This window comes from Ruegeria meonggei, from assembly GCF_042768335.1.
Taxonomy (GTDB): domain Bacteria; phylum Pseudomonadota; class Alphaproteobacteria; order Rhodobacterales; family Rhodobacteraceae; genus Ruegeria; species Ruegeria meonggei.
Window position 1 is genome coordinate 2,415,559 of sequence record NZ_JAXHBT010000001.1, and the last position, 55,708, is coordinate 2,471,266.

The following is a 55,708-nucleotide window of genomic DNA, read 5'->3' on the forward strand; positions in this document are numbered from 1 at the left end:
GTCCTGCGATCATAACCGAAGGCGTAACTTTCCATCGCCGCAGCCGGAACTTTCACCCAGGTACTTTCGAGTCCCATAGCTGGGAACAACACCTTTTCTGACGCGTCCATAAAACTCATACCAAAGGCGTCAGCGGTGATATGACCAAGAAGGCCGATGCTGACGTTCGAATAGCTTCGGGTGCCAACTTGACGGGGCTTCCAATCGGCTAGCCAGTCGATCAGGCCTGAAACATCCTTTATTGAGTTAGGTACCTGAAGAGGTAAACCACCGGTTGTGTGTGTCGCCAAGTCCATGAGGCTGAGGTCACCAAAGGCAGAGCCCCGCAACTTGACGATCAGGTCGGATACCGCCTCATCGAGATTCAAAATTCTTCGTTGTTCTGCCAGAGCCGCAAGGCTAGCGTTGAAGACCTTGCTGATGGAGCCGAGCTCGAAGATGGTATCAGTCGAGACTGCTTTGTTTTCTTCGCGCGACGCTAAGCCTGTTGCGTAAAAGTAATGCTTGCCCTTTATGGTGACGCCAACGACGAGGCCCGGAATGTCGTAGTCCGCGATTGCGGATGAGAAGCTGCGCTCAGCCAGTTCCGCAATCTTGTCTTCGTTGATGACCTGCGCCGACAGCGTGGTAGCGGTCCCGACCATAAGAGCCCCGCCAAGCATAACTGAGCGCAGTAGGTTGAAAGGTTGTATCTTCATTTATCTTTTCCGTTTTGCAAATTTTCAGGCAGGCATGGGCCCCATCCGCTCTATTGATCAATTCAGATGGCCACTCTTCTTCTTGCGAGAAAGGTGCAATGTGGTTGATCTGTAACGATGTATGAAGCCATGTAATGCTATGAGAGCTACAGCTGTCCGGAATCGTGTACAAACGACTAATTGTACGACTCGTCATTAGGAAAGGTAATGGCAATGGATCGCCCCAATATTCCCTTGAATGCTCTGCGCACATTTGAAGTTGCAGCTCGACAGGGCAGTTTCACCAGTGCAGCGATCGAGCTTTGTGTGACACAGGCTGCTGTCAGCCATCAGATATTGCGACTTGAAGACCAGCTTGGTGTTAAACTGTTCCATCGCACGCCCAAGGGATTGATCTTGACGTCTGAAGCTGAGGCACTCTCGCCTGTCCTAACCTCTAGCTTTGATCAAATCGGTGGAGTTTTGGATCGCTTTCTGGACGGTCGGTATGTTGAGACGATCAATGTTGGCGTTGTAACCACTTTTGCCGCTGGATGGTTGATGAGACGCTTGACTGAGTTCAAAAAGCTTCACCCGGGGATAAGCATCCGCCTCTTCACCAACAACAACCGCGTGGATATGGCACGCGAGGGATTGGATCTTGCTATCCGTTTTGGACAAGGGCGCTGGCCCGGGCTGACCGCACTACCATTGATGCAGACACCGCTCACACCCCTTTGCGCGCCCGCTCAGGCTTCACAATTGGAAACGCCAGAAAAATTGGCACAGCAATTTCTTTTTCGGTCCTACCGCACGGACGAATGGCCCATATGGTTCAAAGAAGCCGCAATCCATCCCCCAAAACTGGACGGTCCCGTCTTCGATTCCTCTATTGCCATGGCTGAACTTGCTGCAAATGGCCTAGGTGTAGCCCTTCTGCCTTATGGCATGTTTGAAACACAACTTGCGGAGGGGCGGTTGGCGCGGCCATTTCATCTGGAAGTTACGACGGGTCGATATTGGATCACTCGTCTAGCAAGCAAGCCGGAATCATCCGCTACACGCGCGTTCGAGGCTTGGTTGACTGAAACTGCAAACTGAGCCGTAGAATTAAAATATGCTTGAACCACGGAGGTCCGTGTTGATCAGAATTGCTCTGACCGGATGGGGATGAGATTGGAAACCTAAGTTCTTTCAGAGCGGACATCGGCGCAATTGCGGCGAACGGCTCCAATGTCCCGCGTAGCCGCTGTCCACGGCTCCAAAACACTGCATCTTTGATTTAAAGTCCGCTTCCTGTGCATTGCCGCCGTCGCTGGGGCCCAGTGCTGCAAAGGCAGCGAAGGTCTGCTTGGTGGCCAACTCACCTAAAGGCCACGTCAGTTTGTCCGGGAAATCGTGCCAAATTGTCCGAAAGCTGCCGCCGCGCTATAAAAATGGTCGCCAGCAACATATGAGGCAGGCGGTGATTGCTTTGCCTCTCGACTCACAAAACAGGGGGCTAATGAGGGCTTTTGTCCCCTTTTTGTCCCCCAGAACAAATCATTAGATTAAATTACGGCACTATAATCACGTATGTAATTGTTTTAACTGGCGATCCCTGAAGGACTCGAACCCTCAACCTGCTGATTAGAAGTCAGCTGCTCTATCCAGTTGAGCTAAGGGACCGCTGCGCCCTTCTTGCTGCTTTTACGGGCGGGGTTCAAGAGCCAAGCGCATGAAGGCGCTGTTGGGATCGTCGTCATAGCCGAAGATCGGTCCGCAATAGGAATACCCCAGCGCCTCATAGAGTTTGCGCGCGGCTTCATATTCGGAAAGATGGGCGGCACCTGTCTCGAGCACAAGGGCCGAAACCCCTTCAGTCCGCGCCAGATCAGCCAGATAGGTCATGATGACCTGCGCCAGGCCACGGCCACGGGCGGCGGCCACGACATGCACGGACTTCACCTCGGCGGTGCCATCCGGCAGTGTCTTGAGCGCGCCGCACCCCATTGCCTTGCCGGCCTCGTACAATGCCCAAAAGCGAATGCCTGGCTCTCGCAGCGCGTCAACATCCAAAGTGTGGTTCGAGGTCTGCGGCGTTGCACCCCAGCTATGAGCCAGATGCGCCTGAATGATCGGGCGCAGATCCTCTGCTCCGGGGTCAGCTGCGCGGATGTCGATCATTCAGACGGTCTCGGTCAATGGGTCCATGGTACCCGGCGTCCCGTGGCGAAGTTTTCGCCATATCCACCCGCACGCACATTGGCCTTACGCTTGTGTGGCTCGCTGACCATCGCGTCGATGCCGTTATCCTTGGCGTAATCCAGCGCCTCTTCTTTGGTGTCGAACTTCAGCCGCACCTGCGTCTGCGTGTCGTTTGAAGAGGTCCAGCCCATCAACGGATCAACCTCACGCATCGACGCGGGGGCGTATTCCAGAACCCACTTGCGGGTCTTGGCCATACCCGAGGTCATCGCATTCCTAGAAGGCTGGTAAATCCGTGCGCGCATGTCGCCTCTCCGTACTCACTTGGCTGAGGATGTTTATGCGCCAAGCGCGCCGCGCCGACAAGCCTGCAATTGTCACATTGCCTGGGATTTGAATTGCCCCTTGAACAAGAACAAAAACAGATCAAAATCAGCCACGAAAGGAATCTCCCCCTATGGCTTATGCTCATTCCGACAAGACCCAGCTGTCCGCCGAAGATGTCCGTGCCCGCCTGAAGCTGGAAGGCGGCAAACAATTTGTCATGCATACGGAATTCTCACCGGCCGGAGATCAACCGACCGCGATCAAGGAATTGACCGGCGGCGTGCAGGACGGCGAGCGGGATCAGGTTCTGTTGGGGGCGACTGGCACAGGTAAGACGTTCACCATGGCCAAAGTGATCGAGGAAACCCAGCGCCCGGCGATCATCCTGGCCCCCAATAAGACGTTGGCAGCCCAGCTTTATGGTGAGTTCAAAGGCTTCTTCCCCGAAAACTCGGTCGAGTATTTCGTGTCCTATTACGATTACTACCAGCCCGAGGCCTACGTGGCGCGGTCTGACACCTACATAGAAAAAGAGAGCCAGATCAACGAACAGATCGATCGGATGCGCCACTCGGCCACGCGGTCGTTGCTGGAACGCGATGACGTGATCATCGTGGCCTCGGTGTCCTGTATCTATGGTATCGGCTCGGTCGAAACCTACGGTGCGATGACGCAGGACCTGAAGGTGGGGAACGAATATGACCAGCGGCAGGTGATGGCCGATCTGGTGGCCCAGCAATACCGCCGCAACGATCAGGCGTTTCAGCGCGGGTCATTCCGGGTGCGCGGCGATTCCCTGGAAATCTGGCCTGCCCACCTTGAAGACCGGGCCTGGAAGTTCTCGTTCTTTGGTGAGGAACTGGAAACGATCACTGAATTTGACCCGCTGACCGGCGAACGTGCCGCGAACATGGAGCAAGTGCGGGTCTATGCGAATTCCCACTACGTGACGCCGAAACCCACCATGCAACAGGCTATCATCGGCATCAAAAAAGAGCTGCGGATGCGCCTCGACCAGTTGGTTGGTGAGGGCAAGCTGCTGGAGGCCCAACGGCTGGAACAGCGCTGCAACTTCGACCTAGAAATGCTCGAAGCCACCGGCGTGTGCAACGGGATCGAGAACTACTCGCGGTATCTGACCGGTCGCGCGCCGGGTGAGCCGCCCCCGACCCTGTTCGAGTTCATCCCCGACAACGCAATCGTATTCGCCGACGAATCCCACGTCAGCGTGCCGCAGATCGGCGGCATGTATCGGGGTGACTATCGGCGCAAATTCACCCTGGCCGAGCACGGCTTCCGCTTGCCGTCCTGCATGGACAACCGCCCCCTCAAGTTCGAGGAATGGGATGCGATGCGCCCACAGTCCGTCTTTGTTTCGGCCACCCCCGCCAAGTGGGAGATCGAACAGACCGGCGGCGTCTTCACAGAACAGGTTATCCGCCCCACCGGGCTCTTGGATCCCGAGGTCGAAATCCGCCCCGTCGGCATGCAAGTCGACGATCTGCTGGACGAGGTGCGCAAGGTCGCCGCCGATGGCTATCGCACGCTGGTCACAACGCTGACCAAACGCATGGCCGAGGATCTGACCGAATACATGCACGAACAGGGCATCAAAGTCCGCTATATGCATTCCGACATCGACACGCTGGAACGCATCGAGATTCTGCGTGACCTGCGGTTGGGGGCCTTCGACGTGCTGATCGGCATCAACCTGCTGCGCGAGGGGCTCGACATCCCGGAATGCGGGCTGGTGGCCATTCTGGACGCCGACAAAGAAGGCTTCCTGCGGTCCGAGACCTCTCTGGTTCAAACCATCGGTCGCGCCGCGCGGAACGCTGACGGGCGGGTGATCATGTATGCCGACAAGATCACTGGTTCCATGGAGCGCGCCCTGAACGAGACCAACCGCCGCCGCGCCAAGCAGATGGCCTATAACGAGGAACACGGCATCACACCCGCAACGGTGAAGAAAAATGTCGAGGACGTTCTGGCCGGTCTCTATAAAGGCGACGTCGACATGAACCGCGTCACCGCTACCATCGACAAACCGATGCACGGCGCCAACCTCGAGGCGCATCTGGACGGGCTGCGCGACAAGATGCGCAAAGCCGCCGAGAACCTGGAATTCGAAGAGGCCGCCAACGTCCGAGATGAGATCAAACGTCTGGAAGCGGTCGATCTCGCCATCGCCGACGACCCCATGGCACGCCAATGGGCGGTCGAGAAAGCCTCAGAAGACGCAGTGAAATCACGCGGACGGTCAACGGCTGGACGGCCGGGGCAGCGGGGTGGGAATGTGAAGAGGCGGAAAAGGTAAATATCACGCAACTGATGATTGCATTCCTACCTGATTCAGGAAATCTAACTTCCTAAACAATTAGTTTAGGAAAATTCTTTGATGGCTATATTTATTATAGTTGGATTGCTCGGCTCATTCTCCATCCTAGCAATGGCTTGGGTTTGGGTGAGCGTGCTTGCGGGGTGGCGTGAAGCTTCACCCGGCAGAGCCCTTGCAATGCTTTGGTTCCTGCTTCTTCTGATAGCCATCTTGGGACTTGGAATAAACTCAGACTACGGGATGGCCCCGCTGGCGGTGTTAGCTTTGTGGCCAATTTCAGTACTATTTTTGCTAAAATCTGCTGTTGCCGCGAAACTCTTTATTTTCATTTGTGCGGCGTTGATCTTGGTTGCTTTGATTGGCGTAGTCGCTTCAATTATGCCGGGCAAAGCAAAAGCTCCGACCGTAATTGTCGGTGCAACGCTTGCGGTGTTGGGCCCGGTCGCACTGCAGAACGCACAGGTGCAATGGCAAATGACAAGATATGCGGAAGCATCCGAGTTACGCATCATCGAACGTTCGTCGCTGTTCGAATCTGTCCGGAATCGCTCCGATGGCTACCAAGACCCACATGGCGTTGCTTGCGATACTGGGAATTGGCCACATCTTTGGAGCTACCGACACAGAAACTGGATCGCGTTACCGACCAACACTCGTTACGGCGGCGACACTAAGGAAAGAGTCATGAGCGTTTGTCTTCAAAGGTAACCCGCACCCTACACTTCAACCTTGCAGCCCTGCGCTCCCTCCTCCACGTTTGAAATCACAAATTGTGAGTCCAAACGGTTGCCATGACAAACCCGAACACCCTGCCCAGTATGCATGAGGTCCAAAGCGCCATTCACCGGGTGCGTTGTATCCGCAGGGTGCTGGCCGAAGGTCTGGCGCGAATCTCAGGAAAATCCGTCAGCGCCTTCCATCAAACCCCATCACGCAACACCAACCTTTTTGACGACTACTCGAACCCTGCAATGCGATAACGGGGTAGAAGGGTCGCAACCCAGTACCACTGAAATCGTCTGATCAATCAAAAAGCAACACGCGTTCAAAAAACTATCGCATGAGTTGTAATCTGCAATTATGCAAGAAACTATCACCTTCGGAATATTTCTCGGAGTAGATTGATTTGCCTATACTAATACTCATCCTGACCGCAGTTGGCGGCGCAATTTGGTGGTGGGTTCGCAACAACCCAAGAGAAGCCCTAAATACCGCTCAGGACGTGGCGACGACGCTGAAAAACGCCCCCAGAAAGCTCGCGTTTCGCAGCGTTGCCAATGCGCATCCCGTCGAAGGCATCGATGATGAGCAGATTGCGATATGCGCAATTGCACAGTCCTTTATCGAGCCTGATGACCTGCCCACCTCGGACCAACGTCAACAACTGCATGTCCTTTTGCGGTCAAAGCTGCGGTGTTCCGAAGAAGAAGCGCACGAGATGGAGGTCCTTGGACGATGGCTGATGACGCAATGCAACGGCCCTGGCGGTGCAATTTCCAGGTTGGGTCGCCGGCTGCAGAAGATCGATGGCGGGGCCTCTTGGAATCGCCTTCAAGAGATATTGATGCCGCTGGCGGGGGATGCATTGTCTCGTGCACAGATCGAAGCCATCGCAGATCTGAAAACCGCGCTCAGGGTGAAATGAAAGAAGGGGCAATGCCCCGTCTCAGGCTGCTGTTTCACGGAAATCTACTGCCGTTTCTCTTTTGACTCGAAAGACAGGGTAAGCTGCATCCTACATCCCCAACTCCGCCCGTTTTTTCCTGGTCATTTTGGCTACGACCAGATCATAAGACGTTACAATATGTTCACGCAGTGAGCTGTCGCTCATCCCTCGGTCCTCATAGACCTGCAGCCACTTCATCCCCCGCGACGCCAGATAGGGGGCGGGGCGGATGCCAGGCTCGTGCTGCAACACCTCATACGCCAGGTCGGTGGCTTTGAAGGTGAAAGCATCCTTGCCGTCATTCCAGCCGCAAATTGCAAACACTTTATCGCCCACCTTCCACACATCCGAATTGCCCCATTGCACCACATGACTGGTGGCTTTGAGGCTTGCGCAGAAAGAGTTGAATTCATCGCGGATCATATCAACCAATGTGACGAGAACCCCGATCCGGGGCAAGCCCGGCGAACACCGGACGCATCAAAAGGAAGTCTCATTTCTTAACAATTTGTGAACAATTTTTTGCCCCTATCTTCTGTAGTTCTGTGACTGCGAACTGGCGCAACAGAAACCAAGTGATACGGGGGCAGGCGTATTCGGGCCAACCTTCTACAATTTCAATCACTTGCAAACATTCCAGAGAACAAGATCGCGCCACAAAAACAGAGCGCACTGATTATAAAGGGACGAACATGACGCTTTCAACAGACAAGCAGCAACTCATCGAACAGCGGATCGCCAACGATTCAAAGAACATTTTTGTAGCCTACTTGCTTTGGTTTTTCGTGGGGATGTTTGGCGGACATCGTTTCTATCTGGGTGAAAGCAAATCTGCGATCATCATGCTGGTCCTGACCATTTTGGGTTTCGTGACCGCCATTCTTATTGTGGGTTACTTTATTTTGCTGGGCGTTTGCATCTGGGTGCTGGTTGACGCCTTCCTCATCCCTGGCAAAATCACCACCCAAAAGAACATAATGCGTCAGCAACTGACCGCTGAGATGTCGACATAACCACCTAGTGCGGCTGGCCGCACTTTCGCACAACAAATTTGGGGCGGAAATCTCCCGCCCCTTATGCCCTTAGCCCTTGTCCCAATGGGCGATCACATCAAACCCGACGGGGTTTGGCGGGCTTTCCATGAATTCGGCGAAATGGCCCCACAGCTCGGCCACTTTGGGTGCGTTCGCGTTCGAAGTCTCTTCGGATTCCACCACCGAAATTACATAACCCGAGCCATCTTCGTTCATCACATTGGTAAAGCTATGAATCCCTGGCATCGCCATGATCTGATCTTTTAGTTGATTCATTTTGTCCGTCGCTGCCGCGCGGGTGCCGGGCTTCATTTTGAACTGGGTAATACGTGCAAACATGTCTTGTCTTCCTTTCCAGGTAGAATCCCCAATATCGGCGTAAAACGCGCCTCGGTCAGTGTAGCACAAAAGAGAAACGGCACCCGAATTGACCAATCGGGGCAAAACTGCCGCTTAGGGTCGCAGGAATTTGGCGTTGCCGACCGTGCGTGATGCCGGCACCTCGGCCTGTTTTGGTGGTGTGTCCTGAACTGGTGAGGGCACCGGCGCGCCACATGCAATACCGTCGCCATCCGGGTCGTTGCGCCGGTGGTATCCCGGCTGCCCTTCGTAAAATGGGCCGCGTACAAATGACTCTACCGCTGAACATCCAGCCAGGGCGATCAGATGTACGGTCGCCTCTTCACGTTCAAATTCGGACGTACGCAGATAGACGCCCACCGCGATCCCGATGGTCGTCACCGGTAACATAAGCACCATGGTCAAAATCCGCAGCGGCGACAACGCGCGTTTTCGCAGGGTTTCGGCCCGTTTGCGCCGCCTTGCGGCTGCGGGTTCACCGGAAAACGCTGTGGACAAAAGGTTCCTTGGAGACATGCAAACCCGATACACGTGATTTGTGGCGAAACCGAGACTGAGCATTGATCTTGTCGTCTGAATGGAACTGTAAACAGCGACTATCTCTGCCTCATGCCGCAGGTATGATGGCGGCAACGTACCCACTCCTCAAACATTCGTGAGCTGCCGCGCACTATGCCAGAGACCGATCCGTTGACGCATCCCCGGCAGACATCTGGCCTGATCAGCGCACCACATGAACTGCGCAGGCGGCGTGGCGCACCACGTGGTTCGCGGTTGAGCCCAACAGCAAGTCCTGCATGCCCGGCCGATGCGAAGCGATGACAATCAGATCCGGCTTATGCGCCTCGGCCCAATCCAGAATTGTACGGCCCGAATGCCCTTCGACCACAATGCCAACGGCCTTTGGAAGCTTCGCGGCAAGCGCATCCAATTCCAACTGAATCGCCTTGCGGGCTTCGATCAGATATTCGGGCGGCATGTAGGAAATCGCATAGTTTGGAATATGCTCAACTACGTGAAGCAACGTGACCTGAGCGTCCGGTGTCGCCAAAATCTCGGCCAGTTTAAGCGGCCCGGAAATATCCCGCTCAGAATCAAATGAAATGGGAACAAGAATGTTGTGATACATGACGCGCACCTCCGTTTTCACACGGACAGTTTGCGATACCAGTCGTCACAAGGCTTTGATCCAGGTCAGGAACTGCCAAATGTTTCGGCGACGTCATACATTACCGGCTCAAAGCTTTTGCACAGTTCGTTGATCTTTCGGTTGCGATCGCGCATTTCGGGCGTGCGCAGCATGGCCAGGAAATCCTCACGACGTTCCCATTGCGAGTAGTTGGCGATCCGGGTCTGGGCGTCGTTCACATGCAGCCCGGCCGCAACAAACCCCGGCTGTTTTGAGATGAATTCGGCATAGGCATCAGTCAGCGCCTCAAGAAGGTCCTGGCAAGTGCCAGGGGTCATTTCAAAGGTGGTGATAACTGTCTGGACGCTCGCATTCTTGGAAATTTTCGGCATCTGGATTCTCCCTTGTCTTTCGCAAGCCTAACACAGGATTTCGAAAGGTCTTGTGTTTCCTTAATGTCTGATCAGACTGCCCTGGCGTCCAGAAAATGAACAAAATCCTAACCATCCGTTAACCAAGCTGGCGGATGCTGCGCCCATGAAAGGGGTTATCCTTCATATTGCCCTGTTGTTGATCGCAACACCTGCCTGGTCCGGTGCCTGGCTGCGGGAAAAGGACTCAGCCTTTGTTGCAGCCGCCGTGACTGCGTTCAAAGATCCTGACGGTCGGTATGATTACAAATCATCGCTTTATGCTGAATGGGGATATCGGCCAAACCTGACCATCGGATTCGATTTCGAGGAACACCGCGACGTTTACGGTCATGCCCTTTTGTTCGCCCGTGCTCCGGTTGCGGATTTTGGCAAATGGGGGCGTTTTACCGCCGAGTTCGGAGCAGGCGCCCACCACCGGCACAAACGTGCCTGGGCGCTTTACAAGATGACGCTGTCATACGGGAAAGGCTTCGAAACTAGCTGGGGCAACGGCTGGATCGCGGTTGATACTGCTCTAGAGTATCGCACCCATGACGCGATGTTCCGCAAACTGGATTTTACCGCCGGGCTGTCGTCGCAACGGCTCTTGAACCCTCTGCTGCAGATCGAAACGTCTTACACCCCGGACAAGTCCTTGTTCTGGAGAGCCCGTCCCTCAGTGATGATCCGACGTCCCAACAGTCCTACAACCTGGGTTCTGGGTCTGGAACGCAACGATGCGCGCAGCGATACCGGTATAAAGTTCGCGATCTGGAACGAGTTCTGAATTGCAAAGAGGCCGCCCTGATCCGGGCGGCCACAGTTACGTTCAGCGTTCCATCCGCACAATGACCGACACTTCTCCACGAACGGCCTGCGGCCAGCGCAAGCCGATTTCATTTTTGTTCGTGCCCTGCTCCAAATCTACATACGGAGCGGCATAAGTGACGGAGCCAAAACTGTTTCTCAGCGGCCCCAAGGTCGTGACGGAATCACAACTGCGCGTCTTGCCGCCAAATGGCAATCTGACCTGCGATGGAATTGTCCAGACCTGAGACACAGAGGCCTGACTATGACGGAGCCGCAACGGGTTTGAAACTTTGAAATTCACCCCATGAAAGGTGTTATCATGGAACATCACATCCCGGTGCGCATCCTTGTTCAAAATGGCAAAAGTTGAATCCACCCTTTCTACCCGATTAATGCTGCCACTCGACGACCGGAATTTGTTGCCAGTGACGACCACGCCGTTCAGAAAATGCCCCGCCCCATGTGGACGAATTACAATATAACTGAACCAAGGCGGGACTTCGCTGGAATAAAAGATATTGTCGGTAACCGTCATTGAACTGAACGAATACCCGGCCGTATAAACCGGATTGGCATCCCGTTCGTTGGTCCATTCTACAAAGCAATTGTCGACATAGTTTTCAGAGATAGTCGAACTGTTATAGGTGCCGATCATGATCAGGCCCGCGCTGCGAACACCTTGCGAGATGCTATCACCCTGAAAGAAGTGGTTGCCCAGAACCATGTTGTTGGTGCCGCCCAGGACAGCAAAATGCAAAAAACGCACGGCCCGGTTGTGGCGCAGCTTGATGTCATTGGACGTCGCGTTCAGACCGATCGACTTGCGGTTTGAGACGTTGAAGGATTCCTCGCTCGACAGGAACTGGCAATTGTCGATCAGCATTCCCTGACACCCGGTCCCGATCGACGTGATCCCGCGGTCCTTTGGGCGGCTTATGAAACAATTGGCAACCGCAAACGTGCTGCCCGACGGGGCCAGACGGATGGCACTGCAGCGGCCATTGCACTGGAACTCGATCTCTTCCATGCCGAATTTTCGCAACGTGCTGAAGCCGCTGAAATCCAACAGATATTTGAACGCTTTAAAGTTAAATACCTGTGTCCCGGCAGCGTCATAGATCGGCGCGCTCAGGGTAATCTCACCGGCGCCAACGTTTTTCGAACGGACATAGACTTCGCGACCAACGCCATTGCCCTGCACCAGCGCACCCACCGGAATGTTCGCAACCTTCGCGACGTTGGTCAGACGGGTTCGGTTGTTCGGGTTGTAGGTCGCATGGGAACTAAAGGTCTCGGTATCCCAAGCGGCGCTGCTTTGGACATCAAACTGGCCATTGCGCAGCACCCGGCGCGTTGAAAACCCGCTTTGTTTGTTTGGAACGGCGGCCGCCATGTCAATGGGTTGACTGACTGCAATCTTGCGTCCCCCCATATCAAGAGATTCATGATCGGAATTGTTCAGCAGGGCCTGAAAGGCTTTTTTAAAGGCCAGCATTTCGTCACCAAAGGCCGTAATGTACGCGGGCAGATCAAAGTTCTTGGTCAGCAGCAACATCTTGTCATCAGGCATCGTGACAGTGCCTTCGAACTCAATTTCGGACGAGATCGAGGTGTTTTGTGCCAACAGGTAAGTTCCTTCGGGTACAAACACACGACGCCCGTTTGCGGCCTGGTCCGCCGATTCAAAAGCTGCTGAATCGTCCACGACGCCGTCTCCGACGGCCCCAAAGTCACGGACATCGACCAGGCTGATCAGGTCACGCAGAAACACACCAGTGACGTCGGTGATTTTGATGTCGTCGACCCGAATGACGGCTCCGTTTGCGCCATCGATTTCCAGGCCGAAATGCCCATAAAGAGCATCGACGCCCCAAGGCATATCCACGCCCGGACGCTGACCAGTGCCAACAATGGCGGTGATCTCATGGACCGTGCCATAGCCGGACAGTTGGGTCGCCGGGCCTTGCTCGGTTACGCCTGTCACCTGAACGTCCCCGGCACCTCCAGCCCAGCCGGCAATGCGTACTTGCGGCAACGGACCACTAATCGCCTTAACCCGCGACTTGATCTGCAAATAGCACCCCGGAAATAAGGGTGTCTGACCCATGTAGCGCAGTTGCTGGGTTGTGTTGACTTTCAATATTTCAAGACAGCCGCCGAAATTCGCATCTGCGGGTACAAACGCTCCGGTGCCAGACCCGTCATAAGTAGGCGAGCCCGGCGTTCCGTCGCCGCTGGACCACACGTTCAGACCGTTGGTGAAAGCAGGCGGTGTAAACACGATGCCATCAGTGATTGCCTTGTTCATAGAAATCCCTTTCCCAATCGCGCTGCAGCAGATCACTGCGCGCATAAACCCAGTGTCCGGGCAGGACCCGAACGCAAAAGCCTGAGTATCGAAAAGGGATTAACCGCCGCTCATGTCACCGTGACGGTGGTGTTGCGTCACGCTGCTGGGTCCGAGGCTCCCAGAAGCTGTACGCCATTGATCTTCCATCTGTTTTCTAGCTGCACCATCTGGTAATCTAGGATATGTACGCGGCCGTCGCCATCTACGATCATAACCTTCTGCCACAGCATTCCAGCCACTTCGCGCAGTTCCAGAAAACGTACATCCGCCGGGCGCCAGACCATCGGGTAACCGTTGCGCACCATTGCTCCAAAGTTCTTGGGGCTTTGGAACATGCGCTGGATATTGGGGCTAGCAAATGTAAAGGCCGTGACGAAGTCATCCGCCTCAAACGCTTGTATCTGTGCGGCAATGTTCGCCTCAATCTCGGCGTTCTGGGCAAATGCACCTGTGCCCAGCCCGGCACTGAGGCATACAGCAAGTAGTAAACGACGCATGGGGCCACCTCCTGATAAAAGAGTAGCCTCACACGGTTTCAGGTCAAATCAGACCAGCTCTCCAGCCAGCGCCTTTTCGATCAGCGCGACTGTTTCTGGAACACCGTAAAGGGCGATAAAACCGCCAAAACGCGGTCCTTGCGACGCACCCAGCAGCACTTCGTACAGCGCGGTGAACCACCCGCGCATGGGATCGAACCGCTCTCGACCGATGGAATAAACCACCGATTGCAGTGCCTCGTCCTCTGCCGGTCCATCATAGGCCTCAAGCGCCGCTTTCAGCGCCTCCAGCGCCTCACGCTCTTGATCGGTCGGTGCGCGATGCTGACGGGTCGGTTTGACGAAATCGTTGAAGTAACGCACCGCGAAACCCGCCGCCTGGTCCAGATCGGGATGGGTTTCCGCCGTGGCCTCTGGCGCATAGCGGCGGATGAACCCCCACAGCGCCTCTTTGTCCTCGGCCCCAGACACCGACGCCAGGTTCAGCAGCATCGCAAACGGCACCATCAGCGTGGATTCCGGAACGTCACCACCATGGATATGCCAAACCGGGTTATTCAGCTGCGCCTTCAACTCCTGCCCCGGGTAGGCGCGCAACTGCTGATGATACTCATCATAGGCTTTCGGAATCACATCAAAATGCATCCGTTTGGCGGTTTTGGGCTTTTGATACATGAAATACGCCAGCGACTCGGTCGGAGCATAGGTCAGCCATTCGTCGATCGACACGCCATTGCCCGAAGATTTGGAAATCTTCTGACCGTTTTCATCCAAGAACAGCTCGTACGAGAAATGTTCGGGCGCACGACCGCCCAGTGCGCGACAGATCGCGTCATAGATCTTTTCGTTAGTGGCGTGTTCCTTTCCGTACATCTCAAAATCAACCCCCAGCGCCGCCCAGCGCGCGCCGAAATCGGGCTTCCACTGCAGCTTGACGTTGCCACCCGTGACAGGCAGCGTCCATTCCTTGCCAGCTTCATCATCGAAGGTAATGGTATACGTCTCGGCACAGACCTTTTTCATTGGCACATACAACACGCGGCCGGTTTCGGGATGGATCGGCAGAAAGATCGAATAGGTCTGCTGCCGCTCTTCCCGCAAGCTTTTCAGCATGATCGCCATCACGTCATCATACCGCTCAACCGCTCGCTTCAGAATCTCGTCGAACTGGCCCGAGCGATAAAACTCGCGCGCCGAATAGAACTCATATTCGAACCCAAAGGTATCCAGGAACCGGCGCAGCATTGCGTTGTTATATTCGCCAAAACTGGGGTATTCGCCGAACGGATCCGGTACCGAGGTCAGCGGGCGCTGCAGATGCTCGGACAGCGCTTCTGGGTTCGGCACGTTGCTTGGCACTTTGCGCATACCGTCCAGATCGTCCGAAAAACAGATCAACTTGGTCGGGATGTCCGACAGCGCTTCGAACGCGCGCTTGACCATCGTGGTTCGCGCGACCTCACCAAAGGTTCCGATATGCGGCAGGCCTGATGGGCCATAACCCGTTTCAAACAGCACATATCCCTTTTCCGGAGCCCCTTTCTGATAGCGTTTGAGCAACCGGCGCGCCTCTTCAAAAGGCCAGGCCTTGGACGTCAGAGCGGTTTCACGCAATTCAGACATTTGATTATGAGCTCCATCAGGAAAAACAGTGCCGATCACCCCATGCTACCGACCGATCCCTCCTATTGTGCCCATGCAGCATGAGTCAATAAAGCGCGCGGATTTTCCTGACGGAATACCCGTTTCTGACCCGCTTAGGCCGTCAGTTGATCCAGCTTGGCCGCCCAGATAAAGTCATTCTCGCTCAGCCCGCCGATTTCATGTGTGGTCAGCTTGACGTCCACATACCCCCAGCCAAATGAGATATCCGGGTGGTGACCCTGCTGATCGGCCAACCAGGCGCAGAGGTTTGCCAGATAGGTCGCTTTGGCAAACCCTTTGAACTTGTAATGCCGACCCAACACCTTGGCGTCTGCGTCCAAATTCCAATCCGGGCGCAGCTCGGTCATATGGGCGTTTGCCTCGTCTCGGGTCAGCGCCGGTATGCCGCCGGAACAGGGAACGCAGGTTCGGTCCGACAGGCTGCAAGTTTGTCCTGATGTGGTCATGATCCGTTTACTCCGCTGCTGTTGCTTTTGACGGGAATTTGTTGGGCAACAGCCCCAAGGATTGCGCCCGATGCACATCCGCCAGCAAATCGCGATCAGCGGCGGCAAACAATTCCTCGGGGTTATTTAACACGAAATACCCCATCTGGTGCATATCGATCCGGTAAGGCGTGCGCAGGATTGCCAGGATGTCGAACGGTTCCCGATCGGGTATGTCACTTTCCACAGCATACACAAGCTCGGTCGGCGAGGACGCAAGCCCCGATCCCAGCGCCCTAATCTGTCCGTCCTGACGCCGCAGACCGAACTCGATCGAGAACCAATACAGCCGGATCAACCAGGCATAGTCTTTGTCATTGGCCCGCGCCCCGGCCAGCCCAATGGCATGACTAAAGGCGGCAAAGCGCGGATCACTCAGCAAGGGCGTATGGCCGAAAATCTCATGAAAAATGTCCGGTTCTTCGATATAGTCGAAATCCTCGCGCGACCGAATGAAGGACGCCGCCGGAAAAACTCGGTCAGCCAGCATACCGAAAAAGGTCTTGAACCCGATCAACGCAGGCACGGGTTGCACCCGCCAACCGGTTAAATCTAGCAACCGTTCTGAGATATCAACGCAGGATGGCACACGAGTTTTCGGCAGATCCAAACGCTCCAGCCCCGTAAGGTAGTCGCGCGCCATATAACGTCGCACGTTGTCCTGCTGTGCGGCGTAAAGATCGGCCCAGACGGCATCCTCTTCCGCTGTGTACGCAATATGGCCGCGCGCGTCGGCGACCTTGGCAACATATTTGGTTGAATTCGGCATCTGCGGGTCCTCCTAAGAGGAGTTTACCGGCAAGATCTGAAAAATTTGGTTGGAAACACCACGTTCTTTTGAGTAAGTTGGCATATATATTTCGCAAGGCCTTATTCCATGAACCAAACCCTTCAACCTGCCGACATTGCCATCCTGCAAGAGCTGCAGGCAGATGGTCGGTTATCCATGCAAGACCTGGCGGATCGAACCGGTCTTTCCGCCTCGCAATGCTGGCGACGGGTTCGGGACCTTGAGGCGGCTCAGGTGATCTCGGGCTATACCGCGCAGGTCCGGGCCAAAGCCGTCAGCCTGGATGCCATTGCCTATGTTCACGTGGCCCTGCGCGATCACCAAGAGGATAGCATCACCGCATTCCTGCGCCTGATCGAGACCGAGCCCCAAATCGTCGAATGTGCGTCAATCACCGGGGATCATGACTTCATCCTGAAGGTCTACGCCAAGACACCCGAAGCCCTTGAGCATTTCATCATGCAGCGCTTGCTGAAATCCGGCCTGGTGCGCGACACGCGCAGCAATTTCGTGCTGCGTCAGACCAAAACGCGGGGACCATTGCCAATTCTGTGACCGAAACAGGCAATATTCGTTGAACCTGTTCGCCAGCCCACCTATCGTGCGCGTTCAGTACAGCCCAATCAGGACAACACCATGAACGATCAAGTACCTCACCCGATGTCCCCTCAGGATTGCCTTGTTGCGATCATGGTTGCGGTCTCTGCGTCGGATGAAACCATCCGGACTGCCGAACTGGTCAAGATCGAAGGGGCAGTCAACATGCTGCCAGTTTTCGCGAATTACGACATCGACCGTACGCGTCGCGTCTCGCAAACTGTTTTTGACCTTTTCGAACAGGTAGAAGGGTTGGATGCGTTGTTTGGTCTGATCCGGGACAATCTGCCCGAGCGGTTGAACGAAACAGCCTATGCGCTGGCCTGCGATGTGGCTGCCGCAGACGGGTCACTGGCCGAAAGCGAGCTGCGCCTGCTTGAGGAAATCCGGTACGAGTTGAATATCGACCGTCTGCATGCGGCTGCGATCGAACGCGGCGCACGGGCCCGCCATACGACCTGAGGTCAACTGCCTTTCAGCGTTCCCCACCGCTCAATCAGAGCGCGCTGCAGTTTGCGTGATCTGTTGTTCCAGCTTCGTGCACCCTCCGGTCTCTCTCGTAGCGCACGCGGGATCGTGGCCCGATGATCGACGTCAGCGGTAAAGATGGCAAAAGCCAGTTCCGAGCCATCCGGCGCAGTAATAAACCCGCCCAAACCGGATACAAAATTCAATGTTCCGGTTTTGGCGTTCACCTTAATCGGGTGATCTTTGACTGGACGTCCCTGGCTGTCCAACAGATTGTACGACTTCAGCAAGGGTCGCAATGCGCCAGTCTTGCGCGCCGCAACCAGCGCTGTCACCAGATCGTGGGGCGCCATGCGCGATGCATCCCCAAGCCCTGAATGATCGACCATTGCGATGCCGGTCACGCCATAGGTCTCGGTTGCCCAGCGGTTCATTTCCGCCGCTGACTCGGCCAGGTTTTGTATGTCAGCTCCACGCGCTTTCGAGGCCGTCATTCCAACCATTTCCGCGGTCAGATTGGTCGAATATTTCAGCATGCCACGTAGGATGCTGTCCAACGGATCGCTTTGGTGAACCACTAGGACCTGCCCTGATGGGGCTTCGCGGGTTACTTGCACGCGACCCAATACGATACCATTTGTGCGCGCCAACGTACGGAACACGTCACCCACATAAAGCGCCGGTTTGCGCACCGGAAGCCACCGCGCGCCCCCATTGCCCAACGCCCCTTTGGCAACGGTCCAGCGGTCTTGCCGGGCGCTCGGTTGGTAGGTGTATATCGGCAGGTTGCGGCTTTCGACCCGCATCGAGGCCATATCGACCGACGGCGTATACTTGGCGGTTCGCGCGTCCATGGTCACGTCATACCCGGTGCCTTGGCGCTTCCACTCGAAATGCACGCGATTGAAGTTCAGGGAAATGCCGCTGATGGCCGGACTGTATCCCAAATGGTCCGGTTGGCCGGGGTCGATGCTGAACACATAGGGCAAGGCTCCATCATACACTTTGAAAGCGCCACGCACCTCGGTTATCCCGGCTTTACGCAGATTTGCCGCCATTGTTGCCAGCACAGTCGTATCCAGCAAAGGATCTCCGCCGCCCACAAGGATCAGGTCGCCGTTCAATACCCCGTTTTCGATCGGCCCATCAGCCATCAAAGTGGTTTCGAACCGGTAATCCGCACCCAGCACATCCAACGCATAAAGCGCGGTCAGTGCCTTGGCGACACTGGCAGGCGGCAGGCCCTGATCGCCACCAAAGGCCTCTAGCGGCGTACCCGTTTTGGCATCGGCCACGGCAAAAACCACATCGCCCCGCAATCGTGCGGCCTGAACAAGCCGCTCGGCTCCGCTGAACTGAACGCCACGAAGCTGCGGACGCAAAGATTGTAAAGGGGCATCTGCCAGCGCTGTGCCGGAAACAACCGAGGCCCCCAGCCCTGCAAGAAAAAAGCGACGTGAATAACGATCAACCATGGGTCAATACAATCCCAGAGATCACTGGCAAACAACCGGTGAATTTGATTATGCTTGCATCGTGGCTATTCAGGCAACACCCCATTCACCCAATCCCCTCGGGTACGTATCTGAGTTGAGCTGACGTCCACCATCGGCACATTGACAAAACACCACGCCGGAGCCTGCGCCCGCCCGAGCAGATGCCGCGCTTGCCCGTCAATGCGATAGCGCCCGTACAGCCGAGCCGCAGGGGACATCCGGGCCGAAATCCGATCCCCCGGACGCGCAACCACGCCGACGGGCACGTTATCCATGATCAACCGCCAATCTTTCCAGCGGTGGAATTGCGCCAGATTGTCCGCTCCCATCAGCCACACAAACCTGACCTGCGGGTAAAGCCGGCGGAGCACCGCCAGAGTATCCGCCGTCGCACGTGTGCCCGTCAACGCCTCGACATCGGTCACTTCAACGCGAGGATGTCGCATCATGGTCTGCGCCGCATTGAGCCTCTGTTCCAGCGGGGCTGGTCCATGGTCTTTCAGCGGATTGCCCGGCGAGACAAGCCACCACACCCGGTCCAGCCCAAAGGCTTTCATCGCCTCAAGTGTGATATGCACATGTCCCTGGTGCGGCGGATCAAAAGACCCGCCCAATAGCCCGACGACCTGCCCGGGCCGCGCATATGGTATTGCGTTTCGTAGCATCATCTGGTGTTGCTCAGAACTACAGCAGCTTGTCAATCAACCGGTTGCACCAGATCGCCCAACCTGACTCGCCCGGGCTGCACCACTTCGGCACACCAGCCGCCATGCCCGCGCACGGCGGAATAGCCGCCCCTGCCCAGCGCCTCTTCCATCCGGCTGCACGGAGCACAGATGACCGTGAACCTTAAAACGGCTTCGCCAACCTGTACGCGCCGCCCTTTGAGTGCCGCCAGATTAATCCCCGAGACCACCAAGTTACGCCGCAATAACTCAGGAGCCACAGGCCCCTGTCCCAAATAAGCCCCAATAGCAGCCAGATGCTCCTGCTGGATCAGCGTGACTGCCCGTTTGCCTGCGCGGCTGCGGTCGCCTTCGAGCCCAATGGTGGAGATCATGTCTGCCTCAACCGCGACCATCTCCGCACGACGCTCAGGCCGCAGACCGATCCATTCGACACGCCCCGGCTGCGCCCAACCAGCAATGAGATCTTTCAAGGCCACCTAAATTACCAGTTTCTTAATTACGTACATCAGGCCCCAGGCCAACCCAACATCGATAATTGTTCTCCAGAATGCCTTCCTCCAATACCTCCGATAGCGAATATCTTCCGGTCTGACTTCCGACTTATGCGCGGGAGCAGGTGGCATCATTCGGTCAATGCGTCGGATTGGTTCGCTGTAGATTTCCGAGCGCGCCCGCGCGGCCTCCCAGTGGAATTTCTTCAGACGAAACATCGAAAAGCAAAACAAACCGAACCACAAAAGGTATCCGGCAAACTCAATTAATCCAATAGAGTTGCTCAAACTGTACACCTAATCCTGCAGCCAAATGATCCACGCTTGAACTACCCAATCTCAATCTCGTAGTCCACCGACGCCTTCGACGATCCTATCCATTGCCCCCAATCGAACCATCCGCTATCACCCCGCCCAACCTGATTTCCCCGACCCAGAGGACGCGACATGGCCGCCTATCAATATGTCTACCACATGCAGGGTGTCTCAAAGACCTATCCCGGTGGCAAAAAGTGCTTTGAAAACATCCACCTGAGCTTTTTGCCGGGTGTGAAAATTGGCGTCGTCGGCGTCAACGGCGCCGGTAAATCGACGCTGATGAAGATCATGGCGGGCCTCGACACTGATTTCACCGGTGAGGCATGGGCCGCCGAAGGCGCCAAGGTCGGCTATCTGCCGCAGGAGCCGCAACTGGATGAGGCCCTCAGCGTTCGGGAAAACGTTATGCTGGGCGTCGCCGGGAAAAAGGCAAAGGTCGACCGGTTCAACGAGATCGCCATGGAGATCGCCGAGAATTACTCGGACGAACTGATGGAGGAAATGACCACCCTGCAGGACGCGATTGACGCCGAAAACCTGTGGGATCTCGACAGTCAGATCGATGTGTCGATGGAGGCGCTGCGCTGCCCTGCTGACGACGCCAACATCGCCAACCTCTCGGGCGGTGAGAAACGCCGCGTCGCGCTTTGCAAACTGCTGCTGCAAGCGCCTGACATGCTGCTGCTCGATGAACCGACCAACCACCTAGACGCCGAAACCATCGCCTGGTTGCAACAGCACCTAATCGATTACAAGGGCACGATCCTGATCGTCACCCACGACCGCTATTTCCTGGACAGCATCACTGGCTGGATCCTGGAACTGGACCGCGGTCGCGGCCTGCCCTACGAAGGCAATTATTCCGCATGGTTGGAGCAAAAGGCCAAACGGCTGGAACAGGAAGCCCGCGAGGACAAGTCCAAGCAGAAAACCCTGCAGCGCGAACTGGACTGGATGCGGCAAGGCCAAAAGGCCCGCCAGGCCAAATCCAAAGCCCGGATCAACGCCTATAACGAGCTGGCAGATCAGTCCGAGCGCGAGAAACTGACCCGCGCCCAGATCGTCATCCCCAACGGCCAGCGCCTTGGCGGCAAGGTGATCGAGGTCGAGGGCCTGTCGAAACACATGGGCGACAAGCAACTGATCGAAGGGCTGGATTTCGCCCTGCCCCCCGGCGGCATTGTCGGTGTCATCGGCCCCAACGGTGCCGGTAAATCGACCCTGTTCAAGATGCTCACCGGTCAGGAACAGCCCGACGCAGGCACCATCTCGTTGGGCGACACGGTCGAGCTGTCCTATGTCGACCAGTCCCGCGACGACCTCAAGGACAACGACACCGTGTGGGAAGCGATCACAGGCGGTGCCGAGATCATCCAGCTGGGGGACGCGCAGGTCAATTCCCGCGCCTATTGCTCCTCCTTCAACTTCAAGGGTGGCGATCAACAGAAGAAGGTCTCACTGCTGTCAGGTGGTGAACGCAATCGTGTTCACATGGCCCGTCTGCTGAAAGAGGGCGGCAACGTTCTGCTGCTGGACGAACCAACCAATGATCTCGACGTCGAAACCTTGCGCGCACTGGAAGACGCCCTGGTTGATTTTGCCGGCTGCGCCGTAGTCATCAGCCACGACCGTTTCTTCCTTGACCGGATTTGCACGCATATGCTGGCGTTCGAAGGCAACGCCCATGTGGAATGGTTTGAAGGTAACTTCGAGGACTACGAAGAAGACAAAAAGCGCCGTTTGGGTCCGGACGCATTGGAGCCCAAGCGGTTAAAGCACAAAAAGTTTGCGCGATGACAGGAACACTGAAGGCACGCTCGGAAAAATGGGTACGTAGCACGCGAAAAATCCTCGCGCCGCTACGAACGCGTATTCGGCGGAAATTCAGACCTGATCATTGTGTGATCGTCGCAAGCAACGGCCGGTCAGGCAGTACGATGACCTACACCGCACTGTTGGAGGCGCTTAAAAAACTGGATCCGAAAGTGGCGAGTCAGGCGCGGTTCATTGCGCGCCTGGATGACGCTGAATTCCAGGCTCCGTTTCTGTACAAAACCCACGACTTTCCACAAACCTTGTCCACCTGGCCCAAAGATACCAGAGTTGTCTTTTGTTTCGGTCCGGCCAAGGAATCCAGTTTTTCAGTCTATTCTGCGATGGAAGGCTATGGTCCGGATTGGATCAAAGAGCATTTCTATAATATGCATGCGACTGGCACCTTTGATGAGCTGTTTCAACGCGACGTGTTGCAACAAGCCCGGCAGATCAGAGAATGGGTCACCTTTCAGGATATCCCTGTTCTGTGCGTTCACTATGATGCGCTGTGGGATTATCAAAAGACCATTTCACGGTTTACCGGATTAGACTTTGCGCCACCTGCGCGACGCGCGCGTGCGCCCAAGGAAATTCCGGCCGAATTCAAGGAAAGTGCAGGGAAAGTCTACGATCCGATTGACGATGTCGTCGCACAACTGCCTAAGTGTTTTCGGGCTTCCGCGAAATTCGAAAAAATAGTAGGCAATTTGCCGATTTCTTAACAACTGGTACTTTTCCTCGCCCAGAATGACGCTGGAGGCAAAAATGAAGAAAATTCGCGCCCTGTTTCGAAAAAAGCGCCTGGACCATCCGCCCCAGCAAGCGACCGCCGTTGAACCCAGCGCGACAGAAAACGTACCTGCATCTGATTTAACTTCGCAGGATTCAGGTGATGCACCTCTAGCCTCAGATGTTCCCGCACAAGACGCAGACGTTGCACCACAAGATCAGGAGGGCGCCGCTGACATCCCGCCGCCGGAACCTGAAGTGTTCGAGCCATTTGTAGCCGCAAAAAACCGTGTCCGCGCGGCGCATGCCGGATCAGATGCCTTTCGTTCTGTTCTGTTTTTCACAACTCACAAATGCGCATCGACTTTTGTAACAGCGCTTTTGGACGAACTGGACGCCAAAAGCCCGTATACCAATATGAATTACGAAGGCGCGTATTGGGAACTGGGTGATGAAATCAATTCTGTCGAAGTCCCAGTCGAAGAGTTCTTAGGCAGAAACTCTGATATGCTGCTTCACAAACACGGCGAGATTTATGGACCACTTCGAAAGCCTTTCGATTTTCCAGGTCGTGAGAAGTTTAAACACATCTTCTTCTTCCGTGATCCCCGGGATGTGCTTGTCTCGATGTTCTATTCCTATGCATACACACACCCGGAACCCATTCACACGCAAGCGCGAAAGATTTTCCTGGAAAGACGTGAAAGAACGATCGAAAGAGGGATCGATTGGTTTGTATTAGAAACAACCACAGAAAACCTTCTTCCCAGATTCCTTGGCTATGGCGAGATATTACAGAATGCGGAAAACCCCCTGATCCTGAAATACGATGAGTTTTCGGCAGAAACCGAGACCTTCTTAAAGAAAATCGCTGACTATTTGGATATCGAACTTAGCGATGAAAGCCTTACAAAATTGACTAAGTTTGCCAGCCCTGTTCGGGACGGCGCGCCAGAATTAGAGCATAAAAGGTCCGGAAGAAGCGGCCAGTGGAAGCATGAGCTTAAGCCGGAAACAGCGGACAAGCTGAACGAACTGTTTGAACCGGTGTTGGGAAAATGGGGTTTTTGAACCGCGCGAACGGTGAAAGGTATTGATGCGACGTGGCTAAGCGTGAAAGGTGAGGCCTGTAAGAAACACCCAATTTCCCTTGTCACACGCATTTCCCGATGCCATATCCAAAGGGCTTACGTTTCTCTAATTCGACCTACTGTCTCCTTCAACGGCGCTCAGTCTATCGATACAGACGACGACGCCAGGCTGCCGCATCACCGTGGGCAGCACCAAAACAGGAGATACCGGAATGCCTTCAGGCACCGTAAAATGGTTTAACACCACCAAGGGATTTGGCTTTATCGCACCTGAAGAGGGCGGCCAGGACGTATTCGTACACATCTCGGCTGTGGAACGCTCGGGCTTGACCGGTCTGGCCGACAATCAGAAAGTCACATACGAGCTGCGCGCAGGTCGTGACGGCCGCGAAAGCGCCGACAATATCGAGCTTGCCTAAGCTTTGGAAAGGGTGGGACCTGCCCACCCTTTCAATTTTTAGCAAGCCGGACCATACTATCCCCCTCCAAGAATACGAACGACAGGGCGACGTTTTCGAAACTGGTTTGTCCAAAATTCGAAGGCGACTGAAATGAACAAGCTGCACAAACTGGTCCATTCCGCAAAGAGAGCTTTCAAAAAAGCGGAACCGCGCCCCAAACCTGACCTTTTTGAAACAGAAAAACGCAGGATTCTGGCTTGCCAGACCCAATCCAACGATTTGCGCTCTGCCCTGTTCTTTACGATGCACAAATGCGCATCCAATTTCTCGACCACTCTGCTGATAGAGCTAGCGAAGCAAAGCCCGTACAAAAGCATCAACTATGAGGCCGCCTATTGGGATTTGGGAAATCAGGTAGATCAAACCACGACGCCTGACCACGAATTCATGTTGCGGCACAATGAAATGCTGTTCTCTCATTTCGGGGAAATCTACGGCCCCTTGAGACAACCTTTGGATTTTCCTGGCCGCGAAAAGTTTCGAAACATATTCTTCTTGCGCGATCCGCGTGACGTGCTGGTTTCGATGTTTTACTCATTTGGATACACGCACCCGGAACCTCTGCACCATGAAGAGAGGATACGGTTCCTCAAGACACGCGAAGAAATTGTGGCGCAGGGCATTGATGCCTATGTGTTGAAAGAGACCGAAGGCCAGCTTTTGCCACGGCTTTTGGAATACAACCGGCTTTTGCAGAGCAGTGAGGCCTCTTTGGTTCTGAAATACGATGAGTTTGCGACCCAGACCGAGTTATTTCTTAAACGTGTCACTGACTACCTGCAGATCGATCTTAGCGCCGAAAGCGTCGAACGGTTGGCGCAGATGGCCAGCCCGCTCAGGCAAGGTGACGCGGTATTGGAACACAAAAGATCTGGAAAAAGCGGTCAATGGAAAGATGAGCTGAAGCCCGAGACTGCGGAAATCATGAACGCTAAGTTCAAGCCTGCCCTCGATCTATGGGGCTTCTGAACCTACCTTTTTTCACCCGCAGATGGCGGTTTCCAAAACTCTCAATCACCCAAATGGGTCTGGACGGCATTTCACAAGCCTTGTTCGATCCGCATCTGGCGCCTACACCGAAGTTTTACAACCCCCCAATAACATTAAGTATTTCTAAATCTCTGGTGTTCCAACCAATCCTGGTTACGCGGTTTCTCTGGATAAGTGTGGCCCTGCGATAACATCCCCCACAGCCTAAATCTCAGCGGCAATTGACCAGATCGGTTATCATTCCGACACTGGGGTCATGATTTTATGTTGTTATAGAAGAGAGCTGCCATGTTCACTCGCCGTACATTCCTGACAGTAACAGCAGCAGCTGGCCTTGTGCCCGGCGTTGCCGTGGCAAAGAAAAAAGCCGTTGAGTACGATCCCACACCGCAGTTTGTCCGTATCAAGAAAGAGTTTCTGCCCGGTCAGCTGCTTGTGGTTCCACGATCCTTCTACCTGTACTACGTTACCGAACCGCGAAAGGCGGTCCGCTATGGTTGTGGGGTCGGAAAAGCGGGGCTGGAATTCACCGGCACCGCCACGATTGATGTCAAAAAAGAATGGCCGACGTGGCGCCCAACAAACGAGATGATTGAGCGCGAGCCGATCACCTATGCAAAGTTCAAAGATAACGACTATGTCCAGCCTGGTGGCGACGGCAATCCCTTGGGGGCACGCGCGCTGTACCTGTTTCAGAACGGTGTTGATACGTATTTCCGTATTCACGGTACCACCCAGCCGCAAACCATCGGACGCGCCGCGTCAAACGGCTGTATCCGGATGCTGAATTCGCATGTGATGGATTTATATGAGCGTGTACCAATAGGCACCGTGGTCACTGTCGTTTGATCATTGGCCGGCAACGGCGACAAGATCCAACACAAGAGGGCCGAGGTTTTCAACGATCCGAGCCACGCCTTCAGCATTTGGGTGAATGCCGTCTCGCTGCATAAAGGTACGAACTGCTTCGGGGTCGTTTTCTGCGCTTAGCCCGGAGAAAAAGCTGGGGGCGTAACCGGTTTGGTAAAGCTCGGCTAGATCGGGATAGATCGCGTCAAAGGCCGTCTTGTAATCCGCGCCATAATTTCCCGGTGCCTGTAGCCCGACCAACAAGACATCCACGTCCGACTCTGCCGCCGTTTTGACGATCGCCTCAATATTGGCACGCGCAACCGCCGGATCTATGCCGCGCAACAAATCATTTCCACCCAACGACACAATCAATCCGTCCACATCCGGCGTCAGTGTCCACGCGACCCGGGCCGCGCCACCAGCCGTTGTATCGCCAGACACCCCGGCATTGATCAGATGCACATCCGCACCCTGTTCCTTGAGCCATCGGTCAAGCTGAGGCACAAAACCATCCTGTTCCGGCAACCCGTAGCCCTGCGTCAGTGAATCCCCCAACGCAGCAATCACCACCTGCTCGGCTGTGGCTGCAAAGCCGCAGAACACAAACAGCATCGACATCAAAGTCTTGCGTAACATCTGAACTGCTCCATATCCCAATTGACCGTTCCCGTTTGGAGTTACTTATGACGACACCTGTTCTTTCGCTCCAGAATGCCGCTTTGTCTCTGGATGGCAATGCCGGCCGGGTGAATATTCTGCACGATATCTCTCTAAACGTGGCAAAAGGTGAGACGCTGGGGTTGGTTGGTCCATCCGGGTCTGGCAAATCCTCGCTACTGATGCTGATGGGCGGGCTGGAACAGGCGAGCGCCGGGACAATCACCGCTCTGGGGCGCGACCTGACCGACATGGACGAAGATGCATTGGCCCGGTTCAGGCGCAACACGATCAGTGTGGTGTTTCAGAACTTTCATCTGATCCCTACTATGACGGCCCTGGAAAACGTAGCAACCCCGCTGGAACTGGCCGGGCACAAGGATACGTTCGCCCGGGCCGAGGCCGAGCTGGATTCGGTTGGCCTGTCGCATCGCCGGGACCACTACCCGGCGCAGATGTCAGGCGGAGAGCAGCAGCGCGTGGCACTCGCGCGCGCCTCGGCCCCACGCCCGCGGATTTTGTTGGCGGATGAACCCACCGGCAATCTGGATCAAAAGACCGGCACTGCCATCGTCGATTTGCTGTTTGGTCTGCGCGACCGGCACGGCGCAACGCTGGTCCTGGTCACCCACAGCCATAGCCTGGCGCAGAAATGCGATCGGGTGGTGCGATTGCGGGACGGCCGTATCTCGGACGAAGCACAGCATGAGGCCGCAGAATGAGCCTGAAACTGGCCGGGCGGCTGGCCCGTCGCGAGTTGCGCGGAGGATTGCGCGGCTTTCGTGTGTTTCTGGCCTGTCTGGCCTTGGGCGTCGCGGCCATCGCCGCAGTCGGCTCTGTCCGCTTTGCGATTCAAGCCGGGTTAACGCAAGAGGGCGCATCCCTGCTGGGCGGGGACGCGCAGCTTGAATTCACCTACCGTTTCGCCAATGACGAAGAGCGCGCCTGGATGCAGCAGACCGCGACGGACATGTCCGAGGTGGTCGATTTCCGCTCGATGGCTGTCGTTCAGCAAGGTGGTCAGACGCAACGTGCACTGACACAAGTGAAATCGGTGGACGCAGCCTATCCTCTGGTAGGAACGGCGACGTTGAAGCCTGACTTATCACTTGCCACAGCACTGGACGGCGATCAGGAATTGCCGGGCGCGGTGATGGACCCATCTTTGATTGATCGGCTCAATCTGCGTGTCGGCGATCGCTTTGCGCTGGGTTCGCAAAAGTTTGTCCTGACCGCCGCTTTGATCCATGAACCCGATGGGGCCGCGGATGGGTTTGCGTTGGGGCCGCGGACATTGGTGCGAACGGCGGATTTGCAGACTTCGGGCCTGCTGGCACCGGGCACCTTGTTTTCCACCAAATACAGGCTGGCACTGCCACCCGGTGTCAACCTGGAACAGTTGTCTACCGAGGCCGATCAGAGCTTTGACGGCACCGGAATGCGCTGGACCGATGCCCGCAACGGCGCGCCGGGGATTGCCGAGTTTGTCGCCCGCCTCAGCGCGTTTCTGGTGCTGGTCGGGCTGTCCGGCCTTGCGGTCGGCGGCATCGGCGTTTCAGCGGCCGTCCGAGCCTATCTGGCCCAAAAGACCGAAACCATCGCGACATTGCGTACTTTGGGGGCCGATCGGGTAACGATCTTTCAAACCTATATGCTCCAGATCGGGGTGCTGTCGGGGATCGGCACAGCGCTGGGGATCGCTTTGGGCGGGATGTTGCCCCTGCTGCTGGCACCGCTTATCGAGGCCCGCCTGCCTGTTCCCGCCGTTTTCTCGCTCTATCCCCGCCCCCTTGCCGAGGCTGCGCTCTATGGGATTCTTACCGCGTTCCTGTTTACGCTCTGGCCCCTGGCCCGCACCGAGGAGGTCCGTGCGGCGACCCTGTTCCGCGATGCGCTGTCGTCGGCCCGTGCCATCCCACGCGCGCGGTATGTTGCGGCGACCGGCATTGGCCTGGCCTTGCTGATCACGTCCGCGGCCTGGTTCAGCGGCTCGACCCGATTGACCTTGTGGACAAGCGGCGGGCTGGTCGGCGCCCTGGTTTTGTTGTCACTGTGTGCCCTTGCGATCCGCAAGCTGGCGCGGATCGCTGCCGCCCCCGCAAGGGGACGCCCGGCATTGCGGTGGGCCCTGTCGGCCATTTCCAACCCGCGGGAAGGCGCGGCATCGGTTGTGCTATCGCTGGGGTTGGGGTTGTCGGTTCTGGCCGCTGTTGGGCAGATTGACGGTACCTTGCGCAACGCAATCTCGGGTAACCTGCCAGATGTTGCACCCTCCTATTTCTTTGTCGACATTCAAAAGGACCAGATGTCGGGCTTTACCGCGCGGCTGCAAGACGATCCCGCCGTCAGCCGGATTGAAAGCGCGCCGATGCTGCGGGGGATCATCACCCAGATCAACGGAAGCCCCGCACGCGATGTGGCCGGGGATCACTGGGTTCTAGACGGGGACCGGGGGGTGACCTATTCCGTTCTGCCTCCGGAAAACGCGCGGATCATTTCCGGCGAATGGTGGCCCGAGGGTTACGCAGGCACGCCACAGATCAGCTTCGCCGCGGAAGAGGCGCAGGAAATGGGCCTGGCCTTAGGCGATGAGCTGACCGTAAATATCCTGGGCCGGGACATTACCGCACAGATCACCTCTCTTCGCGAGGTCGATTTCTCAACCGCTGGCATGGGCTTTATCATGTCGATGAACCCCTCGGCGTTGGCCGGGGCTCCGCACAGTTTTATCGCAACTGTCTATGCCGAGGAACAGGCCGAGGCCGCCATCCTGCGCGATCTGGCCGGGCAGTTTCCCAACATCACGGCGATCCGTGTTCGGGATGCAATCGACCGCGTTTCCGGCCTGTTGGCCGGGCTGGCAGCCGCAACGTCCTACGGCGCTGGTGTTTCGCTGCTGACAGGGTTTCTGGTCCTGATCGGGGCGGCAGCGGCAGGGGAACCTGCGCGCCGATATGAGGCCGCGGTTCTCAAGACGCTGGGCGCAGACCGGCGGCGGATACTGCTCAGCTTTGCTCTGCGTGCCGTGCTGCTGGGCGCGGCTGCAGGAAGTGTCGCGTTGCTGACCGGCATATTGGGGGGGTGGGCCGTTGCCACCTATATCTTTGACACCAGCTTTACGGTCATCTGGTCCTCGGCCCTTGGCATCGTGTTGGCCGGAATCCTTGTGACCTTGGGCGCAGGTCTGGCTTTTGCCTTGCGCCCACTGGCAGTGCGCCCGGCCCGCATTTTGCGGGCCAGCGATTAAACTCAGCGTACGCAGGCCACTGGCTGAAGGATCTGCAACAGCTGGTGGTTGTCGCAGACCAACGCGTCCAGCGTAATCATATCCAATGAGGCATAGAACACTTCGGCTGCATCCTGCAGAGCCAGCCGCAAGCGGCAAGCATCCGTCAGGGGGCAGGTGTTGTCTGCATCCGCAAAACACTCAGCCAGGGGCAAGTTGCCCTCGACGTGGCGAAACACCGATCCGATACGGATCTGATCCGCAGGGCGGGCCAGTGTCATGCCGCCGTTGCGCCCGCGCAAGGTGCTGAGGTAATTCAACTGGCTCAGTTGGTTGATCACCTGCGCCAGGTGGTTCTCCGAGATGTTGCAAGCATCCGCAATCTCGGCTTTTGTCACCAGCCTGTCCGGGTGTGCCGCGCAATACATCAACAGCCGCACCGCAATGTTCGTCCGTTTGGTAATCCGCATAAGGGCCTCCCTAAAATCACGATGCAGCCTTATTGCATGTCCTGCAAAAAAGCGGTTTGACATACATCAATCGCTCAAAAAGGACGCAGCAGCACATGGCAGACCCTTATTTCTTTGGCTATGGCAGCCTTGTGAACCTTTCGACCCACGATTTTCCCGATCCGCGCCCGGCGCTGTTGAAAGGATGGCGGCGCGCCTGGCGGCATACCGATCTGCGCCCAGTTGCCTTTTTGACTGCAGTCCCGGACCCGCAGGCCGAGATCGAGGGGATGATTGCCCATGTCCCCCGAAATGACTGGGCCGCACTGGATGAACGGGAATGGGCTTATGATCGCATACCCGCCACTCAGTCTGTGAAGCACCCCCTGACCCATGACATTGAAATCGCAGTCTATTCCGTGCCGCAGGGACGCCACGGTGAACCCAGCAGCCATCACCCGCTGTTGCTCAGCTATATCGACGTAGTTGTGCAGGGGTATCTGCGGGCCTTCGGCGAAGGCGGGGCAGACCGCTTTTTCGCCACCACCGATGGGTGGGACGCGCCGGTTCTAAACGACCGCGACGCGCCGCGTTATCCACGCCACCAACAGCTGAAGATGGCCGAAACTGAGTTCGTTGATGATCGCTTGCGCCGCTGTGCTGCGCGCATCGTGCAGACCGCATAGAAAAAGGCGAGGCCTGCGAACCCCGCCTTTTTCGAATTTTTGAACAGACGCGATCAGCCGCGGGCGCGGATCACCTGCAGCAGCGGCAGCAAGGTTGCCATCTCTGGGCCACGTTCCATACCGGTCAGCGCCTTGCGCAGTGGCATGAACAGGCCCTTGCCCTTGCGACCTGTCGCCTCTTTCACGGCTGCGGTCCATGTGCCCCAGCTTTCACCACCAAGTTGGCCTTCGGGCAGCAGCCTCATCGCTTCGGCGATAAAGTCGCGATCTTCATCCGCGATCAGCGGCTCTGCCCCGTCGCGACACAGCTCCCACCAACCGATGAGATCACCCAGGGTGGTGATGTTCTCGCGGGCCATTGCCCAGAACGGCTCGGCTAGTTCTGCTGGCACACCGGCATCGGCCACCGCCTCGGACACGTCTGCCAAGGGCAACGATTGCAAGTGCTTTGCCGTCAGCGGAAACAGGTCCTGCACGTCGAACTTGGTAGGTGCTGCACCAAAACGGGCGACATCAAAGCCTTCGATCAGCTCGGCCATATCAGACCGCAGTTCCACCGGATCAGATGAGCCAAGCCGTGCCATCAGGCTGAGCAACGCCATCGGTTGCACACCCTGTTCCCGCAGATCGCGCAGGGCCAACGTGCCTAGTCGTTTCGACAACGCCTCGCCCTGCGGTCCGGTCAGCAGCGAGTGATGCGCAAAGCGCGGGCAGGTGCCGCCCAGCGCGCTGATGATCTGGATCTGGGTCGCTGTGTTGGTCACATGGTCCGAGCCGCGCACCACATCGGTCACGCCCATCTCAGTATCATCCACAACCGACGCAATCGTATACAAGACCTGACCGTCCCCCCGGATCAGTACCGGATCAGAAACCGAAGCCGCGTCGATTGAGATATCGCCAAGAATGCCGTCGTTCCATTCGATCCGCTCGTGATCAAGCTTGAAGCGCCAAACGCCAGTGCCACGCTCGGCCCGCAGCGATTCCTTTTCGGCATCTGACAGGGCCAGCGCAGCGCGATCGTAGACCGGTGGTTTGCCCATGTTAAGTTGCTTCTTGCGCTTGAGGTCCAGCTCGGTGGGCGTCTCAAACGCCTCATAGAACCGTCCCATCTCGCGTAGCTTGTCGGCGGCTTCGGCATAGCGGTCCAGACGGTCCGACTGACGCTCGACCCGATCCCAATGCAGGCCCAGCCACTCCATATCCTGCTTGATGGCATCGACATATTCTTCTTTCGACCGCTCAGGATCGGTGTCGTCGATGCGCAGGATGAACGTACCGCCAGCTTTGCGGGCGATCAGATAGTTCATCAGGGCGGTGCGCAGGTTGCCCACATGGATGTAACCAGTGGGCGACGGGGCAAAACGGGTCGTGGTCATGGAAATCTCCTGTTGGCGCGGCTCATGTCACATGGGTACGTTTTTGTCCAGCCGCCGCCGCATTCAACAATGGGTCAGGTGGACTCGATGGGCCAACGCCGTTCAAGATCATCCAGACCCGCGCGGATCAATTCAGACAGAACGTCCAGATCAATATCCGCCAACTTGTTCACGTACAGGCAGGACTTGCCGATCCTGTGTTTCCCCAAGCGGGACAGAATGCCCCCAAAGTCCGCATAACCCGGCATGATGTAAATCGACATCGCGGCCTTGCGTGGGGAAAACCCGGTTGCAAGAAAATCCCCCTCGCGCCCGGAATGATAGCGATAGTGATACCGACCGTAGCCCACGATCGATGTCCCCCACATTACCGGTGCAAACCCGGTAACGGATCGAAAAAGGGTGTTCAGCGCCTGCGCATCCTCGGCCCGCTTTTCAGGTTGGACTGCGGCCAGAAACTGGTCAACGCTGTGATCTGTGGGAACAGTTTTGTTTTTAGATCGCGACATAAACAAAAATTAACACGTATTGTTCATCCACGCAGCCCATTTGAACAGGGTATAAACTGGCAAGAGACCTCTACCGACCTAACTCACCTATTGGTGTTCTGACAGGGAGAACCAACATGACCATCAAACTGACACGCCGCGCGGCACTGGGTTCCGCCGCAGCTTTGCCCTTTGCCGCAGTCGCGGCACCGGTTCTAGCGGCCGGAGCTGAAACCAAAGCAAACTCGCCCATCGCCAAATCTTTTGCACTGGGAGATTTCACCGTCACAACCTTGCTGGATGGCAGCCTGCCCCGCGATGGCGCCCAAGAGATTTTTGGCGGTGGTGCCTCGGATGAGGATTTTGCCAAGGTTTCTGCGGACAACTTCATCTCGCCCGATGTGGCACAGTTCTTCTTCACTCCGACGCTGGTCAATACCGGGTCCGAGCTGGTTCTGTTCGACTCAGGTCTGGGCCAAGGGGGGATTCAGGCTGCGTTGGCGGATGCGGGTGTAACCCCCGATCAAATCGACGTTGTCGTTATCACCCACATGCATCCCGACCATATCGGCGGCATGACCACGAATGACGCGCCGACCTTCCCGAACGCGCGCTTTGTCACTACCGCGCCTGAATATGATTTCTGGGCGGCACAGGATGCGGGCAACCGTGTTGGCGATCTGGTCGCTGCCAAGGTCACCCCCTTGGCTGAAAAGATGACCTTCCTTGACGATGGAGGAGAGGTGACCTCTGGCGTGACAGCCGTAGCTGCCCATGGACACACACCGGGCCACACGGTCTACCATCTGGAAAGCAACGGCCAGCGGCTGGTGCTGACGGCGGATCTGGCCAACCACTATGTCTGGTCATTTGCACATCCCGAATGGGAGGTCCGCTTTGACATGGACAAGGCCGCGGCAACCGCATCGCGGCGCAATGTGCTGGGCATGCTGACCGCCGATAAAGTGCCGATGATCGGCTATCATATGCCCTTCCCGGCTGCCGGATATGTCGAATCCCGTGGAGACGGGTTCCGTTTTGTGCCGGTCAGCTATCAAATGATGGGCTGAGAGGGTTAGAACCCCGCATCCGGCCGCACTTTTGAACCATCCGTGAACCGGGACAGGCGAAAGGCGGTCGGATCGACACAGGGTTTGGTTCCGGCAACCAGGTCAGCCATCAGGCGGCCTGCGCCGGGGCCAATGCCAAAGCCGTGGCCGGAAAAGCCTGTTGCGATAAACATACCCTCAATTTGGTCGACGCCCGAAATCACAGGGATAGCGTCTGGCGTGACATCGATCATCCCAGCCCAGCTTTGCACAATCTCTGTCTGTTCCAGCTCTGGTAGACCGCGCCGGGCATGCGCCCAAGCTTGTCGCAGAATCTTTTGCGAAGGTTCCGGATCAAGGATGCGGCAATGTTCGAACGGGGTCACATCCGTCGGCAGCCAGGTGCGGTCCTGACCCGCCTCGACCGACCAGCGGCTTGACAACCGAAACCGTAACGACCGCCACTCGTGCGCCAAGGCAGGCAGAAACCGGGCGGCCAATCGAAAACTGTCAGGAACAAGATCCACAATGTTCTCGTGCCCCGAGGCGATGGTATATCCGCCATCCACGCGTTTTCGGATAGCGAACCCTTTGGACCAGAACGCCGCCTCGGGCCCATCAACTGGCGAAGTGCGCAGCACCGTGTTCATAACCTTGAGCTGCGGCAAATCGATACCGGCATTTCCAGCAAACAACCGGGACCAGGCACCACCGGCCAGAACGACCCAATCGCAAGCCACGCGCCCACGCTCGGTGACCACGCCGACCACCCGACTCTCTTGCACGTCAAGGCTGCGCACCGCGCAGTTGGTCATCAGGACCGCACCCTTGTCGCGTGCGGCCTCGGCAATGGCGGGGGCTGCCCATTGCGGTTCGGCCCGGCCGTCCTGTGGCATATGCAGCGCGAAATTCAGCCCAACCCGGTTGTCCGGCACCAACGCGTCCAGCTCAGAACCAGAGACGATCCTGGCACCCGTTTGCAACCCTTCCACATGGCGCGTCCAGCGCTCAAGCTCCTGACGTTCTTTCTCGTTTGCCGCGCCAAACACGATGCCGGAACGGGTATATCCGGTCTTGCGACTGATACGTTGATCCAGCCCCTGCCAAAGGCCAAGCGATTGAACCATAAGGGGAACCTCGCGCGGGTCGCGCAGCCCCAGACGCACCCACCCCCAATTGCGAGAGCTCTGCTCAGCGCCAATCTGGCCCTTTTCGCATAGCAGAACGGATGCCCCGCGTTCGGACAATTCCAACGCGGTGGAGGCCCCGACAATGCCACCGCCTATGACGACGACATCCACGGTTTTGGGAAGGGAATAGTCTGCTTCGACGGGGGTAGGTTTTGGGCCGGGCATCAACCGCTCTTAACTTCATTGTCCAAAGCCCAATGAAGGCGCGGGATGCGCGAACTGGCAACACGTCTTGCGATGTGCGTGTGACGATTTTCAGGTGATGTGGCTATCGCGCCAAACGCGCAGCTGAAAAGCCGCCGTTACCTGGTTCGAAATCCAATGATCAAGCTGCGCCGCGAAATTCAGCCCATTTCTGTAGAAGCGCAGCCCCCAAGCCGCTTTCTTCAGAAACAGCGTCCAGATCAATCTCTTCCTGTTCAGTCAGATCGGGAAAAACCTGTTCAGTCCGTGCTGCGACTTCGGCAGCGACCGGTTGCGCGGGCTCTTCGTCGGAGTCTTCGCTGAAAAGGTCGGCAAGGGCCGAATCCAGCTTGGATTCATCCAGAGCGCGCCCTTCGGATTCCATGGCCTTGTATTTTAGCGGCGCGTGAAGCGGCTTGTCATATCCTTCATACATAATAACACCAAATCGTTAACTCAGACATTCAACACAGGATGCGTCACATTCAGCCCCAGCTTGCATTCGCCGGAACACCAAAAAAACCCAGCTCAGATGTGTCGCCCCGCCCCATATGAGGCGTCAATTAAGCTAAAATGTGGCAAAAAAATGTCGCAATTTCAAGACGCCTGTTGTTCAGGAGCCAAGAAAGTCGTTAATACACCCCAGCCGGGAAACAATGACCTTTTTCAGGCCATCACTGGGCCTATTGAGGAAACGAAAATCGCAAACTCCGGCGATTCCCGGTCCGCTCAACCTTGGTCACGCCAGCGATTCACGATCGGATACCTGCGATCCAGCCAGAACGCCCGGCTGGTCAGACGCGTACCCGGGGCGGATTGAAACCGCTTGTATTCGCTGATGTAGATCAGATGTTCGACACGGCGCGCGTCCGTTTCGTCAAAGCCGGCCGCAACACAATCAGCGATCGAACCTTCTTGATCGACCAGAATATCCAGAATGGCGTCCAGAACCGGGTAATCCGGCAGGCTGTCGCTGTCTTTCTGATCCTCACGCAGTTCAGCACTTGGCGGTTTATCGATAACCGACGGCCGGATCACTTCAGCCGACGGTCCCATCATCCAATCCCGGTGATTTGCATTGCGCCAGCGGCAGGTCTCGAACACACGCGTCTTGTACAGGTCCTTGATCGGATTATAGCCCCCGTTCATATCGCCATAGATTGTGGCATATCCGACCGCGACCTCGGACTTGTTGCCGGTGGTCAGCAGCATCTCGCCGAATTTGTTCGAGATCGCCATCAGCAACAATCCACGCAACCGGGACTGGACATTCTCTTCGGTCAGATCCGCATCGCGCCCGGCAAAAAGCGGGGCCAGAGTTTGCGTCACCGCAGCCCGGCTGTCCGAGATTGGCACATAATCATAGTGAACGCCCAGCGCCTTGGCGACGGCTTCGGCGTCGTCCAGCGACGCCTGGCTGGTGTATTCAGAAGGCAGCATCACACAGCGCACGTTTTCGGCGCCGATCGCATCCACCGCGATGGCGGCAACAAGCGCGGAATCAACGCCGCCTGACAGCCCTAGCAAAGCCTTCTTGAACCCGGTCTTACCCATATAGTCGCGCAGGGATTGCACCATCGCGCGATAGTCCTGTTCCCATTCGTCCGGTTGCGGCACAATCTCGGCCGGTACGATGCGCCAACCGCCATCACCACGCTCAAGGTCGATATGAGTCACGGACTCGTCAAAAACGGGCATCCTAAATACCAGCTCTCCGCCCGGATTGAGACCAAAAGTGGCCCCGTCAAACACCTGATCGTCTTGCCCGCCAACCATATTGAGGTAGATCAACGGCAACCCGGTTTCGACCACGCGGGCCACCATATGGTTCAGGCGGATATCGTATTTATTGCGGAAATAGGGTGACCCATTGGGGATCAACAGGAACTCGGCCCCGGTTTCCTCTAGTGTCTCGGCCACGTCAGGATGCCAGCTGTCCTCGCAAATCGGGCTTCCGATGCGCGAATTGCCAACAGAATACGGGCCGCCCAGCGGGCCGGAATCGTACAGGCGCACCTCGTCAAACACTGTCTCGTTGGGCAGGTGATGTTTAAGGACCTTGCTGCCAATCCGCCCCCCCTTGAGGATCAGATAGGCGTTGAACAGGCTGTCGTCTTCGCACCACGGCCCGCCAATCGCCAAGGCCGGACCGTCGGCGCATCGCGCGGCCAGGGCTTCGACTGCGGCCATCGCAGCCCTGTAAAAGACCGGCTTCATCACCAGATCCTGGGTGTTGTAGCCGGTGATGAACATTTCGGGGAATGCCACCAGATCGGCCCCGGCGTCACGCGCTTGTTCCCAGGCCGCAAAGGCCATGGCTGCGTTGCCGTCAATATCCCCCACAATGGGGTTGAGTTGCGCCAGAGTGATGCGGAAACGGTCGGCCATGCTGCCCTCTTGCCCTCGTCAGTCTTACTGCCATTTAGCAGATCGTTGCGCGAGTGAAAGGCAAATGCGGCAAAAGCCGTTGCTCTGCCCCCGCCTGTACCTTAGTTTTGCGCAAAAGGATGACCCCCCGGGCAGGCAGGAACGATCATGACAGCATTCCGCATTTCAATTGCCGCAACCGCGATCGCACTGATCGCCTCGTATGCCACTGCTCAGAGTGATCAGGTGATCGTCAAGGATGACGAGGTCGGCGGCGTCTATGAAGGTACCTTCGAAAATGGCTTGCGCCACGGAACCGGCAGCTACCGGCTGCCCAACGGGTTCCTGTATGAAGGCGAATGGGTCAATGGTGAGATCCAGGGACAGGGGGTAACCCACTACCCGAACGGCGCGATATACGAAGGGATGTTCGCCAAGGGTCAGCCCGAGGGGCAGGGCAAGATCATCTATGCCGATGGCAGCACCTATGAGGGCGAATGGTCCAACGGATCGGTCAACGGCACGGGCATTGCCCAATATGCCAACGGAATCCGCTATGAGGGCGGGTTTCAGGATGCACGCCATCACGGCAAGGGCGTGATGACCGTTCCCAGCGGTTACAGCTATGACGGCGACTGGGTCAGCGGCATCAAACAAGGCAAAGGCAAAATAACCTACTCGGAAGGTGGCGTTTATGAGGGCGACATCAAAGACGGCCTGCGCCACGGTCAGGGCACTCTGACCGAGCCCGACATCATGACCTATGTCGGCGATTGGGTCGACGACCGCATGACAGGCAACGGGCGGCTGTCATTTGTCAATGGCGACGTTTTCGAAGGCGCCCTGGTCGATGGGCGCCGCCAAAATGGCAAAATCGTTTTTGCAAATGGCGACGTTTATGAAGGCGAATTTGCTGACGATGCCCGCAATGGTCAGGGTGTATACACCGGCACTGACGGCTTTGTTTACGTCGGAGAATGGGCCAATGGTCAGATCGAAGGCCTGGGTGAGATGACCTATCCGGACGGGGCGATTTATGTTGGCGATTTCCAAGCGGATCTAGCCGAAGGTAAAGGCCGGATCACTTACACGGACGGCTCCACCTATGAGGGCGACTGGATCGCCGGTGTGATCGAAGGTCAGGGCGTTTCGACCTATCCCAACGGTACGGTTTACAAAGGGCAGTTCAAGAACGCCAAAAACCACGGAAAAGGTGTTCTGACACTTGCCAGCGGGTACAGCTACGAAGGCGACTGGATTGGCGGTTTGAAGCAAGGCAAGGGTATGGCGACCTATCCGGACGGGACCGTCTATTCCGGAGATTTTCAGGAAGGTAAACGCCACGGTCAGGGCGAGATCGTCATGGCCAACGGGTTCAGCTTTTCCGGTCAATGGACCGAAGGCAAGATCACCGGCCAGGGGGTTGCGACCTATCCCAGTGGCGATGTGTACGAAGGCAGTTTTGTGGATGCAAAACGGCAAGGCAACGGCACCATGCGTTATGCCAATGGCCAAGAGGAAACCGGCGTCTGGGACAACAACAAGATCGCAGCGCCAGACAATGCCGAGGCAACGCCCGGCGCGACCGAACCTGCCGAGGTCCCCGAACCGGTGCCGTCTGACGCCGAAACCCCCGACGGTTAAGGTCAGCCGCTTACCAGGGTACCGGCTTCCCCTCCCAATCGTAAAAACCGCCCGTATCCGCCGGGGACAGGTCCTGTATCACGCCTAACAGGTTTGCGGCCGCGTCTTCAGGCTCAACCGCTGGATGGCGACCAAGATACTTGCGGGTGAATTCAGTTTTGACCGTTCCGGGGTGCAGGGCGACACAGATCGCGTGCTTATGGGTCCGCGTCAGTTCGATTGCCGCCGTGCGGACAATTTGGTTCACAGCGGCCTTTGCGGCGCGATAGCTGATCCAACCGCCCAGTCGGTTGTCGTCAATTGACCCAACGCGCGCCGACAAAACGGCAAACACGGCGCGACGATCGCGGGGCAGCAAACGCGCGGCGTGGCGCAGAACCAAGGCCGGGCCCACTGCGTTCAACGCGAACTGGTCCATCATCGCAGATGCCGAGACCGCGCGCAGGCTCTTTTCCGGTGCGGTGCCTGCGATCTCCAATGCGCCGGATGCGACGAGGATCAGATCAAACGGTCCCTCCAATGCCCGCAGTGCCCGGTCAACGCCGTCGGGGTCGGTCAGGTCAAATCCCTCGGCTGAACGGGACAAGCCGCGCACCGCAACCCCCTGCCCGTCCAGGCTGTGGCTCAGCGCTTGTCCGATTCCCCCAGTTGCGCCGATGATCAATGCGTTGTTCATGCCGAAACAGTTAGCCGCCCTGCCCAAAGGGTCAACAATTGGGTTCAAAAGAAGCCCTTTGGGCGAGATCAGACCGTAAAATGGTCTTTTCATTCCAGACGGGCTCTGTATACATTCTGCCCCATGATCAACCGCGCAGATATCCATTTTGCCGACACCGCCCTTTGCGGTGCGTCGCTGCGTGGCCTACTGATCCTAATCCGCCTCTGAGCGTGCCATCCGGCGCGCCCGCTCAGAGGAGGACGCCCGCGCGCCATTGGCTTTAGGACAGACAAGAAAGAGATTCCCATGACCAACGTAACTGACCAAGACCGCGTCTTGATCTTTGACACCACTTTGCGTGACGGCGAGCAGAGCCCCGGCGCAACTATGACCCATGCCGAAAAGCTTGAGATTGCCGAGCTGCTGGATGATATGGGCGTCGACATCATCGAGGCCGGGTTCCCCATTGCCTCAGAGGGTGATTTCAAGGCCGTATCCGAAATCGCCGAGCGGTCGAAAAACAGCCGCATCTGCGGGTTGGCCCGTGCCAACTTTGCCGATATCGACCGCTGTTGGGAGGCGGTGAAACACGCCGGCAAAAACCGGATTCACACCTTTATCGGCACCTCACCGCTGCACCGCGCCATTCCGAACCTGTCCATGGACGAAATGGCCGACAAGATCCACGAAACGGTCAGCCACGCGCGCAACCTGTGCGAAAACGTACAATGGTCGCCGATGGATGCGACCCGGACCGAATGGGATTACCTGTGCCGTGTGATCGAGATCGCGATCAAGGCCGGTGCCACCACGATCAACATCCCCGACACCGTAGGTTATACCGCGCCGGTGGAATCGGCGGACCTGATCAAACGCCTGATTGAAACGGTTCCAGGCGGGGATGAGGTGGTGTTTGCCACCCATTGCCATAACGACCTGGGCATGGCGACCGCGAACTCACTGGCCGCTGTGGCCGGTGGGGCGCGTCAGATCGAATGTACCATCAATGGGCTGGGTGAGCGCGCAGGCAACACCGCGCTGGAAGAGGTCGTGATGGCCCTGCGCACCCGCAATGACATCATGCCCTGGAACACCGGGATCGACACCACAAAGATCATGCATATCTCGCGCCGGGTGGCGACGGTGTCGGGCTTTAACGTGCAGTTCAACAAAGCCATCGTCGGCAAAAATGCCTTTGCCCATGAAAGCGGCATCCATCAGGACGGCATGCTGAAGAACCGCGAAAACTTTGAGATTATGCGCCCCGAGGATATCGGCCTGTCCGGCACGTCTTTGCCATTGGGAAAACACTCGGGCCGGGCCGCGTTACGCGATAAGCTGGAGACGCTGGGCTATGAGCTTGGGGACAACCAGCTCAGGGATATCTTCGTTCGGTTCAAGGATCTGGCCGATCGCAAGAAAGAGGTGTTCGACGACGACCTCATCGCCTTAATGACACTGGATGAAGAGGATGACCGCCTGCAATTGGTGTCGATGAAGGTCACCTGCGGCACCGGGGGTCAGGCGGAATCGACGGTAGAGCTGGAGGTCGACGGCAAAGACATCATCGCAACCGCCCATGGCGACGGGCCGGTTGACGCCACCTTCAAGGCAATCCGCGCGATCTATCCCAACAAGGCGCATTTGCAGCTGTATCAGGTGCACGCGGTGACCGAAGGCACTGACGCTCAGGCCACCGTGTCAGTTCGGCTGGAAGAGGACGGCATGATCGCAACCGGCCAGTCGGCAAATACCGACACGGTCGTATCCTCTGCCAAGGCCTATATCCACGCCTTGAATCGGCTGATCGTGCGTCGCGAAAAGACGGGCCCCGGCGCGGACACGCGCGAGATCAGTTACAAAGACCTGACCTGAGCGGCTTTTGACAGAGGGGCTCCCGCTCCCGCGGCAGCCCGGCTTCGCCGAACACCCTTGCGGCATTGGGCCCGGCAGCGCGCCGCCGGCGTGCTGCCAGGCCCAACTCGTTTGGCTGCATCTTTGATGCGGACAAATGAGGCGGGAGGATTTGTTTCGTTAGGAGGTCGCCTTCAAAGATCGGCAAACAAGCCGGACAAGCGCGATGCCTCATCTTCAAGGCCATAAGGCGCGTTGATAGCGAACATACCTGAGCCCACAATGCGATGGCCCTCTCGCACTGGATCAAACCGAACCTCATGACACAGGGTTCTCGGCAGGTCCTGGGACTTCAGCTTTGAGATCATCGCGCTGTGTCGGTCGTCTGTCAAAATCGGGTACCACAATGCGATGACGCCCACGTTCCATTTTCGATGCAGTTTGGCAATGATACCAGGCAGTCGGTCATACTCGGATTTCACCTCATAGCTCGGGTCGATAAGCATCAATCCACGGCGTGGAGTTGGCGGCAGCAAGGATTGTGCCAGGTCGTAGCCGTCCTGACGGTAGGCCTTGGCTTCGTAAATCGACAGTGCCATGGCCAAGGCCGTGTGTTCCTGAGGGTGCAGTTCGGCAAAGTGCAGACTGTCCTGATCGCGCAACAGACTGGTGGCAATCAGAGGTGACCCCGGATAGGCCTGCGCCCCGTGCCGGTCTTGCACGGCGCTGATTGCCCGCTCCAGCGGGTGGTCTGCTTCAAACCACTTCGCACGCTGAACGCGCTGGATGCCCGCAGCGGCTTCGCCAGTGCGCACTGCCTCGGCCGCATCCATCTGATACAGCCCCCGCCCTGCATGGGTTTCGAGATAAGTCAGCGGCTTGTCTTTGCGGGTCAAATAATCCAGCACCCATGCCAACAATGCGTGCTTTTGCACATCAGCCAGATTCCCGGCGTGGTAAATGTGTTGATATGAGAGCATGTTGCCTTCTAAAGTCCCTTTCAATAAGGCGGAAAGGTGCTGATTTACGCGGAATCAGCCCTTTTACCGGGCGAGATGGCACCCTATAAGACATCCGTCCCGGAACCGTCGAGTCGCGGGCAGTAGAAATTCTGACGAACGGGATCAGTAAAAACATGGGAATCTTTGGCAATCTGGGCGGCCTGTTCACAGCGGACATGGCCATCGACCTCGGAACTGCGAACACGCTGGTATATGTCAAAGGGCGCGGCGTTATCCTGTCTGAACCCTCGGTGGTGGCGTATCACGTCAAGGACGGCGTGAAAAAAGTGCTGGCCGTCGGCGAAGACGCCAAGCTGATGCTGGGCCGGACACCAGGATCTATCGAAGCCATTCGCCCCATGCGCGAAGGCGTGATTGCGGACTTCGACACTGCCGAGGAAATGATCAAGCACTTCATCCGCAAGGTGCATAAACGATCCACCTTCTCGAAACCCAAAATCATCGTCTGCGTCCCCCACGGCGCAACACCAGTTGAAAAGCGCGCCATTCGTCAGTCGGTTCTGTCCGCTGGTGCCCGGCGCGCTGGCTTGATTGCCGAACCGATTGCTGCGGCGATCGGGGCCGGTATGCCGATCACTGATCCCACCGGGAACATGGTTGTCGATATCGGCGGCGGCACCACCGAGGTCGCCGTACTGTCGCTGGGCGACATTGTCTATGCCCGCTCGGTCCGTGTGGGTGGAGACCGGATGGATGAGGCCATCATCTCATACCTGCGGCGTCAGCAGAACCTTCTGGTCGGTGAATCCACTGCCGAGCGCATCAAGACCACCATCGGTACGGCTCGCATGCCCGATGACGGGCGCGGCCAGTCGATGCATATCCGGGGCCGTGACTTACTGAACGGCGTGCCCAAGGAAATCGAAATCAGCCAGGCCCAGGTGGCCGAGGCGCTCTCTGAGCCCGTCCAACAGATTTGCGAGGCGGTTATGACTGCCCTAGAAACCACGCCGCCCGATCTGGCGGCCGACATTGTCGACCGCGGCGTGATGCTGACAGGTGGCGGCGCGCTGCTGGGCGATCTGGACCTCGCCTTGCGAGAACAGACAGGTTTGGCCGTGTCGATTGCCGATGAAAGCCTGAATTGTGTGGCTTTGGGCACCGGCAAGGCCCTGGAATATGAAAAACAGCTGCGCCACGCGATTGACTACGAAAGCTAAGGCGCGCACCCTTCAGGGGTGAACACTCGGGCGCGAGCAGCACGGGAAGGAGTCCTGTGGCAAAGGACCGATCACAGCGCGACGAATACACGACCCCCTTACGCCGCTTGCTGTTGGGGATAGTCGTCCTGTGCCTGCTGGCGATCTTTCTGGTGTGGCGCATCGATAGCCCGCGTGTCGAGCGGTTCCGCGCACAGGTGGTGGACCGGGTTGTTCCTTCGATGGAATGGGCCATGGTTCCGGTTACGGCCATCGTCAATCTGGTCCGGGACTTCCAAAGCTATCAGCGCCTGAGCGAACAAAACCAGGAATTGCGCAGCGAACTGCGCCTGATGCGGGCCTGGAAAGAGGCAGCATTGCAGTTAGAGCAGGAAAACGCCCGGCTGCTGGATCTGAACAACGTGCGGCTGGATCCGCGCCTTACCTATATCACCGGCGTTGTCATGGCCGACAGCGGCTCTCCGTTCCGGCAGTCGGTCTTGCTGAATGTGGGTGAACGCGACGGCATCATGGATGGATGGGCCTCGATGGACGGGATTGGAGTGGTGGGCCGGATTTCCGGTGTCGGACCTGATACAGCCCGGGTGATCCTGCTGACCGATGCTTCGAGTGCAATTCCGGCGACCATCCAGCCCTCGGGGCAGACCGCCCTGATCACGGGCGACAACACCCCGGCGCCGGCGGTGGAGTTTCTGGAAAACCGCGAGCTGGTGCGCCCCGGCGACCGCGTTGTGACATCGGGTGACGGGGGTGTATTCCCGGGTGGCTTGCTGATCGGTCAAATCACAGCTGACCCCGGTGGCCGCCTGCGGGTGCGATTGTCGGCGGATTTTGAACGGCTCGAATTTTTGCGGGTGCTGCGGTATCAGCCAGCCCCCAACATTCAGGATTTGGGCGATATCGTTGGTCCCAGACAGCCCGAAGCGGCCCTGACCCCGGCAGAGGTTGGCGATGGATAGGTCAACCTCTCAGCTTTGGACCAAACGTGGTCTGTACCTGTTTCTGGCCGCTGTAATCATGTTTTTGCATTTGCTGCCGCTGAACACGCAGCCGGATCGCTGGCCGTTTCCGGATATCTTGATCGCGCTGACCTTTGCCTGGGTTTTGCGCCGCCCTGAATATGTGCCCACCTTGCTGGTGGCCGTTGTTATGTTGATGGCGGATCTGCTGCTGCAACGCCCGCCCGGCCTGCTGGCGGCGCTGGTGGTGCTTGGTGCCGCCTATTTGCGCTCGGCCGCGCCAGGTATGCGCGATTCCGGATTTGCCGGAGAATGGTCAACCGTCGCCGTGGCAATCACAGGAGTTTTTGCCCTGAACCGCGTCATTCTTGCTATTCTGTCTGTGCAACAGGCAGCTTTGGGACCGGTGGTGATACAAGTGGTTCTGACAATTGCGGTCTACCCGCTGATCGTTCTGCTCAGCCAGAACGGATTTGGCGTGCGGCGCGCGTCGCCCACGGAAAGCGGCACGTTGGGGGCTCGGTCATGAAGCAGCGCACACCCAAATCACAGGGCCTTGCCTATAAACGCCTGCCGCGCCGGGCGTTGATATTGGGCGGCCTGCAAACTGTCTTTATTGGCGGTCTGGCTGCGCGCATGCGTTTTATGCAGGTGGATCAAGCCGACGAATATCGACTTCTGGCCGAAGAAAACCGCATCAACATCCGCCTGATTCCGCCGACGCGCGGTCGAATCTATGATCGAAACGGCCAAATCATCGGCCAGAACTCTCCGTCCTACCGCATTGTCGTGGTGCGCGAGGATGCCGGTGACGTCGACAAGGTGATCGCCAAACTGTCTGATCTGATCCCGCTGACCGAGGATGAGATCGAACGCGCCAAGACTGAAATGCGCCGCTCGGCCCCCTTCCTGCCAGTGACGCTGGCCGACCAGGTCACGTGGGAGGATATCTCAAAAGTTGCCGTCAACGCGCCAGCCCTGCCCGGTGTCACACCCGAAGTGGGCATGACCCGCGAATACCCCCGGTACGAGGATTTCGCCCATGTTGTGGGTTATGTTGGTCCGGTCAGCGATTATGACCTGAGCCAGATCGAAGACCCCGAGCCCGTCCTGCGCATTCCCCGGTTCCAGATCGGCAAGGTCGGGCTAGAGGCCAAACAGGAAACCAGCCTGCGCGGTAAAGCCGGGGCCAAACGGGTCGAAGTAAACGCCACAGGCCGTGTCATGCGCGAGCTTGACCGGCAGGAAGGTGAAACCGGGGCTGATCTGCAACTGTCGGTCGATGCGGACCTGCAGCAATACGCGCAGGCCCGTCTGGCTGGTGAAAGCGCCGCTGCGGTGGTGATCGATTGCGAAACCGGCGATATCCGCGCCATAAGTTCCGCCCCCAGCTTTGATCCGAACCTCTTTGTGCGCGGCATTTCCGTTGCCGATTACCGAGCGCTGACACAGGACAACTATCGCCCGCTGGCCAATAAGACGGTGCAGGGCACCTATCCGCCCGGTTCGACCTTCAAGATGATCACCGCAATGGCCGCGCTTGAGGCCGGTGTCATCGGCCCCGGAAACACCGTTTACTGCCCCGGTCACCTGAAAGTTGGCAGTCGCAGGTTCCATTGCTGGAAACGTGGCGGGCATGGCACCGTGGATCTGGGGCTGTCGCTGAAACGCAGCTGCGATGTGTATTATTACGACGTCGCCCTGCGCACGGGCATCGACAGAATTTCCGATATGTGTCGCATTTTTGGGCTGGGGGTAAAACACGATATCCCAATGTCCGCTGTGGCCGCCGGACTGGCCCCCAATCAAGCGTGGAAGGAACGGGTCCACGGCGAGGAATGGCTGGTGGGTGATACGGCCAACGCCTCGATCGGTCAGGGCTTTATGCTGGCATCGCCCTTGCAGCTGGCAGTTATGACGGCACGGATTGCAACCGGACGTGCGGTTTCTCCGCGTTTGGTGCGCTCGGTGAACGGGGTCGAACAACCCTCAGGCGCGGGCGAACCGCTGGCGGTCAACCGGACCAATCTGGAATATGTGCGCAAGGCGATGTTCTCGGTCTCGAACGACCGGCGCGGCACAGCCTATCGCAGCCGCATCATCGCGGATGACTTCCGCATGGCTGGCAAAACCGGCACCAGCCAGGTCCGCAACATCACCAAGGCCGAACGCGCCGCTGGTGTGATCCGCAACAAAGACCTGCCCTGGGAACGCCGCGACCACGCGCTGTTCGTCAGCTTTGCGCCCTATGACAATCCCAAATACGCCGTGGCCGTTGTGGTCGAGCATGGCGGCGGCGGATCCAAGGCGGCCGCGCCGGTGGCGCGCGACATCATGTTACAGGCGCTTTACAACGGCACCCCACCGCTTGAGGCCTATCCGGTTGCTGATCGCGAGCGCATCAAGGAACAACAAAAAAGGCTTGAAGGCGATCGTCGCCCCAAAGCGCGTCCCTCGGAAAAGGACCGCGCATGAGCTATCTTGAATATGCCGTCAAATCGACGCCGTCCGGGTTTCGCAAGTTCTTCTATATGAATTGGCCCCTGACACTGTTGCTGATCAGCACGGCCAGTGCCGGTTTCCTGATGCTGTACTCGGTGGCAGGTGGGTCTTGGACTCCGTGGGCCGAACCTCAGATGGAGCGGTTTGGGCTGGGCCTGACGGTCATGTTCATCGTGGCGCTGGTGCCGATCTGGTTTTGGCGCAACATGTCGGTTGTAGCCTATCTGGGCTCAATCGCGCTGCTGATATTCGTCGAGCTTTTTGGCACTGTCGGGATGGGCGCGCAGCGGTGGATCGACTTGGGATTCATGCGATTGCAGCCGTCCGAGGTGATGAAAGTGACGCTGGTGATGCTGCTGGCGGCCTATTACGACTGGCTGCCGTCGCACAAAACATCCCGCCCCCTGTGGGTGATCCTGCCGGTTGCTTTGATCCTGATCCCGACCTTCATGGTTCTGAAGCAGCCCGACCTGGGCACATCCATCCTTTTGCTGGCCGCGGGCGGTGGGCTGATGTTTCTGGCCGGTGTCCACTGGTCCTATTTCGCCGCCGTGATCGCAGCCGGGTTCGGGTTGGTGGCCACCGTGTTCAACAGCCGCGGGACCGACTGGCAGCTACTCAAAGAGTACCAGTTTCGCCGGATCGACACGTTTCTCGACCCGTCGACCGACCCGCTTGGGGCAGGCTATCACATCACCCAATCCAAGATCGCGCTGGGGTCTGGCGGGTGGAACGGGCGCGGGTTCATGCAGGGCACACAGTCCCGTCTGAACTTCCTGCCTGAAAAGCACACTGATTTCATCTTTACGACGCTGGCCGAAGAGTTCGGTTTTGTTGGTGGTATTACCCTGCTGACGCTGTATGGCCTGATCCTGATCTTCTGTCTGGTCACGGCGCTGTCGACGAAAGACAGGTTTTCCTCGTTGGTAACTCTGGGGATTGCGCTGAACTTCTTTCTGTTCTTTGCCGTCAACATGTCGATGGTCATGGGGCTGGCCCCGGTTGTGGGTGTGCCGCTGCCAATGGTCAGCTATGGCGGCTCGGCCATGTTGGTCCTGATGGCCGCGTTCGGTATTGTCCAAAGCGCCCATATTCACCGTCCCCGCTAAGTTGAAAGGCCCCGCATGCCCGTGAACATCCTGTTTTCAGCGCGCCCTGAACTGTGGCCTGTGTATCAGCCTTTGTTGACCAAAGGACTGTCCGAGGCCGGGTTGGACTTTAACCTTGCCACTGAACTCGCCCCCGATCAGGTCGATTACGCCGCTTACGCCCCCAACGGAGGGCTGCTGGATTTCACCCCTTACTCACGCCTCAAGGCAGTGCTCAGCCTCTGGGCCGGAGTTGAAACCATCGCAGGCAACGCCACCCTGACTGCTCCTCTGGCGCGGATGGTTGATCATGGGCTGACACAGGGCATGACGGAATGGGTTGTCGGCCATGTACTGCGCTATCACCTTGGGATGGATCGCCACATCACAGCACAGGACGGGGTCTGGATCCCCGACGCGCCGCCACTGGCGACCGAGCGTCGCGTCTGCGTGCTGGGATTGGGCGCTTTGGGTGAGGCCGCCGCGCAAGCGCTGGCAGCACTGGGTTTCAATGTGACGGGTTGGAGCCGTTCGGCCAAAGATATCCCCGGCATCACCTGCCTGCACGGCGATGACGGGCTGCGACATGCCTTGTCGCGGGCCGAGATTGTCGTATTGCTGCTGCCGGACACGCCCGCGACCGAAAACACGTTAAACACGGACACGCTGGCCTTGCTGCCCAAAGGCGCGTGTATCATCAACCCCGGTCGCGGGCCGTTGATCGACGACGAAGCCCTGCTGGCAGCACTGAACACAGGCCATATTGGTCACGCTACGCTGGACGTGTTCCGGGTAGAGCCGCTTCCGGCAGACCATCCCTATTGGGCCCATCCTAATGTGACCGTGACCCCACATATCGCCTCGGAAACCCGGCCCACCACGGCGGCGCAGGTGATCTGCGAGAACATTCGCCGAGGTGAGGCGGGCGAACCCTTCCTGCACCTCGTCGACCGCAATCTAGGGTATTGATTGGTCAGGCTGTGACCAGGCCACGCCCTTTCAGCAACGCCTCAACCCCCGGCAGACGCCCACGGAATGCCAGATACAGGTCTTCAGCCTCGCGCGAGCCGCCGGTTGACAGAATGTTGACCTCTAGCGCCTTGGCGCGTTCGGGATCAAAGGCACCACCCGCCTCTTCAAAGGCGGCGAAAGCGTCGGCGTCCATGACCTCGGACCACATGTAACTGTAATAGCCCGAGCTATAGCCATCACCCGCAAAGACATGCGCGAAATGTGGCGTGGCGTGGCGCATGCCGATGGCTTGCGGCATTCCGATTGCATCCAGCACTTCGGCTTGTTTTGCCATCGGGTCGCCCGGGGCTGCACCGTCGTGAAAGGCCAGATCGACCAGCGCCGAGGCGACATATTCCACCGTTTGAAACCCCTGATCAAAATTGGCGGCTTGCAAAACCTTTTGCAGCATTTCTTGTGGCATGGGCGCGCCGGTTTCAGCGTGGGTGGCAAACTCGGCCAGCACCTCGGGCACTTCCAACCAGTGTTCGTACAGCTGGCTGGGCAGTTCCACGAAATCACGCGCCACAGACGTGCCCGAGATGCTTTCATAGGTCACATCGGACAGCATCTGATGCAGGGCGTGGCCAAATTCGTGAAACAGGGTCCGGGCGTCGTCATAAGACAACAGCGCCGGATCACCCTTGGCGAAATTGCAGACATTGATGACAACCGGCGCCTGTTCTTTGGGGAACTTCGCCTGCGACCGCATCGCACTGCACCATGCGCCTGACCGTTTGGAACCGCGCGCGAAATAGTCGCCAATGAACACCGCGATATGCTGATCATTGCGCGTCACCTCCCACGCCCGGCAATCGGGGTGGTACAGCGGCACATCCAGCGGCTTGAATTCCAGCCCAAACAGGCGATTGGCGCAGGCAAAGGACGCCTCGATCATCCGATCCAATTGCAGATACGGCTTCAATTTGGCCTCATCCAAATCATGCTCAGCCTTGCGGTGTTTCTCGGCATAGTAGCGCCAGTCCCATGCCTCAAGCGGGCCATTCACGCCGTCTTCTTGCATCATCTGCGTCAGGATCGCCGCATCAGCGTCGGCGCGGGTTTTGGCGGGCTCCCAGACCTGCATCAGCAGGTCACGGACGCGATCTGGTGTCCGGGCCATCTCGGTTTCCAGCTTGAAATCGGCAAAGCTGTCATAACCCAGCAGTTTGGCGCGTTCCTCACGCAGGCTCAGGGTTTCAACGGCAATCTCGCGGTTGTCCGTATCCCCGCCATTTGCGCCGCGCGCGGTCCAGGCGCGATATGCCTTTTCCCGCAGATCACGGCGGGGCGAGAATTGCAGGAACGGTACGATCAGCGATCGCGACAGTGTCACAACCGGGCCGTCTGCGCCCTTTTCTTCGCCAGCTGCGCGCGCAGTGTCGATGACAAAATCCGGCAGACCTTGCAGATCATCTTCGGTCAGGGTCATGAACCAGTCCCGTTCATCCGCCAGCAAGTTCTGTGTAAAAGACGTACCCAACAAGGCCAGCCGGGCCTTGATCTCTTGCATCCGGGCATCCACATCCCCGGTCAAAGCAGCACCTGCCCGTACGAACCCGCGATGCGTCAGCATCAACACACGAGCCTGTTCGTCGCTTAGACCCAGTTGATCTTTCCGCGCCCACAGCTCAGCCACCCGCTGAAACAGCGCCTTGTTCGACGAAATGCCCGAGAAATGCGCGGCCAGCTTGGGCGAGAAATCACGCTGCAGCTGTTCGCGCACCGGGTTGCTGTCCGCGCCCGCAACCGTGAAGAACACTGATAAGACCTTGTCCATCTGCTCACCCGCGGCCTCGAGCGCCTCGATTGTGTTGGCAAAGGTGGGAATGTCCTGGTTTTCCGCAATCGCATCGATCTGGGAGTTGTGGGCCTGCATCGCCTGTTCCAGCGCGGGCGGGAAATCCTTATCCGCAATGTCCGCAAAGGGAGCGATTTCAAACGGCGTGGTCCAGTCGGACAGGATCGGGTTGGTCATTGAAGTCTCCTTTGACCACAACCTAAGAACGGTTGCGGTGATGATCCAGAGCCGCAGCGGCGTTTACTGCCCGCCACAGACCAGACAGTCGGCGCGGCGCGACAGGGTGATCTTGCGGCTTTCGCCATAAAGCGCATCGTAAATCAGCATCTCACCGCGCAGCGCCTGCCCCGCGCCGGTGATCACCTTTATCGCCTCAACCGCCATCATCGACCCGACTACGCCGGGCAATGGGCCAATTACGCCCGCCTCGGAACAGGATGGGGCCAGGCCGGGGGCCGGGGCCTCGGGGAAGATACACTGATAACAGGGCGCGTTATTGCCCGGGTCAAACACGCTTAACTGCCCTTCCCATTGTGACAATGCGCCCGAGATCAGCGGCTTGCCCAGCGCGACAGCCGTGCGATTGACCAGATAGCGCGTGTCGAAATTGTCGGTGCCATCCAGGATCAGATCAAAATCGGCAAACAGATCCGCGGCGATCTCATCGGTCAGGCGACGGTAATAGGGCAGCACCGTCACATTGGGGTTCTGCGCCAGCATCGCCTGTTGGGCCGAAAACACTTTGGGCATGCCGATATCCGCGTCGCGGTGGATCACCTGTCGCTGCAGATTGGCATTCTCGACCTCATCATCATCAATGACACCGATGGTGCCTACTCCGGCGGCGGCCAGATATTGCAGGGCCGGCGCGCCCAGACCACCCGCGCCGATAATCAGCACACGGGCCTGTTTCATCTTTTTCTGCCCCGGCCCGCCCAGTTCGCGCAGCACGATGTGCCGGGCATAGCGCTCAAGCTCGGTTTCCGAGAATCGGTCGGTTGGCATTGCGGGCTCCTGGGTTGAGGCTGGTGCCGCGCGATTTCGCAGCGCTTTCAAGCCCTTTCCGTAAACCAGAACCAACGCGACCGAGCCAGCCAATATCAACCACAGCGCTGCAGACCCGCCGGTCGCCTCGCGCAAAGGATGTCCATCGGGCAGAACCAATTGCGCGGTGATAACGCCCAGCAGCAACACCGCGACCGAAGTCATGCGCGCCGTTCGCGTCACCCCGGCCACATAACCGATACCCCACAGCAGCGCGGCCAGGATCAGAACCAGCAACATCAGCCGCGCCCGGTCGAGCCGAACCCACCCGCGCCGCGATCCGTGTCGGTCAGGACGTCAACCGGCTCGAAGCTGGCCTGAACAACGGGAGCCACGACCAGTTGGGCAATGCGTTCGCCATGGGTGATCTCAAAACTGTCTTGCCCGGCGTTCAATAGGATCACGCCCAGCGGACCACGGTAATCGCTGTCGATTGTGCCCGGTGTATTGGGCAAGGTGATCCCGTGTTTCAAGGCAAGTCCCGAGCGCGGCCGCACCTGAACCTCAAACCCTTGCGGGATTTCAATCCGCAAACCGGTGGGCACCAGCGCGCGCTGACCGGGGGGCAGCGTGATCGGCGCGCCACCCGGCAGATTTGCCCGGACATCTGCGCCTGCGGCCCCTGCGGTTTCATAAGAGGGTAGCGGGATCAACGGGTCAGCGCCGTCCTCTCGGATCACACGGATTGCAACCATTATTGTCCCTCTTGTCTAGCCTGTCAGCGCGTCGGCGATCTTTTGCGCCAGCCGCTCGGCCACCGCATCCTTGCCCATACGCGGCCATTCCTCGGCACCCGAATCCGAGATCACGGTCACCGCGTTTTCGGACCCGCCCATGATGCCCGTCGCCGGGCTGACATCATTTGCCACGATCCAGTCACAGCCCTTGCGCGCGCGTTTGGCAGTGGCGTGTTCGATCACGTTTTCTGTCTCGGCGGCAAAGCCCACCACCAACGTAGGGCGATCCGCACCCATATGGGCAATCCGTTTCAGGATGTCCGGGTTTTCCGCAAATTCCAGCACCGGCAAGCTATCGCGGCTTTTCTTCAGCTTCTTGTCCGACGCGCTTGCCATGCGCCAGTCGGCTACTGCCGCTGCAAAGACGCCGGCATCAACTGGCAGAGCAGCCTCGACCGCGTCAGACATTTGTTGCGCGGTTTCGACGCGCTGCACCTGCACCCCTTCGGGGGCGGGAACATCGGCGGGGCCGGTCACAAAGACAACCTCGGCCCCCAGCGCCGCCAGCGCCCGGGCCACGGCCGTGCCCTGCGCCCCGGATGAACGGTTGGCGATATAGCGCACAGGATCAATCGGCTCGTGCGTTGGGCCCGAGGTCACAAGAACCCGTTTTCCCGAAAGGGGGCCGCTGCCCATCTGCGCTTCGATTGCCGCCACGATCTCAAGCGGTTCGGACATGCGGCCGGGGCCGTATTCGCCACAGGCCATGTCGCCCTCATTGGGACCTACAAAACGGACCCCGTCCGCCTGAAGCTGTTGCAGATTACGCTGGGTTGCTGGGTGATCCCACATGCGTACATTCATCGCAGGCGCACACAGAACCGGTGTATCAGTGGCCATCAGCAAGGTTGAGGCCAGATCATTCGCCAAGCCCCCGGCCATCTTGCCCATCAAATCAGCCGTTGCCGGGGCCACAACAATCATATCGGCCGAGCGTGACAACTGAATATGACCCATCTCGGCTTCGTCCGTCAGATCGAACAGATCGCGATAGACCTTTTCGCCTGCAAGCGCTGATACGGATAGCGGGGTTGCAAATTCCTCGGCTGCACGAGTCAGAACCGGTGTCACAGCGGCGCCGCGCTCCTTGAGTCGCCGGATCAGGTCCAGCGACTTGTAGGCCGCGATCCCTGCGCCGATGATCAGCAGAATGCGTTTCGATGCCAGCATGTTGTGCCCTTCTCGTCCCGGTCGGCCCCGACATTAGGCAAGGAGGCCCGGCAGTTCCAGCGCTTAATTCTGCGTTTCAAAAGCCAGGCAGGGGTCTTCACGCTCGACAGAGGGGCTATCGATAATGGCATCAAACTCACCATAGACGATGCCATCTTCGGATTGACCCAGCACAAACACTTTCAGACCGGGCCGCAGGCGGGACAGAAAAGTCGGGATACCACGGTCTTTGCGGGCATGGCCATTGCCTGTGATCACCGCCACCGGTCCACCGGTCTCGTCATAGGCGCGCAAAACGGCCCGGGTCAGCACCGCATCGCGCAGGCGCTGAATAGCGACCAGTTGCGGCAAGGCGCTTTCGGGCATGGCATTGCAATGCGAGGCCAGCTGATCTGCCTCGCGTGCGGATTGCTCAGCCGCGGGCAACGGAACGGTCAGGCCATATCGGGCGGCATCGGCCCCCAGCGCAGTTGCAGCACCCCGCTCCATCGCAGCGCGAGCGGCTGTGCGGGGGACCATCGCGCCATAAACCGGCGCATCGGTGGCCTGAAACACCGGGTAATACATGCTCAGCGGTGGCCAGCCCATTTCCGCCCATTTCAGAATTTTGGCCAGCTCTTCGGGGTCGGACGCGGCTTTTTGCGCCAGTCGCTGCGCGC

Annotated in this window: 57 protein-coding genes and 1 tRNA gene (2 of these 58 running past the window's edge); 27 read left to right on the forward strand and 31 right to left on the reverse strand. The window is 57.7% G+C overall.

The window, feature by feature from the left end:
* Positions 1-698 carry the 5' portion of a class C beta-lactamase gene (gene ampC / locus SJY13_RS11815; RefSeq protein ID WP_377191169.1) on the reverse strand. The gene continues 484 nt to the left of window position 1, outside the view, so the window shows 698 of its 1,182 coding nt (coding positions 1-698); the start codon lies at positions 696-698; the stop codon falls past the left edge of the window.
* A gap of 207 nt (positions 699-905) precedes the next feature.
* Here ampC and SJY13_RS11820 point away from each other — a divergent pair, with 207 nt between their 5' ends.
* Positions 906-1,778 (forward strand): LysR family transcriptional regulator, encoded by an 873-nt coding sequence (locus SJY13_RS11820; RefSeq protein WP_377191171.1) that lies wholly within the window; start codon positions 906-908, stop codon positions 1,776-1,778.
* A gap of 490 nt (positions 1,779-2,268) precedes the next feature.
* Here the strand turns inward: SJY13_RS11820 and SJY13_RS11825 are convergent.
* The 3 genes from SJY13_RS11825 to SJY13_RS11835 form a co-directional block, all read right to left on the reverse strand.
* Positions 2,269-2,345: transfer RNA gene (locus SJY13_RS11825), tRNA-Arg, on the reverse strand.
* A 21-nt stretch (positions 2,346-2,366) separates the two neighbouring features.
* On the reverse strand, positions 2,367-2,843 hold the full coding sequence (locus SJY13_RS11830; RefSeq protein ID WP_377191173.1) for a GNAT family N-acetyltransferase: 477 nt from the start codon (positions 2,841-2,843) through the stop codon (positions 2,367-2,369).
* Positions 2,844-2,857: 14 nt separating this feature from the next.
* Positions 2,858-3,169 carry an ETC complex I subunit gene (locus SJY13_RS11835; RefSeq protein ID WP_377191175.1) on the reverse strand — a complete coding sequence of 104 codons (312 nt, stop codon included), beginning with the start codon at positions 3,167-3,169 and terminating at the stop codon, positions 2,858-2,860.
* Between the two features lie 152 nt (positions 3,170-3,321).
* Here SJY13_RS11835 and uvrB point away from each other — a divergent pair, with 152 nt between their 5' ends.
* The 4 genes from uvrB to SJY13_RS11855 all read left to right on the forward strand — a co-directional run bounded on the left by uvrB (position 3,322) and on the right by SJY13_RS11855 (position 7,174).
* Positions 3,322-5,508, forward strand: coding sequence for an excinuclease ABC subunit UvrB (gene uvrB / locus SJY13_RS11840; protein WP_085822821.1), 2,187 nt, complete (start codon positions 3,322-3,324; stop codon positions 5,506-5,508).
* Between the two features lie 81 nt (positions 5,509-5,589).
* A complete protein-coding gene (locus SJY13_RS11845) occupies positions 5,590-6,237 on the forward strand; it encodes a hypothetical protein (protein WP_377191177.1) in 648 nt (215 codons plus the stop codon).
* Between the two features lie 83 nt (positions 6,238-6,320).
* Positions 6,321-6,509 carry a hypothetical protein gene (locus SJY13_RS11850; RefSeq protein WP_377191179.1) on the forward strand — a complete coding sequence of 63 codons (189 nt, stop codon included), beginning with the start codon at positions 6,321-6,323 and terminating at the stop codon, positions 6,507-6,509.
* A gap of 146 nt (positions 6,510-6,655) precedes the next feature.
* Positions 6,656-7,174: a hypothetical protein gene (locus tag SJY13_RS11855; RefSeq protein ID WP_377191181.1), complete on the forward strand. Its 519-nt coding sequence runs from the start codon at positions 6,656-6,658 to the stop codon at positions 7,172-7,174.
* A gap of 90 nt (positions 7,175-7,264) precedes the next feature.
* Here the strand turns inward: SJY13_RS11855 and SJY13_RS11860 are convergent, their stop codons facing one another.
* Positions 7,265-7,618 carry an MmcQ/YjbR family DNA-binding protein gene (locus SJY13_RS11860; RefSeq protein ID WP_085823033.1) on the reverse strand — a complete coding sequence of 118 codons (354 nt, stop codon included), beginning with the start codon at positions 7,616-7,618 and terminating at the stop codon, positions 7,265-7,267.
* Between the two features lie 122 nt (positions 7,619-7,740).
* Between SJY13_RS11860 and SJY13_RS11865 the strand changes: the two genes are divergently transcribed.
* Positions 7,741-8,208: a TM2 domain-containing protein gene (locus SJY13_RS11865; protein ID WP_377191183.1), complete on the forward strand. Its 468-nt coding sequence runs from the start codon at positions 7,741-7,743 to the stop codon at positions 8,206-8,208.
* A gap of 69 nt (positions 8,209-8,277) precedes the next feature.
* On the opposite strand, the gene SJY13_RS11870 is transcribed toward SJY13_RS11865, so the two are convergent.
* From SJY13_RS11870 to SJY13_RS11885, 4 genes are all read right to left on the reverse strand, one after another.
* Positions 8,278-8,568, reverse strand: coding sequence for a hypothetical protein (locus tag SJY13_RS11870; RefSeq protein ID WP_085822826.1), 291 nt, complete (start codon positions 8,566-8,568; stop codon positions 8,278-8,280).
* Positions 8,569-8,682: 114 nt separating this feature from the next.
* Positions 8,683-9,105, reverse strand: a complete 423-nt coding sequence (locus SJY13_RS11875) for an excalibur calcium-binding domain-containing protein (protein WP_234995199.1) — start codon at positions 9,103-9,105, stop codon at positions 8,683-8,685.
* Positions 9,106-9,310: 205 nt separating this feature from the next.
* Positions 9,311-9,718, reverse strand: a complete 408-nt coding sequence (locus tag SJY13_RS11880; RefSeq protein ID WP_085822828.1) for a universal stress protein — start codon at positions 9,716-9,718, stop codon at positions 9,311-9,313.
* A 65-nt stretch (positions 9,719-9,783) separates the two neighbouring features.
* Positions 9,784-10,110, reverse strand: coding sequence for an antibiotic biosynthesis monooxygenase family protein (locus SJY13_RS11885; RefSeq protein WP_085822829.1), 327 nt, complete (start codon positions 10,108-10,110; stop codon positions 9,784-9,786).
* 145 nt (positions 10,111-10,255) lie between these two features.
* Between SJY13_RS11885 and SJY13_RS11890 the strand changes: the two genes are divergently transcribed.
* On the forward strand, positions 10,256-10,918 hold the full coding sequence (locus SJY13_RS11890; RefSeq protein WP_377191185.1) for a hypothetical protein: 663 nt from the start codon (positions 10,256-10,258) through the stop codon (positions 10,916-10,918).
* Between the two features lie 42 nt (positions 10,919-10,960).
* Here the strand turns inward: SJY13_RS11890 and SJY13_RS11895 are convergent, their stop codons facing one another.
* The 5 genes from SJY13_RS11895 to phhA all read right to left on the reverse strand — a co-directional run bounded on the left by SJY13_RS11895 (position 10,961) and on the right by phhA (position 16,707).
* Positions 10,961-13,249 carry a glycosyl hydrolase family 28-related protein gene (locus tag SJY13_RS11895; protein ID WP_377191187.1) on the reverse strand — a complete coding sequence of 763 codons (2,289 nt, stop codon included), beginning with the start codon at positions 13,247-13,249 and terminating at the stop codon, positions 10,961-10,963.
* Positions 13,250-13,386: 137 nt separating this feature from the next.
* Positions 13,387-13,788, reverse strand: coding sequence for a DUF4864 domain-containing protein (locus tag SJY13_RS11900; RefSeq protein WP_377191189.1), 402 nt, complete (start codon positions 13,786-13,788; stop codon positions 13,387-13,389).
* 48 nt (positions 13,789-13,836) lie between these two features.
* Entirely contained in the window at positions 13,837-15,411 is a 1,575-nt protein-coding gene (locus SJY13_RS11905) for a lysine--tRNA ligase (protein ID WP_377191191.1), read from the reverse strand.
* A gap of 134 nt (positions 15,412-15,545) precedes the next feature.
* Positions 15,546-15,899 carry a 4a-hydroxytetrahydrobiopterin dehydratase gene (locus tag SJY13_RS11910; RefSeq protein ID WP_377191193.1) on the reverse strand — a complete coding sequence of 118 codons (354 nt, stop codon included), beginning with the start codon at positions 15,897-15,899 and terminating at the stop codon, positions 15,546-15,548.
* A 7-nt stretch (positions 15,900-15,906) separates the two neighbouring features.
* Positions 15,907-16,707, reverse strand: coding sequence for a phenylalanine 4-monooxygenase (phhA, locus tag SJY13_RS11915; protein WP_377191195.1), 801 nt, complete (start codon positions 16,705-16,707; stop codon positions 15,907-15,909).
* An 84-nt stretch (positions 16,708-16,791) separates the two neighbouring features.
* Here phhA and SJY13_RS11920 point away from each other — a divergent pair, with 84 nt between their 5' ends.
* Both SJY13_RS11920 and SJY13_RS11925 read left to right on the forward strand, forming a co-directional pair.
* Positions 16,792-17,283, forward strand: a complete 492-nt coding sequence (locus tag SJY13_RS11920; protein WP_449314366.1) for an Lrp/AsnC family transcriptional regulator — start codon at positions 16,792-16,794, stop codon at positions 17,281-17,283.
* A gap of 81 nt (positions 17,284-17,364) precedes the next feature.
* Complete coding sequence (locus tag SJY13_RS11925; RefSeq protein ID WP_085822836.1) at positions 17,365-17,787, forward strand: tellurite resistance TerB family protein; 423 nt, start codon at positions 17,365-17,367, stop codon at positions 17,785-17,787.
* A 2-nt stretch (positions 17,788-17,789) separates the two neighbouring features.
* Here SJY13_RS11925 and dacB read toward each other — a convergent pair whose 3' ends face one another.
* The 3 genes from dacB to SJY13_RS11940 form a co-directional block, all read right to left on the reverse strand.
* Positions 17,790-19,268, reverse strand: a complete 1,479-nt coding sequence (gene dacB, locus SJY13_RS11930) for a D-alanyl-D-alanine carboxypeptidase/D-alanyl-D-alanine endopeptidase (RefSeq protein ID WP_377191197.1) — start codon at positions 19,266-19,268, stop codon at positions 17,790-17,792.
* Positions 19,269-19,333: 65 nt separating this feature from the next.
* Positions 19,334-19,954, reverse strand: a complete 621-nt coding sequence (locus tag SJY13_RS11935) for a nicotinate-nucleotide adenylyltransferase (RefSeq protein WP_377193621.1) — start codon at positions 19,952-19,954, stop codon at positions 19,334-19,336.
* A 32-nt stretch (positions 19,955-19,986) separates the two neighbouring features.
* Complete coding sequence (locus SJY13_RS11940; RefSeq protein WP_377193623.1) at positions 19,987-20,370, reverse strand: MOSC domain-containing protein; 384 nt, start codon at positions 20,368-20,370, stop codon at positions 19,987-19,989.
* Positions 20,371-20,916: 546 nt separating this feature from the next.
* Between SJY13_RS11940 and ettA the strand changes: the two genes are divergently transcribed.
* From ettA to SJY13_RS11970, 6 genes are all read left to right on the forward strand, one after another.
* Positions 20,917-22,584, forward strand: coding sequence for an energy-dependent translational throttle protein EttA (ettA, locus tag SJY13_RS11945; protein WP_085822840.1), 1,668 nt, complete (start codon positions 20,917-20,919; stop codon positions 22,582-22,584).
* Positions 22,585-22,724: 140 nt separating this feature from the next.
* A complete protein-coding gene (locus SJY13_RS11950) occupies positions 22,725-23,324 on the forward strand; it encodes a hypothetical protein (RefSeq protein ID WP_143534885.1) in 600 nt (199 codons plus the stop codon).
* A gap of 43 nt (positions 23,325-23,367) precedes the next feature.
* Positions 23,368-24,402 (forward strand): sulfotransferase domain-containing protein, encoded by a 1,035-nt coding sequence (locus SJY13_RS11955; RefSeq protein ID WP_377191200.1) that lies wholly within the window; start codon positions 23,368-23,370, stop codon positions 24,400-24,402.
* A gap of 232 nt (positions 24,403-24,634) precedes the next feature.
* Complete coding sequence (locus tag SJY13_RS11960; RefSeq protein WP_085822843.1) at positions 24,635-24,841, forward strand: cold-shock protein; 207 nt, start codon at positions 24,635-24,637, stop codon at positions 24,839-24,841.
* Between the two features lie 132 nt (positions 24,842-24,973).
* The gene (locus SJY13_RS11965) at positions 24,974-25,852 is read left to right on the forward strand and encodes a sulfotransferase domain-containing protein (protein WP_377191202.1); all 879 of its coding nucleotides are present in this window, start codon (positions 24,974-24,976) and stop codon (positions 25,850-25,852) included.
* A 309-nt stretch (positions 25,853-26,161) separates the two neighbouring features.
* Complete coding sequence (locus tag SJY13_RS11970) at positions 26,162-26,722, forward strand: L,D-transpeptidase (protein ID WP_085822845.1); 561 nt, start codon at positions 26,162-26,164, stop codon at positions 26,720-26,722.
* On the opposite strand, the gene SJY13_RS11975 is transcribed toward SJY13_RS11970, so the two are convergent.
* The gene (locus tag SJY13_RS11975) at positions 26,723-27,361 is read right to left on the reverse strand and encodes an arylesterase (protein WP_377191204.1); all 639 of its coding nucleotides are present in this window, start codon (positions 27,359-27,361) and stop codon (positions 26,723-26,725) included.
* 47 nt (positions 27,362-27,408) lie between these two features.
* Between SJY13_RS11975 and SJY13_RS11980 the strand changes: the two genes are divergently transcribed.
* Both SJY13_RS11980 and SJY13_RS11985 read left to right on the forward strand, forming a co-directional pair.
* On the forward strand, positions 27,409-28,104 hold the full coding sequence (locus SJY13_RS11980) for an ABC transporter ATP-binding protein (protein ID WP_377191206.1): 696 nt from the start codon (positions 27,409-27,411) through the stop codon (positions 28,102-28,104).
* The gene (locus SJY13_RS11985; RefSeq protein ID WP_377191208.1) at positions 28,101-30,629 is read left to right on the forward strand and encodes an ABC transporter permease; all 2,529 of its coding nucleotides are present in this window, start codon (positions 28,101-28,103) and stop codon (positions 30,627-30,629) included. The genes SJY13_RS11980 and SJY13_RS11985 overlap by 4 nt, the downstream gene beginning before the upstream one ends.
* Before the next feature lie 2 nt (positions 30,630-30,631).
* Here SJY13_RS11985 and SJY13_RS11990 read toward each other — a convergent pair whose 3' ends face one another.
* Entirely contained in the window at positions 30,632-31,078 is a 447-nt protein-coding gene (locus tag SJY13_RS11990; protein WP_085822849.1) for an RrF2 family transcriptional regulator, read from the reverse strand.
* Positions 31,079-31,173: 95 nt separating this feature from the next.
* Between SJY13_RS11990 and SJY13_RS11995 the strand changes: the two genes are divergently transcribed.
* Positions 31,174-31,743 (forward strand): gamma-glutamylcyclotransferase family protein, encoded by a 570-nt coding sequence (locus tag SJY13_RS11995; protein ID WP_377191210.1) that lies wholly within the window; start codon positions 31,174-31,176, stop codon positions 31,741-31,743.
* Between the two features lie 53 nt (positions 31,744-31,796).
* Here the strand turns inward: SJY13_RS11995 and gltX are convergent, their stop codons facing one another.
* Together gltX and SJY13_RS12005 are read right to left on the reverse strand one after the other, a co-directional pair.
* The gene (gene gltX / locus SJY13_RS12000) at positions 31,797-33,122 is read right to left on the reverse strand and encodes a glutamate--tRNA ligase (protein WP_377191212.1); all 1,326 of its coding nucleotides are present in this window, start codon (positions 33,120-33,122) and stop codon (positions 31,797-31,799) included.
* Positions 33,123-33,196: 74 nt separating this feature from the next.
* Entirely contained in the window at positions 33,197-33,631 is a 435-nt protein-coding gene (locus SJY13_RS12005; protein WP_377191214.1) for a DUF1801 domain-containing protein, read from the reverse strand.
* Between the two features lie 116 nt (positions 33,632-33,747).
* Between SJY13_RS12005 and SJY13_RS12010 the strand changes: the two genes are divergently transcribed.
* The gene (locus tag SJY13_RS12010) at positions 33,748-34,680 is read left to right on the forward strand and encodes an MBL fold metallo-hydrolase (RefSeq protein ID WP_377191216.1); all 933 of its coding nucleotides are present in this window, start codon (positions 33,748-33,750) and stop codon (positions 34,678-34,680) included.
* 5 nt (positions 34,681-34,685) lie between these two features.
* Here SJY13_RS12010 and SJY13_RS12015 read toward each other — a convergent pair whose 3' ends face one another.
* The 3 genes from SJY13_RS12015 to SJY13_RS12025 form a co-directional block, all read right to left on the reverse strand.
* Entirely contained in the window at positions 34,686-36,014 is a 1,329-nt protein-coding gene (locus SJY13_RS12015) for an NAD(P)/FAD-dependent oxidoreductase (RefSeq protein ID WP_377191218.1), read from the reverse strand.
* A 160-nt stretch (positions 36,015-36,174) separates the two neighbouring features.
* Positions 36,175-36,468 (reverse strand): hypothetical protein, encoded by a 294-nt coding sequence (locus SJY13_RS12020; protein ID WP_377191220.1) that lies wholly within the window; start codon positions 36,466-36,468, stop codon positions 36,175-36,177.
* A gap of 293 nt (positions 36,469-36,761) precedes the next feature.
* Positions 36,762-38,420: an NAD+ synthase gene (locus tag SJY13_RS12025; RefSeq protein ID WP_377191222.1), complete on the reverse strand. Its 1,659-nt coding sequence runs from the start codon at positions 38,418-38,420 to the stop codon at positions 36,762-36,764.
* A gap of 147 nt (positions 38,421-38,567) precedes the next feature.
* On the opposite strand from SJY13_RS12025, the gene SJY13_RS12030 reads away from it, so the two are divergent.
* Positions 38,568-40,043 (forward strand): MORN repeat-containing protein, encoded by a 1,476-nt coding sequence (locus SJY13_RS12030; RefSeq protein ID WP_377191224.1) that lies wholly within the window; start codon positions 38,568-38,570, stop codon positions 40,041-40,043.
* A 10-nt stretch (positions 40,044-40,053) separates the two neighbouring features.
* On the opposite strand, the gene SJY13_RS12035 is transcribed toward SJY13_RS12030, so the two are convergent.
* The gene (locus tag SJY13_RS12035) at positions 40,054-40,719 is read right to left on the reverse strand and encodes an SDR family NAD(P)-dependent oxidoreductase (RefSeq protein WP_377193625.1); all 666 of its coding nucleotides are present in this window, start codon (positions 40,717-40,719) and stop codon (positions 40,054-40,056) included.
* 288 nt (positions 40,720-41,007) lie between these two features.
* Between SJY13_RS12035 and SJY13_RS12040 the strand changes: the two genes are divergently transcribed.
* Positions 41,008-42,576, forward strand: coding sequence for a 2-isopropylmalate synthase (locus SJY13_RS12040; RefSeq protein ID WP_377191225.1), 1,569 nt, complete (start codon positions 41,008-41,010; stop codon positions 42,574-42,576).
* Positions 42,577-42,749: 173 nt separating this feature from the next.
* Here the strand turns inward: SJY13_RS12040 and SJY13_RS12045 are convergent, their stop codons facing one another.
* Positions 42,750-43,535, reverse strand: coding sequence for a 23S rRNA (adenine(2030)-N(6))-methyltransferase RlmJ (locus tag SJY13_RS12045; RefSeq protein WP_377191226.1), 786 nt, complete (start codon positions 43,533-43,535; stop codon positions 42,750-42,752).
* 155 nt (positions 43,536-43,690) lie between these two features.
* On the opposite strand from SJY13_RS12045, the gene SJY13_RS12050 reads away from it, so the two are divergent.
* Genes SJY13_RS12050 through SJY13_RS12075 form a run of 6 tightly spaced genes read left to right on the forward strand, consistent with a single transcriptional unit; the run spans position 43,691 to position 50,255 of the window.
* Positions 43,691-44,737 carry a rod shape-determining protein gene (locus SJY13_RS12050; RefSeq protein WP_039523195.1) on the forward strand — a complete coding sequence of 349 codons (1,047 nt, stop codon included), beginning with the start codon at positions 43,691-43,693 and terminating at the stop codon, positions 44,735-44,737.
* 56 nt (positions 44,738-44,793) lie between these two features.
* Positions 44,794-45,696, forward strand: a complete 903-nt coding sequence (mreC, locus tag SJY13_RS12055; RefSeq protein ID WP_377191227.1) for a rod shape-determining protein MreC — start codon at positions 44,794-44,796, stop codon at positions 45,694-45,696.
* Positions 45,689-46,225 carry a rod shape-determining protein MreD gene (locus SJY13_RS12060; RefSeq protein ID WP_377191228.1) on the forward strand — a complete coding sequence of 179 codons (537 nt, stop codon included), beginning with the start codon at positions 45,689-45,691 and terminating at the stop codon, positions 46,223-46,225. The genes mreC and SJY13_RS12060 overlap by 8 nt, the downstream gene beginning before the upstream one ends.
* A complete protein-coding gene (gene mrdA / locus SJY13_RS12065) occupies positions 46,222-48,171 on the forward strand; it encodes a penicillin-binding protein 2 (RefSeq protein WP_085822862.1) in 1,950 nt (649 codons plus the stop codon). The genes SJY13_RS12060 and mrdA overlap by 4 nt, the downstream gene beginning before the upstream one ends.
* Positions 48,168-49,307, forward strand: coding sequence for a rod shape-determining protein RodA (gene rodA, locus SJY13_RS12070; RefSeq protein ID WP_377191229.1), 1,140 nt, complete (start codon positions 48,168-48,170; stop codon positions 49,305-49,307). Before mrdA ends, rodA begins: the two co-directional genes overlap by 4 nt.
* A 15-nt stretch (positions 49,308-49,322) precedes the next feature.
* Positions 49,323-50,255: a 2-hydroxyacid dehydrogenase gene (locus SJY13_RS12075; RefSeq protein WP_377191230.1), complete on the forward strand. Its 933-nt coding sequence runs from the start codon at positions 49,323-49,325 to the stop codon at positions 50,253-50,255.
* Positions 50,256-50,259: 4 nt separating this feature from the next.
* On the opposite strand, the gene SJY13_RS12080 is transcribed toward SJY13_RS12075, so the two are convergent.
* The 5 genes from SJY13_RS12080 to SJY13_RS12100 all read right to left on the reverse strand — a co-directional run.
* The gene (locus SJY13_RS12080; RefSeq protein WP_377191231.1) at positions 50,260-52,275 is read right to left on the reverse strand and encodes a M3 family metallopeptidase; all 2,016 of its coding nucleotides are present in this window, start codon (positions 52,273-52,275) and stop codon (positions 50,260-50,262) included.
* 63 nt (positions 52,276-52,338) lie between these two features.
* Entirely contained in the window at positions 52,339-53,382 is a 1,044-nt protein-coding gene (locus tag SJY13_RS12085) for a HesA/MoeB/ThiF family protein (protein ID WP_377191232.1), read from the reverse strand.
* Positions 53,382-53,837, reverse strand: coding sequence for a dUTP diphosphatase (gene dut, locus SJY13_RS12090; RefSeq protein WP_377191233.1), 456 nt, complete (start codon positions 53,835-53,837; stop codon positions 53,382-53,384). The genes SJY13_RS12085 and dut overlap by 1 nt, the downstream gene beginning before the upstream one ends.
* 15 nt (positions 53,838-53,852) lie before the next feature.
* Positions 53,853-55,049: a bifunctional phosphopantothenoylcysteine decarboxylase/phosphopantothenate--cysteine ligase CoaBC gene (gene coaBC, locus SJY13_RS12095; protein WP_377191234.1), complete on the reverse strand. Its 1,197-nt coding sequence runs from the start codon at positions 55,047-55,049 to the stop codon at positions 53,853-53,855.
* 63 nt (positions 55,050-55,112) lie between these two features.
* Positions 55,113-55,708, reverse strand: the 3' portion of a protein-coding gene (locus SJY13_RS12100; protein WP_377191235.1) for a ChaN family lipoprotein. 220 nt of this gene lie beyond the right edge of the window; only the last 596 of its 816 coding nucleotides appear in the window; its start codon lies off the right edge, out of view; its stop codon occupies positions 55,113-55,115.

What these genes read in the sequence shown, in the direction of transcription:
- SJY13_RS11975 (WP_377191204.1), bottom strand. Translation starts at nt 27,361, where the DNA reads ATGTTACGCAAGACTTTGATGTCGATGCTGTTTGTGTTCTGCGGCTTT.
- SJY13_RS12010 (WP_377191216.1), top strand. Translation starts at nt 33,748, where the DNA reads ATGACCATCAAACTGACACGCCGCGCGGCACTGGGTTCCGCCGCAGCT.
- SJY13_RS12075 (WP_377191230.1), top strand. Translation starts at nt 49,323, where the DNA reads ATGCCCGTGAACATCCTGTTTTCAGCGCGCCCTGAACTGTGGCCTGTG.
- SJY13_RS11885 (WP_085822829.1), bottom strand. Translation starts at nt 10,110, where the DNA reads ATGCCGAAAATTTCCAAGAATGCGAGCGTCCAGACAGTTATCACCACC.
- SJY13_RS11995 (WP_377191210.1), top strand. Translation starts at nt 31,174, where the DNA reads ATGGCAGACCCTTATTTCTTTGGCTATGGCAGCCTTGTGAACCTTTCG.
- SJY13_RS11820 (WP_377191171.1), top strand. Translation starts at nt 906, where the DNA reads ATGGCAATGGATCGCCCCAATATTCCCTTGAATGCTCTGCGCACATTT.
- SJY13_RS11900 (WP_377191189.1), bottom strand. Translation starts at nt 13,788, where the DNA reads ATGCGTCGTTTACTACTTGCTGTATGCCTCAGTGCCGGGCTGGGCACA.
- gltX (WP_377191212.1), bottom strand. Translation starts at nt 33,122, where the DNA reads ATGACCACGACCCGTTTTGCCCCGTCGCCCACTGGTTACATCCATGTG.
- SJY13_RS11890 (WP_377191185.1), top strand. Translation starts at nt 10,256, where the DNA reads ATGAAAGGGGTTATCCTTCATATTGCCCTGTTGTTGATCGCAACACCT.
- SJY13_RS12085 (WP_377191232.1), bottom strand. Translation starts at nt 53,382, where the DNA reads ATGTTGCTGGTTCTGATCCTGGCCGCGCTGCTGTGGGGTATCGGTTAT.
- SJY13_RS11940 (WP_377193623.1), bottom strand. Translation starts at nt 20,370, where the DNA reads ATGGTCGCGGTTGAGGCAGACATGATCTCCACCATTGGGCTCGAAGGC.
- SJY13_RS12040 (WP_377191225.1), top strand. Translation starts at nt 41,008, where the DNA reads ATGACCAACGTAACTGACCAAGACCGCGTCTTGATCTTTGACACCACT.
- SJY13_RS11970 (WP_085822845.1), top strand. Translation starts at nt 26,162, where the DNA reads ATGTTCACTCGCCGTACATTCCTGACAGTAACAGCAGCAGCTGGCCTT.
- SJY13_RS12060 (WP_377191228.1), top strand. Translation starts at nt 45,689, where the DNA reads ATGGATAGGTCAACCTCTCAGCTTTGGACCAAACGTGGTCTGTACCTG.
- phhA (WP_377191195.1), bottom strand. Translation starts at nt 16,707, where the DNA reads ATGCCGAATTCAACCAAATATGTTGCCAAGGTCGCCGACGCGCGCGGC.
- rodA (WP_377191229.1), top strand. Translation starts at nt 48,168, where the DNA reads ATGAGCTATCTTGAATATGCCGTCAAATCGACGCCGTCCGGGTTTCGC.
- SJY13_RS11980 (WP_377191206.1), top strand. Translation starts at nt 27,409, where the DNA reads ATGACGACACCTGTTCTTTCGCTCCAGAATGCCGCTTTGTCTCTGGAT.
- SJY13_RS12045 (WP_377191226.1), bottom strand. Translation starts at nt 43,535, where the DNA reads ATGCTCTCATATCAACACATTTACCACGCCGGGAATCTGGCTGATGTG.
- SJY13_RS11960 (WP_085822843.1), top strand. Translation starts at nt 24,635, where the DNA reads ATGCCTTCAGGCACCGTAAAATGGTTTAACACCACCAAGGGATTTGGC.
- SJY13_RS11905 (WP_377191191.1), bottom strand. Translation starts at nt 15,411, where the DNA reads ATGTCTGAATTGCGTGAAACCGCTCTGACGTCCAAGGCCTGGCCTTTT.
- mrdA (WP_085822862.1), top strand. Translation starts at nt 46,222, where the DNA reads ATGAAGCAGCGCACACCCAAATCACAGGGCCTTGCCTATAAACGCCTG.
- SJY13_RS12030 (WP_377191224.1), top strand. Translation starts at nt 38,568, where the DNA reads ATGACAGCATTCCGCATTTCAATTGCCGCAACCGCGATCGCACTGATC.
- SJY13_RS11925 (WP_085822836.1), top strand. Translation starts at nt 17,365, where the DNA reads ATGAACGATCAAGTACCTCACCCGATGTCCCCTCAGGATTGCCTTGTT.
- SJY13_RS12035 (WP_377193625.1), bottom strand. Translation starts at nt 40,719, where the DNA reads ATGAACAACGCATTGATCATCGGCGCAACTGGGGGAATCGGACAAGCG.
- SJY13_RS11850 (WP_377191179.1), top strand. Translation starts at nt 6,321, where the DNA reads ATGACAAACCCGAACACCCTGCCCAGTATGCATGAGGTCCAAAGCGCC.
- SJY13_RS12015 (WP_377191218.1), bottom strand. Translation starts at nt 36,014, where the DNA reads ATGCCCGGCCCAAAACCTACCCCCGTCGAAGCAGACTATTCCCTTCCC.
- SJY13_RS11955 (WP_377191200.1), top strand. Translation starts at nt 23,368, where the DNA reads ATGAAGAAAATTCGCGCCCTGTTTCGAAAAAAGCGCCTGGACCATCCG.
- SJY13_RS11860 (WP_085823033.1), bottom strand. Translation starts at nt 7,618, where the DNA reads ATGATCCGCGATGAATTCAACTCTTTCTGCGCAAGCCTCAAAGCCACC.
- SJY13_RS11950 (WP_143534885.1), top strand. Translation starts at nt 22,725, where the DNA reads ATGACCTACACCGCACTGTTGGAGGCGCTTAAAAAACTGGATCCGAAA.
- SJY13_RS12080 (WP_377191231.1), bottom strand. Translation starts at nt 52,275, where the DNA reads ATGACCAACCCGATCCTGTCCGACTGGACCACGCCGTTTGAAATCGCT.
- SJY13_RS12020 (WP_377191220.1), bottom strand. Translation starts at nt 36,468, where the DNA reads ATGTATGAAGGATATGACAAGCCGCTTCACGCGCCGCTAAAATACAAG.
- ettA (WP_085822840.1), top strand. Translation starts at nt 20,917, where the DNA reads ATGGCCGCCTATCAATATGTCTACCACATGCAGGGTGTCTCAAAGACC.
- uvrB (WP_085822821.1), top strand. Translation starts at nt 3,322, where the DNA reads ATGGCTTATGCTCATTCCGACAAGACCCAGCTGTCCGCCGAAGATGTC.
- SJY13_RS11985 (WP_377191208.1), top strand. Translation starts at nt 28,101, where the DNA reads ATGAGCCTGAAACTGGCCGGGCGGCTGGCCCGTCGCGAGTTGCGCGGA.
- coaBC (WP_377191234.1), bottom strand. Translation starts at nt 55,049, where the DNA reads ATGCTGGCATCGAAACGCATTCTGCTGATCATCGGCGCAGGGATCGCG.
- SJY13_RS12025 (WP_377191222.1), bottom strand. Translation starts at nt 38,420, where the DNA reads ATGGCCGACCGTTTCCGCATCACTCTGGCGCAACTCAACCCCATTGTG.
- SJY13_RS11965 (WP_377191202.1), top strand. Translation starts at nt 24,974, where the DNA reads ATGAACAAGCTGCACAAACTGGTCCATTCCGCAAAGAGAGCTTTCAAA.
- SJY13_RS11990 (WP_085822849.1), bottom strand. Translation starts at nt 31,078, where the DNA reads ATGCGGATTACCAAACGGACGAACATTGCGGTGCGGCTGTTGATGTAT.
- SJY13_RS11910 (WP_377191193.1), bottom strand. Translation starts at nt 15,899, where the DNA reads ATGACCACATCAGGACAAACTTGCAGCCTGTCGGACCGAACCTGCGTT.
- SJY13_RS12050 (WP_039523195.1), top strand. Translation starts at nt 43,691, where the DNA reads ATGGGAATCTTTGGCAATCTGGGCGGCCTGTTCACAGCGGACATGGCC.
- SJY13_RS11835 (WP_377191175.1), bottom strand. Translation starts at nt 3,169, where the DNA reads ATGCGCGCACGGATTTACCAGCCTTCTAGGAATGCGATGACCTCGGGT.
- dacB (WP_377191197.1), bottom strand. Translation starts at nt 19,268, where the DNA reads ATGGTTGATCGTTATTCACGTCGCTTTTTTCTTGCAGGGCTGGGGGCC.
- SJY13_RS11830 (WP_377191173.1), bottom strand. Translation starts at nt 2,843, where the DNA reads ATGATCGACATCCGCGCAGCTGACCCCGGAGCAGAGGATCTGCGCCCG.
- SJY13_RS12005 (WP_377191214.1), bottom strand. Translation starts at nt 33,631, where the DNA reads ATGTCGCGATCTAAAAACAAAACTGTTCCCACAGATCACAGCGTTGAC.
- SJY13_RS11935 (WP_377193621.1), bottom strand. Translation starts at nt 19,954, where the DNA reads ATGCTACGAAACGCAATACCATATGCGCGGCCCGGGCAGGTCGTCGGG.
- SJY13_RS11880 (WP_085822828.1), bottom strand. Translation starts at nt 9,718, where the DNA reads ATGTATCACAACATTCTTGTTCCCATTTCATTTGATTCTGAGCGGGAT.
- SJY13_RS11870 (WP_085822826.1), bottom strand. Translation starts at nt 8,568, where the DNA reads ATGTTTGCACGTATTACCCAGTTCAAAATGAAGCCCGGCACCCGCGCG.
- SJY13_RS11895 (WP_377191187.1), bottom strand. Translation starts at nt 13,249, where the DNA reads ATGAACAAGGCAATCACTGATGGCATCGTGTTTACACCGCCTGCTTTC.
- dut (WP_377191233.1), bottom strand. Translation starts at nt 53,837, where the DNA reads ATGGTTGCAATCCGTGTGATCCGAGAGGACGGCGCTGACCCGTTGATC.
- SJY13_RS11875 (WP_234995199.1), bottom strand. Translation starts at nt 9,105, where the DNA reads ATGTCTCCAAGGAACCTTTTGTCCACAGCGTTTTCCGGTGAACCCGCA.
- SJY13_RS11845 (WP_377191177.1), top strand. Translation starts at nt 5,590, where the DNA reads ATGGCTATATTTATTATAGTTGGATTGCTCGGCTCATTCTCCATCCTA.